Annotated in this window: 53 protein-coding genes and 2 pseudogenes; 32 read left to right on the top strand and 23 right to left on the bottom strand. The window is 69.2% G+C overall.

Features of this window, described 5'->3' with window-relative positions:
* Positions 1 to 29: 29 nt before the first annotated feature.
* Both ABZU75_RS23515 and ABZU75_RS23510 read right to left on the bottom strand, forming a co-directional pair.
* The gene (locus ABZU75_RS23515) at positions 30 to 701 is read right to left on the bottom strand and encodes a TrkA family potassium uptake protein (protein ID WP_355557895.1); all 672 of its coding nucleotides are present in this window, start codon (positions 699 to 701) and stop codon (positions 30 to 32) included.
* Positions 701 to 1,366 (bottom strand): TrkA family potassium uptake protein, encoded by a 666-nt coding sequence (locus tag ABZU75_RS23510; protein WP_355557893.1) that lies wholly within the window; start codon positions 1,364 to 1,366, stop codon positions 701 to 703. The genes ABZU75_RS23515 and ABZU75_RS23510 overlap by 1 nt, the downstream gene beginning before the upstream one ends.
* Before the next feature lie 116 nt (positions 1,367 to 1,482).
* Here ABZU75_RS23510 and ABZU75_RS23505 point away from each other — a divergent pair, with 116 nt between their 5' ends.
* Together ABZU75_RS23505 and ABZU75_RS23500 are read left to right on the top strand one after the other, a co-directional pair.
* Entirely contained in the window at positions 1,483 to 3,522 is a 2,040-nt protein-coding gene (locus ABZU75_RS23505; protein WP_355557890.1) for an APC family permease, read from the top strand.
* 66 nt (positions 3,523 to 3,588) lie between these two features.
* Positions 3,589 to 4,836, top strand: a complete 1,248-nt coding sequence (locus ABZU75_RS23500; RefSeq protein WP_355557888.1) for a class I SAM-dependent RNA methyltransferase — start codon at positions 3,589 to 3,591, stop codon at positions 4,834 to 4,836.
* Positions 4,837 to 4,948: 112 nt separating this feature from the next.
* Here ABZU75_RS23500 and ABZU75_RS23495 read toward each other — a convergent pair whose 3' ends face one another.
* Complete coding sequence (locus ABZU75_RS23495; RefSeq protein WP_355557901.1) at positions 4,949 to 5,437, bottom strand: GntR family transcriptional regulator; 489 nt, start codon at positions 5,435 to 5,437, stop codon at positions 4,949 to 4,951.
* On the opposite strand from ABZU75_RS23495, the gene ABZU75_RS23490 reads away from it, so the two are divergent.
* The gene (locus tag ABZU75_RS23490; protein WP_355557904.1) at positions 5,333 to 5,635 is read left to right on the top strand and encodes a hypothetical protein; all 303 of its coding nucleotides are present in this window, start codon (positions 5,333 to 5,335) and stop codon (positions 5,633 to 5,635) included. The genes ABZU75_RS23495 and ABZU75_RS23490 overlap by 105 nt on opposite strands.
* 423 nt (positions 5,636 to 6,058) lie before the next feature.
* Positions 6,059 to 6,397, top strand: a complete 339-nt coding sequence (locus ABZU75_RS23485; RefSeq protein WP_355557885.1) for a hypothetical protein — start codon at positions 6,059 to 6,061, stop codon at positions 6,395 to 6,397.
* A 60-nt stretch (positions 6,398 to 6,457) separates the two neighbouring features.
* On the opposite strand, the gene ABZU75_RS23480 is transcribed toward ABZU75_RS23485, so the two are convergent.
* Positions 6,458 to 6,697, bottom strand: a complete 240-nt coding sequence (locus tag ABZU75_RS23480) for a winged helix-turn-helix domain-containing protein (protein ID WP_355557898.1) — start codon at positions 6,695 to 6,697, stop codon at positions 6,458 to 6,460.
* Between the two features lie 98 nt (positions 6,698 to 6,795).
* Here ABZU75_RS23480 and ABZU75_RS23475 point away from each other — a divergent pair, with 98 nt between their 5' ends.
* Positions 6,796 to 6,990, top strand: coding sequence for a hypothetical protein (locus tag ABZU75_RS23475; protein WP_355557882.1), 195 nt, complete (start codon positions 6,796 to 6,798; stop codon positions 6,988 to 6,990).
* A 149-nt stretch (positions 6,991 to 7,139) separates the two neighbouring features.
* Here ABZU75_RS23475 and ABZU75_RS23470 read toward each other — a convergent pair whose 3' ends face one another.
* The gene (locus ABZU75_RS23470; RefSeq protein WP_355557879.1) at positions 7,140 to 7,592 is read right to left on the bottom strand and encodes a hypothetical protein; all 453 of its coding nucleotides are present in this window, start codon (positions 7,590 to 7,592) and stop codon (positions 7,140 to 7,142) included.
* 333 nt (positions 7,593 to 7,925) lie between these two features.
* The gene (locus tag ABZU75_RS23465; RefSeq protein WP_355557876.1) at positions 7,926 to 8,681 is read right to left on the bottom strand and encodes a protein phosphatase 2C domain-containing protein; all 756 of its coding nucleotides are present in this window, start codon (positions 8,679 to 8,681) and stop codon (positions 7,926 to 7,928) included.
* Positions 8,682 to 8,718: 37 nt separating this feature from the next.
* Between ABZU75_RS23465 and ABZU75_RS23460 the strand changes: the two genes are divergently transcribed.
* The 14 genes and pseudogenes from ABZU75_RS23460 (at position 8,719) to ABZU75_RS23395 (ending at position 16,236) form a co-directional block, all read left to right on the top strand.
* Positions 8,719 to 8,940: a hypothetical protein gene (locus tag ABZU75_RS23460; RefSeq protein WP_355557873.1), complete on the top strand. Its 222-nt coding sequence runs from the start codon at positions 8,719 to 8,721 to the stop codon at positions 8,938 to 8,940.
* Positions 8,937 to 9,065 (top strand): hypothetical protein, encoded by a 129-nt coding sequence (locus tag ABZU75_RS23455; RefSeq protein WP_355557870.1) that lies wholly within the window; start codon positions 8,937 to 8,939, stop codon positions 9,063 to 9,065. The genes ABZU75_RS23460 and ABZU75_RS23455 overlap by 4 nt, the downstream gene beginning before the upstream one ends.
* On the top strand, positions 9,062 to 9,193 hold the full coding sequence (locus ABZU75_RS23450; RefSeq protein WP_355557868.1) for a hypothetical protein: 132 nt from the start codon (positions 9,062 to 9,064) through the stop codon (positions 9,191 to 9,193). Before ABZU75_RS23455 ends, ABZU75_RS23450 begins: the two co-directional genes overlap by 4 nt.
* The gene (locus ABZU75_RS23445) at positions 9,190 to 9,513 is read left to right on the top strand and encodes a hypothetical protein (protein ID WP_355557866.1); all 324 of its coding nucleotides are present in this window, start codon (positions 9,190 to 9,192) and stop codon (positions 9,511 to 9,513) included. Before ABZU75_RS23450 ends, ABZU75_RS23445 begins: the two co-directional genes overlap by 4 nt.
* A 10-nt stretch (positions 9,514 to 9,523) precedes the next feature.
* Positions 9,524 to 9,679, top strand: a complete 156-nt coding sequence (locus tag ABZU75_RS23440; RefSeq protein ID WP_355557863.1) for a hypothetical protein — start codon at positions 9,524 to 9,526, stop codon at positions 9,677 to 9,679.
* Positions 9,680 to 9,755: 76 nt separating this feature from the next.
* On the top strand, positions 9,756 to 10,055 hold the full coding sequence (locus ABZU75_RS23435; RefSeq protein WP_355557860.1) for an HU family DNA-binding protein: 300 nt from the start codon (positions 9,756 to 9,758) through the stop codon (positions 10,053 to 10,055).
* A gap of 152 nt (positions 10,056 to 10,207) precedes the next feature.
* On the top strand, positions 10,208 to 11,275 hold the full coding sequence (locus tag ABZU75_RS23430; RefSeq protein ID WP_355557857.1) for a DUF2637 domain-containing protein: 1,068 nt from the start codon (positions 10,208 to 10,210) through the stop codon (positions 11,273 to 11,275).
* Positions 11,272 to 11,706, top strand: a complete 435-nt coding sequence (locus tag ABZU75_RS23425; protein ID WP_355557854.1) for a transcriptional regulator — start codon at positions 11,272 to 11,274, stop codon at positions 11,704 to 11,706. Before ABZU75_RS23430 ends, ABZU75_RS23425 begins: the two co-directional genes overlap by 4 nt.
* Positions 11,703 to 12,002 carry a hypothetical protein gene (locus ABZU75_RS23420; RefSeq protein WP_355557851.1) on the top strand — a complete coding sequence of 100 codons (300 nt, stop codon included), beginning with the start codon at positions 11,703 to 11,705 and terminating at the stop codon, positions 12,000 to 12,002. Before ABZU75_RS23425 ends, ABZU75_RS23420 begins: the two co-directional genes overlap by 4 nt.
* Positions 11,999 to 14,146: a zonular occludens toxin domain-containing protein gene (locus ABZU75_RS23415; protein WP_355557848.1), complete on the top strand. Its 2,148-nt coding sequence runs from the start codon at positions 11,999 to 12,001 to the stop codon at positions 14,144 to 14,146. The genes ABZU75_RS23420 and ABZU75_RS23415 overlap by 4 nt, the downstream gene beginning before the upstream one ends.
* A 276-nt stretch (positions 14,147 to 14,422) precedes the next feature.
* Positions 14,423 to 14,719: a hypothetical protein gene (locus ABZU75_RS23410; protein ID WP_355557845.1), complete on the top strand. Its 297-nt coding sequence runs from the start codon at positions 14,423 to 14,425 to the stop codon at positions 14,717 to 14,719.
* A gap of 87 nt (positions 14,720 to 14,806) precedes the next feature.
* A complete protein-coding gene (locus tag ABZU75_RS23405) occupies positions 14,807 to 14,980 on the top strand; it encodes a hypothetical protein (RefSeq protein ID WP_355557842.1) in 174 nt (57 codons plus the stop codon).
* A 260-nt stretch (positions 14,981 to 15,240) separates the two neighbouring features.
* Positions 15,241 to 15,453 (top strand): annotated as a pseudogene (locus ABZU75_RS23400) (recombinase family protein); the annotation flags it as partial.
* Positions 15,454 to 16,053: 600 nt separating this feature from the next.
* Positions 16,054 to 16,236 (top strand): hypothetical protein, encoded by a 183-nt coding sequence (locus ABZU75_RS23395; protein ID WP_355557839.1) that lies wholly within the window; start codon positions 16,054 to 16,056, stop codon positions 16,234 to 16,236.
* A 317-nt stretch (positions 16,237 to 16,553) separates the two neighbouring features.
* Here the strand turns inward: ABZU75_RS23395 and ABZU75_RS23390 are convergent, their stop codons facing one another.
* The 8 genes from ABZU75_RS23390 to ABZU75_RS23355 form a co-directional block, all read right to left on the bottom strand.
* Positions 16,554 to 16,901 (bottom strand): hypothetical protein, encoded by a 348-nt coding sequence (locus tag ABZU75_RS23390; protein ID WP_355557836.1) that lies wholly within the window; start codon positions 16,899 to 16,901, stop codon positions 16,554 to 16,556.
* An 812-nt stretch (positions 16,902 to 17,713) separates the two neighbouring features.
* Entirely contained in the window at positions 17,714 to 17,932 is a 219-nt protein-coding gene (locus ABZU75_RS23385; protein WP_355557829.1) for a hypothetical protein, read from the bottom strand.
* Between the two features lie 146 nt (positions 17,933 to 18,078).
* Positions 18,079 to 18,600, bottom strand: a complete 522-nt coding sequence (locus tag ABZU75_RS23380) for a hypothetical protein (protein WP_355557826.1) — start codon at positions 18,598 to 18,600, stop codon at positions 18,079 to 18,081.
* Positions 18,519 to 18,929, bottom strand: a complete 411-nt coding sequence (locus ABZU75_RS23375; RefSeq protein ID WP_355557824.1) for an N-acetylmuramoyl-L-alanine amidase — start codon at positions 18,927 to 18,929, stop codon at positions 18,519 to 18,521. The genes ABZU75_RS23380 and ABZU75_RS23375 overlap by 82 nt, the downstream gene beginning before the upstream one ends.
* A gap of 31 nt (positions 18,930 to 18,960) precedes the next feature.
* Positions 18,961 to 19,281, bottom strand: a complete 321-nt coding sequence (locus tag ABZU75_RS23370) for a hypothetical protein (protein ID WP_355557821.1) — start codon at positions 19,279 to 19,281, stop codon at positions 18,961 to 18,963.
* Positions 19,281 to 19,694, bottom strand: coding sequence for a hypothetical protein (locus tag ABZU75_RS23365; RefSeq protein WP_355557818.1), 414 nt, complete (start codon positions 19,692 to 19,694; stop codon positions 19,281 to 19,283). The genes ABZU75_RS23370 and ABZU75_RS23365 overlap by 1 nt, the downstream gene beginning before the upstream one ends.
* Positions 19,691 to 20,149, bottom strand: coding sequence for a hypothetical protein (locus tag ABZU75_RS23360; RefSeq protein ID WP_355557815.1), 459 nt, complete (start codon positions 20,147 to 20,149; stop codon positions 19,691 to 19,693). The genes ABZU75_RS23365 and ABZU75_RS23360 overlap by 4 nt, the downstream gene beginning before the upstream one ends.
* Entirely contained in the window at positions 20,146 to 20,631 is a 486-nt protein-coding gene (locus ABZU75_RS23355) for a hypothetical protein (RefSeq protein ID WP_355557812.1), read from the bottom strand. Before ABZU75_RS23355 ends, ABZU75_RS23360 begins: the two co-directional genes overlap by 4 nt.
* Here ABZU75_RS23355 and ABZU75_RS23350 point away from each other — a divergent pair.
* Both ABZU75_RS23350 and ABZU75_RS23345 read left to right on the top strand, forming a co-directional pair.
* Entirely contained in the window at positions 20,618 to 20,956 is a 339-nt protein-coding gene (locus ABZU75_RS23350) for a hypothetical protein (protein ID WP_355557809.1), read from the top strand. The genes ABZU75_RS23355 and ABZU75_RS23350 overlap by 14 nt on opposite strands.
* Complete coding sequence (locus ABZU75_RS23345) at positions 20,922 to 21,263, top strand: tyrosine-type recombinase/integrase (RefSeq protein ID WP_355557806.1); 342 nt, start codon at positions 20,922 to 20,924, stop codon at positions 21,261 to 21,263. The genes ABZU75_RS23350 and ABZU75_RS23345 overlap by 35 nt, the downstream gene beginning before the upstream one ends.
* Positions 21,264 to 21,583: 320 nt before the next feature.
* Here ABZU75_RS23345 and ABZU75_RS23340 read toward each other — a convergent pair.
* Positions 21,584 to 21,877, bottom strand: a pseudogene (locus ABZU75_RS23340) (GntR family transcriptional regulator); the annotation flags it as partial.
* Between the two features lie 41 nt (positions 21,878 to 21,918).
* Between ABZU75_RS23340 and ABZU75_RS23335 the strand changes: the two are divergent.
* Entirely contained in the window at positions 21,919 to 22,233 is a 315-nt protein-coding gene (locus tag ABZU75_RS23335; RefSeq protein ID WP_355557803.1) for a hypothetical protein, read from the top strand.
* A 135-nt stretch (positions 22,234 to 22,368) separates the two neighbouring features.
* Here the strand turns inward: ABZU75_RS23335 and ABZU75_RS23330 are convergent, their stop codons facing one another.
* From ABZU75_RS23330 to ABZU75_RS23320, 3 genes are all read right to left on the bottom strand, one after another.
* Complete coding sequence (locus tag ABZU75_RS23330; RefSeq protein WP_355557800.1) at positions 22,369 to 22,590, bottom strand: hypothetical protein; 222 nt, start codon at positions 22,588 to 22,590, stop codon at positions 22,369 to 22,371.
* Positions 22,591 to 22,593: 3 nt separating this feature from the next.
* Entirely contained in the window at positions 22,594 to 23,361 is a 768-nt protein-coding gene (locus ABZU75_RS23325) for a Clp protease N-terminal domain-containing protein (protein ID WP_355557797.1), read from the bottom strand.
* A 66-nt stretch (positions 23,362 to 23,427) separates the two neighbouring features.
* Positions 23,428 to 24,492 carry a hypothetical protein gene (locus tag ABZU75_RS23320; RefSeq protein WP_355557794.1) on the bottom strand — a complete coding sequence of 355 codons (1,065 nt, stop codon included), beginning with the start codon at positions 24,490 to 24,492 and terminating at the stop codon, positions 23,428 to 23,430.
* A gap of 148 nt (positions 24,493 to 24,640) precedes the next feature.
* Between ABZU75_RS23320 and ABZU75_RS23315 the strand changes: the two genes are divergently transcribed.
* Entirely contained in the window at positions 24,641 to 25,564 is a 924-nt protein-coding gene (locus ABZU75_RS23315; protein ID WP_355557791.1) for an LLM class F420-dependent oxidoreductase, read from the top strand.
* 150 nt (positions 25,565 to 25,714) lie between these two features.
* Here ABZU75_RS23315 and ABZU75_RS23310 read toward each other — a convergent pair whose 3' ends face one another.
* Positions 25,715 to 26,245 (bottom strand): DUF1707 domain-containing protein, encoded by a 531-nt coding sequence (locus ABZU75_RS23310; RefSeq protein WP_355557789.1) that lies wholly within the window; start codon positions 26,243 to 26,245, stop codon positions 25,715 to 25,717.
* A gap of 7 nt (positions 26,246 to 26,252) precedes the next feature.
* Positions 26,253 to 27,026 (bottom strand): PadR family transcriptional regulator, encoded by a 774-nt coding sequence (locus tag ABZU75_RS23305; RefSeq protein ID WP_355557787.1) that lies wholly within the window; start codon positions 27,024 to 27,026, stop codon positions 26,253 to 26,255.
* A 698-nt stretch (positions 27,027 to 27,724) separates the two neighbouring features.
* Between ABZU75_RS23305 and ABZU75_RS23300 the strand changes: the two genes are divergently transcribed.
* The 6 genes from ABZU75_RS23300 (at position 27,725) to ABZU75_RS23275 (ending at position 36,358) form a co-directional block, all read left to right on the top strand.
* Complete coding sequence (locus ABZU75_RS23300; protein WP_355557784.1) at positions 27,725 to 28,453, top strand: metal-dependent hydrolase; 729 nt, start codon at positions 27,725 to 27,727, stop codon at positions 28,451 to 28,453.
* 190 nt (positions 28,454 to 28,643) lie between these two features.
* Positions 28,644 to 31,415 (top strand): aconitate hydratase AcnA, encoded by a 2,772-nt coding sequence (gene acnA / locus ABZU75_RS23295; RefSeq protein ID WP_355557781.1) that lies wholly within the window; start codon positions 28,644 to 28,646, stop codon positions 31,413 to 31,415.
* A gap of 378 nt (positions 31,416 to 31,793) precedes the next feature.
* Positions 31,794 to 32,912, top strand: coding sequence for a substrate-binding domain-containing protein (locus ABZU75_RS23290; protein ID WP_355557779.1), 1,119 nt, complete (start codon positions 31,794 to 31,796; stop codon positions 32,910 to 32,912).
* A gap of 193 nt (positions 32,913 to 33,105) precedes the next feature.
* Entirely contained in the window at positions 33,106 to 33,870 is a 765-nt protein-coding gene (locus tag ABZU75_RS23285) for an ATP-binding cassette domain-containing protein (protein ID WP_350917127.1), read from the top strand.
* Positions 33,867 to 35,114, top strand: a complete 1,248-nt coding sequence (locus tag ABZU75_RS23280) for an ABC transporter permease (RefSeq protein WP_355557774.1) — start codon at positions 33,867 to 33,869, stop codon at positions 35,112 to 35,114. The genes ABZU75_RS23285 and ABZU75_RS23280 overlap by 4 nt, the downstream gene beginning before the upstream one ends.
* A 35-nt stretch (positions 35,115 to 35,149) precedes the next feature.
* Entirely contained in the window at positions 35,150 to 36,358 is a 1,209-nt protein-coding gene (locus ABZU75_RS23275; RefSeq protein ID WP_355557771.1) for an ROK family transcriptional regulator, read from the top strand.
* Between the two features lie 224 nt (positions 36,359 to 36,582).
* Here ABZU75_RS23275 and ABZU75_RS23270 read toward each other — a convergent pair whose 3' ends face one another.
* Positions 36,583 to 37,500, bottom strand: a complete 918-nt coding sequence (locus ABZU75_RS23270) for a neutral zinc metallopeptidase (protein WP_355557769.1) — start codon at positions 37,498 to 37,500, stop codon at positions 36,583 to 36,585.
* A gap of 119 nt (positions 37,501 to 37,619) precedes the next feature.
* On the opposite strand from ABZU75_RS23270, the gene dxs reads away from it, so the two are divergent.
* Complete coding sequence (gene dxs, locus ABZU75_RS23265) at positions 37,620 to 39,539, top strand: 1-deoxy-D-xylulose-5-phosphate synthase (RefSeq protein ID WP_355557766.1); 1,920 nt, start codon at positions 37,620 to 37,622, stop codon at positions 39,537 to 39,539.
* A 106-nt stretch (positions 39,540 to 39,645) separates the two neighbouring features.
* Complete coding sequence (locus ABZU75_RS23260; RefSeq protein ID WP_355557764.1) at positions 39,646 to 41,118, top strand: amino acid permease; 1,473 nt, start codon at positions 39,646 to 39,648, stop codon at positions 41,116 to 41,118.
* A gap of 60 nt (positions 41,119 to 41,178) precedes the next feature.
* On the opposite strand, the gene ABZU75_RS23255 is transcribed toward ABZU75_RS23260, so the two are convergent.
* Positions 41,179 to 43,251, bottom strand: coding sequence for a 3-hydroxyacyl-CoA dehydrogenase NAD-binding domain-containing protein (locus tag ABZU75_RS23255; RefSeq protein ID WP_355557761.1), 2,073 nt, complete (start codon positions 43,249 to 43,251; stop codon positions 41,179 to 41,181).
* A complete protein-coding gene (locus tag ABZU75_RS23250) occupies positions 43,248 to 44,447 on the bottom strand; it encodes a thiolase family protein (protein WP_350917104.1) in 1,200 nt (399 codons plus the stop codon). The genes ABZU75_RS23255 and ABZU75_RS23250 overlap by 4 nt, the downstream gene beginning before the upstream one ends.
* 189 nt (positions 44,448 to 44,636) lie before the next feature.
* Between ABZU75_RS23250 and ABZU75_RS23245 the strand changes: the two genes are divergently transcribed.
* Positions 44,637 to 45,629, top strand: a complete 993-nt coding sequence (locus ABZU75_RS23245; protein WP_355557757.1) for a LacI family DNA-binding transcriptional regulator — start codon at positions 44,637 to 44,639, stop codon at positions 45,627 to 45,629.
* Positions 45,630 to 45,740: the final 111 nt, after the last annotated feature.

The raw sequence follows: 45,740 nt of genomic DNA, 5'->3' as shown, positions 1-45,740 counted from the left end.
CCGGCATACCGGTCCGAAGCCTTTTCCGCTCAGCGCGGCGCGCGGTGCGGGGACAGGAGTTCGGCCAGCTCCTCCTCGACCTCCTGGCTGGCCACGAACATCAGCTCGTCGCCGGCCTCCAGCGGGTCGTCTGCGGTGGGCACCAGCACCCGGCCCTCGCGCAGGATCGCGACCAGGGCGGTGTCGTTCGGCCACGGCACCGAGCCGGCACGGTGGCCGACGACCGGCGCGTCCTCGGGCAGGGTGAGCTCGACCAGGTTGGCCTGGCCCTGGCGGAAGGTCATCAGGCGCACCAGGTCGCCGACGCTGACCGCCTCCTCCACCAGCGCGCTCAGCAGGCGCGGGGTCGAGACGGCCACGTCGACGCCCCACGACTCGTTGAACAGCCACTCGTTCTTGGGGTGGTTGATCCTGGCTACCACGCGCGGCACGCCGTACTCCGTCTTGGCGAGCAGCGACACCACGAGGTTGACCTTGTCGTCGCCGCTGGCCGCGACGACCACGTGGCAGTCGGCCAGGCCCGCCTCGTCCAGCGAGGAGATCTCACAGGCGTCGGCGAGCAGCCACTCCGCCCGCGGCACGGTGTCGATCTTGATGGCCTTGGGGTCGATGTCGACGAGCAGGACCGCGTGGCCGTTCTCCAGGAGTTCGGCGGCGATCGACCGGCCGACCGCCCCCGCACCGGCGATGGTGACGCGCATCAGTGCCCCTCCTCCGGCGCTCCGGACAGCACCTTGTTGATACGGTCCATGTCCGCCTCGACCGCCATGACGTGCAGTACGTCCCCCTCCTGCACCACCGAGTCGTTCTTGGGCAGCAGGGTCTCACCGATCCGGTTGATGAACGCCAGGCGGGTTCCCGCGGCCTCCTCCAGCCTCCGTACCGGGGCGCCGATCCAGCCGGGATGGTAGGCCACCTCGATCAGCACCACGCGCCCGCTGGGGTCGCGCCAGAGCGGCTCGGCACCCTCGGGCAGGACGCGGCGCAGGATCTGGTCGGCGGTCCAGCGGACCGTGGCCACCGTGGGGATGCCCAGCCGCTGGTAGACCTCGGCGCGCCGGGAGTCGTAGATCCTGGCCACGACGTTGTCCACGCCGAACGTCTCGCGGGCGACCCTGGCGGAGATGATGTTCGAGTTGTCGCCACTGCTCACCGCCACGTAGGCGCCCGCGGCCTCGATGCCGGCCTCTTCCAGGACGTCCCGGTCGAAGCCGATCCCGGTGACCCTGCGACCCCGGAACCCGGCCCGCAGGCGGCGAAACGCCTGCGGGTCACGGTCAATGATCGCGACCGAGTGGCCGCTGTCCTCAAGAATGTGCGCCAGAGTCGAACCCACCCGGCCACACCCCATGATCACGATATGCATGCTCCCCCGCCGGTCGCTGTGAGGCGGATCTTGATTCCCAATGTATTCAGCCAGTATGGCGCCCCCAGGAGCGCCGCGTGAGTGCAGCCGGGTAATAGCGACTAGCATCAGCAGACGTGTCGAAGGTGACGGACCTTGTCAAACGCCTTTTCATCGGGCGTGCGCTACGCAGCACACAGTTACACGAGCAGCTGCTTCCCAAGCGCATCGCACTACCTGTTTTCGCGAGTGACGCGCTCTCCTCGGTGGCCTACGCCCCGCAGGAGATCCTCGTCATCCTCTCGCTGGCCGGAGTCTCCTTCTACAACTTCAGCCCCTGGGTCGCCGTCGCCGTCGTGGTGGTGATGCTCACCGTCGTCGCCTCGTACCGGCAGAACGTGCACGCCTACCCCAGCGGGGGCGGCGACTACGAGGTCGCCACGGTCAACCTCGGCCCGAACGCCGGTCTGACCGTCGCCAGCGCCCTGATGGTCGACTACGTGCTGACCGTCGCGGTGTCGGTCGCCAACGGCGTCGACTACGTGGGGGCCACCATCCCCTACGTCGCCGAGCACAAGCCGCTGGTCGCGATCGCCATCGTCGTCCTGCTGACCCTGGTGAACCTGCGTGGTATCCGGGAGTCCGGCGCGGCCTTCGCGATCCCCACCTACGCCTTCATGTTCGCCGTCCTCGGCCTGATCGTGTGGGGAAGCTTCCGAGTGCTCGTCCTCGGTGACGAGCTGCACGCGCCCACCGCCGAGTACGAGATCGTCGCCGAGCAGTCCAACCTGACCTCCTTCGCGGCGGCCTTCCTGATCCTGCGCGCGTTCTCCACCGGCTGCGCCGCACTCACCGGTGTCGAGGCGATCAGTAACGGCGTGCCCGCCTTCCGCAAGCCCAAGAGCAAGAACGCCGCGACCACGCTGCTGATGATGGGCCTGGTCGCGGTGACGATGTTCGTCGGCATCATCTCTCTCGGCCTGGCCTCGGGGGTCAAGGTCGCCGACCCCGCGGTCGCCTTCCGCGACGTGCTCATCGACGGGCGGCCCGCCGGGCCCGGCTACTACCAGCAGCCGATCATCTCCCAGGTCGCCGACGCGGTCTTCGGGAACGGCTCGCTGCCCTTCTTCGTCATCTCGGCCGTCACCGCGCTGATCCTGTTCCTCGCCGCCAACACCGCCTTCAACGGCTTTCCCGTGCTCGGCTCGATCCTGGCCCAGGACCGCTACCTGCCCCGCCAGCTGCACACCCGGGGCGACCGGCTCGCCTTCTCCAACGGCATCGTGATCCTCGCGGCCGGGGCCTGCCTGCTGCTGTGGGGCTTCGAGGCCGACGTCAGCCGCCTGCTCAACCTCTACATCGTGGGCGTCTTCGTGTCGTTCACGCTGAGTCAGATCGGCATGGTCCGGCACTGGAGCCGGCACCTGAGAACCGAGACCGACCCGAAGGTCCGCCACCAGATGTACCGCTCGCGGACCATCAACTTCTTCGGCGGCGTCATGACCGGTGTGGTGCTGGTGGTCGTGCTGCTCACCAAGTTCACCCACGGGGCGTGGATCGTCTGCGTGGCCATGCCGGTGCTGTTCCTGATGATGAAGGGCATCCACCGCCATTACGAGAACGTGGCCCGCGAACTCGCCGCCGACGACTCGGTGGTGGACGAGTCGATACTGCCCGCGCGCAACCACGCCATCGTCCTGGTCTCCAAGATCCACAAGCCGACCCTGCGTGCTCTCGCCTACGCCCGCGCCACCCGTCCCTCCAAGCTGGAGGCGATCACCGTGGGCGTGGAGGGCGCGGAGGCCAGAGAGCTGCAGGAGGAGTGGGAGCGGCGCGGCATCCCGGTGCCGCTGAAGACGCTCGACTCGCCCTACCGCGAGATCACCCGGCCGATCCTGGAGTACGTCAAGTCGCTGCGCCGCCGTTCTCCCCGCGACGTGGTGAGCGTCTACATCCCCGAGTACGTCGTCGGCCACTGGTGGGAGCACATTCTGCACAACCAGAGCGCGCTGCGGCTGAAGGGCCGCCTGCTGTTCCAGCCCGGCGTGATGGTCATCAGCGTGCCCTGGCAGCTTCATTCCTCCGACCGGCTCAAGGGCCGCCCCGAGCCTCTCGCGCCGGGCGCCGTCCGCCGTCCCCGCCGGGAGGCGGCCCGGGACGAGGACGTCAAGGCATAACCTTTCGTATGCGCTCCTGACCGCAAGGAGGCTCGACCGACGACGAATTCTCTGGGGGCGACGGCCATGATGATCGAACTGACGGTGGGACCGGTTGCGCACGGTGGCTGGTGTGTCGCGCGCCATGACGGCCGGGTCGTCTTCGTGCGGCACGCGCTGCCCGGCGAGCGCGTCACGGCTGAGATCACCGAGGAGACCTCCCGGTTCCTGCGGGCCGACGCCGTCGAGATCCTGGAGCCCTCCGCCGACCGGGTGAGCCCGCCCTGCCCGTTCGCGGGCCCCGGCCGCTGCGGCGGCTGCGACTGGCAGCACGCCTCCCTGGAGGCCCAGCGCCGCCTGAAGGCCGACGTGGTGGCCGAGCAGCTCAAGCGTCTGGGCGGAATCGACTGGAAGGGCGTCGTCGAGGAGGTCCCAGGCGCCCCCGACGGTCTCGGCTGGCGTACCCGCGTCCAGTTCGCCGTCGACCGTGAGGGCGGGCTGGGCCTGCGCCGCCACCGCTCCCACGACATCGAGCCGGTGGACGCCTGCCTGATCGCCCACCCCGAGGTCGAGAACGTCGGCGCCGAGGTGATGAACTGGCGCAACGCCTCCTCGGTCGAGGTCATCGCCTCCTCCACCGGCGACCAGGCGGTCGTGATCGCCCCCAAGCCCCGGCGCACGGTGGCCGTACCCGACCTCGACACGAGCGTGGCCGTCTTCGTCGACGAGGGCAAGGGCCGCAGCCGGGTCGTCCACGGCCGCAACCATCTCGTCGAGCGCGTCGGCGAGCGCGACTTCCAGGTCACCGGCAGCGGTTTCTGGCAGGTCCACCCCGGCGCCGCCGCCACCCTGCTCGACGCGGTCCTGAAGTTCGCCGCGCCGCGGCCGGGCGAGTGGGCCCTCGACCTCTACTGCGGCGTCGGCCTGTTCGCCGCCGGGCTCGCCGAGGCGGTCGGCCCCGAGGGGGCCGTGTTCGGCGTCGAGTCCGAGTCCGTCGCCGTCCGCGACGCGGAGCGTAACCTCCGTGACCTCCCCCAGGCACGCTTCGCCAGGGGGCGGGTGGAGAGCGCCCTCGACCGCTTCGGCATCGAGCGCGCGGACCTGGTCGTCGTCGACCCGCCCCGGGCGGGTCTGGGCCGCGACGTCGTCGACCGCGTGACCACTCTTGAGGCCACTCGGATCGTGTACGTCTCCTGCGACCCGGCCACCCTGGCCCGTGACCTCGCCTGGTTCGCCGAGGGCGGCTACCGCCTCGCCGACCTGCGCGCCTTCGACGCCTTCCCGATGACCCACCACGTGGAGTGCGTGGCGCTGCTGGTCAAAGGGTCGATCTAGGCTCTGACCTGCAGTTATGCAACACGTCATGTTTCAGCGTGCGTCAGTGTGAGTCAGCGTTTTCCAAGATCTTTGCGCATGAGATGCGCACGATCATGGAACTCGCGGCCCGTCACATTACGTAGACAAGAGACCCGACCGATACAGACCAAGGAGTAGACCGCAATAGCGACACCCCGTAGGGTCCCGGTACGGCCGCGCAGGGGAGTCGCCCTCGCCTCGCGGCCGGGCAGAGGCCCCCGCTCCACCGCGGGGACCTCTCGCCATTCCAGCCGTATCTCGGCCGCGTCCCCAGGGAGCACCTCAACGCCTCCGTCGGCCCGTTCGGCCACCAGGACCCAGACGCCCTCTTGAGGCCCAGTTCCGCCCTCTCGGCGTCCGTGGGGGGCCGTGTGATGATGCGCATGCCCGGCTCCGGAGCGATCACGGTGACCTCTGGCGCCCGAACGTAGGTTCCGCGGCCGGGAACCGTGCGCACCAGGCCGAGCGAGGCGAGGTGGCTGATCGCTTTTCGGACCGTGTCGCGGGCCACTCCGAAGCGCTGCTGCAGGTGAATTTCGGAGGGCAGGGGGCGGCGCGGCTGGAACTGGCCGGTCTGGATGTCCTGCCGGATGGCGTCAGCGACCTGGCGGTAGACGGGCGTCTCGGCATCATGATCAATCTCGCGCACGGTCTGACGGTAGGGGTGCGGCCCTCTGCCTCCATATTGGCCTACAGGGGCACGGACTATCACGGACAGGTGTATGGACAGGTACTTGGCTTGCCCCGGTTCGCCGCTCTTCGGACAACCCTTCCTTGACCATTGGCGTCTACTCTCCGCCCCCAACATCTCACCAGGAGTCACTATGTGGAGAATGTCCCCAATCGCCCTGGCTCTTGTTCTCGCTGGCGCGGCGGTTGCAGGCTGCGCCCCATCGTCGAAGCTCTCGACCAACCAACCTGCGCCAGCCACCAGCGCAACCAGCATCGAGCCCGTCACCGAGCCGGCCGACGAAAGCACCCCCACGCCGGAAGCTGAGCCTGAGCGAAAGCCGCTGTCCTTCCGCGGCGCTGGCGCCAAGGTCATCCGGCTGAAGGCCGCAGACAAGGACGCTGTATGGCTGGCCAGCTTCACCCACTCCGGCGGCTCTAACTTCATCGTCAGCCCGATCGACCCCCAGGGCGCCAGCAGGGATCGATCATCAACGAGATCGGCAACTACAAGGGCACCACCATCTTCAACGTGGAGAACGGCACCGAGGCAGGCGGACTGAAGATCCAAGCTGATGGGTCCTGGACGCTTCGCCTCAAGCCCGTGTCCATGGCTCGCCCATGGGCTGGGTCCAAGGTGTCGGGCCGCGGCGATGAGGTGCTCAAGCTGGACCCGCCAAGCTCTGGACTGACGACCGTCCAGGCCCGCCATTCGGGGAGCTCGAACTTCATCGTCGACTCCTATGCCGAGAACGGCACCGAGGGGCTCGTTAACGAGATCGGGAGCTGGAAGGGAGAGGTCCTTCTTCCTGACGGCGCGATGCTGTTGACGGTCCGGGCCGACGGCACGTGGAACTTCGTCCGATCCTGACCCCACCTCCGACAGGCGAGAGCCCCGGCCCGCACGGCGCCGGGACTCTCGTGCGTCTGGCTACTGATCGGCGGGTGCGGCGACGAACGTCCCGACGCCGGGCACAGAGTAGGCCACACCTTCCCCGCGGAGCTTGGTCAGGACCTTCTGGGCGGTGTTCGGCGCGATGTCGAACTCTCGGACCATCTCATGCTGTGACGGGAGCCGCGTGTCTGGCCGGTAGGTGCCGTCCGCGATGCGGGCCTTGAGGACCTCGGCCACCTGGACCCACTTCGGCGCGTTCTCCCGCCACTCGATCATCACGAGTGAACCGTACGAACCATGGGTGAGCGTAGATACTCACGGATAACCAAGGTTACGCATGGTCAAGCATGGGTTAGTCGGCTTAGGCTGACCGCATGGAGCCGATCCCTCACTCCGAGTACGACCGCATGGTCGTCGCCGCCCGGAAGGTGCTGGGCCGCGGCAACATCGCCGCCTTCGAGTTGTCGCCGGCCGCGCTCCAGCTCGCTGAGGAGATGGGCATCGACCCGGCCGTGATCCGCACTCACTTCCTGCTGGTGGTCTACAACGAGACGCTCCGCAGGTGCTGACTTCGCCGGACATGCGCGCGCCCGGCGTTACCCGGGGTCCGGTCGGAGCGGTGGCCTTCTCCTTCGGAGGGGGGAGCGAGACCACCGAACACGAAGGGCCCCCGTCGTCGACGGGGGCCCTTCTCGCTCTTGGCGGCTTCCGGCGCTAGTTACTCCGAAATCGGCTTGTCTTCACGAAGCGCATCTGCCATAAGCCACGACCCTGCATACGCCTGCAGAACTGAGGAAAGTGTTTCCTGTCGAGTTGCCGCAAGTTGCTTAGCCATATATCGCGCGGTTGCAGCTAAGGCAAGCGCAGTCAGCTCGATGTCTTGTGACTGCTTGAACCAGCAAAGGCAGTCATTGCTGTCCGATATGGGGATCATGCGCAGTGCTGTGTATTTAGCATCGAGAACTTCCATCTCGGAGCGATGGCCCTCTATGCAGGAGTCGCATACCTCGACCTCCTGCTCGTCGGTGACGACTGCCACCTCCTCCGAAGGGGAGGAGTCGGACTGCTCCTCCCCGCTGCGAGGGTGGGGAATCTCAAGAGAATCGCCGTCCTGTTCCGGAAGTAAAGCCTCGTCTTTGTGAGGAACTCGTGTTTTTGAAGGCACGATCATGCAGCGTACCTAGCACGTGCCTGCAGGCGATCCGGCATGAAGTTTCTTTGCGAGAGGAAGGGCTTCAGTTGAGAAATTAGACTGCAAATTCCCTGGGGAAGTCGACTCGCTGTCTTGAGCTACTGATCGCGTGCCAGCTCGGCGGCGAGGACGACCACCTCGTCTCGGGCGGCCGTCTCGCCGAGCTTCTCGCGGGCGATGGCCATCCACTCACCGCAATGAGACCGATCCGGAGATCGGGATAGAGCGCGGGCCCAGACGCGGACGGTCTCGAGGTCGACGTCCCCGTAATGAGACCGGCCCGGAGGCCGGGGTGATCGAGTCGTATGCAGTTCACCAGGTGAGCCAGGCTGCTGTCGCGTCGTCGTGCTTTTTCGCTATAGACGGCGCCCCCCGGTCTCGCTCCTCTTGTCGCACCCAGCGGATCAGCTTCCCCGGGCCGCTCGTGGCCGCCGTGTCCACCAGCTGCTCCCAGGTGTGGCCGTACCACTCCACCAGCCGGGTCACGCCGTCGGTGAGGAGCAGCGCACCGCTCACTGTGGACGCCTCGACCGACCCGGTCAACGCCTCGTACGCGGCCTCGGGCACGGCGGCGGCGACCCAGAACCCGCCCGGCCGGTTACGTGATGCGCGCACCAGCTCCAGGCTGTACGGCCGGCCGCCGGGCAGGCGGTCGGTCCGGTCGTCGTCGATCACGGTGAGCGTGCCGTCCGTGTGCTGGAGTGCGATGGGCGAGTCGCATAACACCAGGTAATCCACCAGCTCGCCCTGCTGGCGCAACACGGCGACCGTGGACGACGGGCTGTCGAGGTTGGTCAGGTCGCAGGTGTCGGCGTGGGCCGCCATCGTGGCCCGGATGGCTGCCGACACGAGGTCAGGCAGACTCCCCTGTGACCGGGTCGCGAGCTGGCGGGCCAGCGCGCTACCGAGCTGGGCGACCAGCCAGGGCACGTCGTGCTTGCAGCCGGACTCGACCCCGGCCGGGGCGGTGGCGCCGTCGAGCACGGCGACCCACCTGGGGCCCGTGACGACGTAGTCCTCGTTGTGCGGTCGGCCGGGTGCCGCCGCCGTCTCGTAGCTGATGCGCACTGGATGTCCAGTCAGGGATGGGGAAGCAGGCTGGGACTTGCATCTCAAGTTATCCAGTACGGGCCAGCTCGGCGGCGAGGAGAACCACCTCGTCTCGTCTGGCTGTTTGGCCGAGTTTCTCGCGGGCGGCGATTACCCACTCGAACACCCCGACCCCAACGGCACCAGCGGCCAGCCCTACACCTCCACCCAGCTCGCCAAGATCCAGCGCGAGCGGGACGCCCGCGCCGCCCTGCTCACCCTGCGGGAGGAGCGATGAAGCGCACGACCCCCTGGTACGAGGACAACCCCGCTACCTGCCAGGAGTGCGGCGGCGCCGGGAGCTGCGAGTTCTGCGGCGGCGAGGGCATCGTCCCCCGCTGGGTTTACGAGGGGGAGCGGTGACCCCGGCCGAGCGGCTCGCCGCCACCCTCACCGCGCTCAACCAGTTCGACTCCGCGATGGCGCAGCCCGAGCCCCGCCCCCGACAGGACGACCCCGCCCGCACCAACCCGCCCAGGAGAACGAAATGAGCAGTGAGACCGCGACCGAGTGGCCGGCCGGGGTCCTCGCCCGGTACCTCACCGTCGGCGGCGCCACCGTCGACATCCGCGAGGTGTGCGGCTACCACCCCAGCTCCGGCCACACCGCCCCCACCACGACCGTCGCCACCTGCACGGGATGCGGCAAGAGGGAGGCCCGCGACTGGACGCAGCAGATCTGGTGCTACTCCACCGACCGGCTGGTCGAGGAGACCGACGAGGGCGGCAAGTACACCACCCCCAAGGTCCGCGACTGGGCGCAGTCCCATGCCGAGAAGTGCCGGGCCATGCCGAAGCCGAACCAGACCTGAGGGGGGCGACATGGCCACGATCACGACGGAGACCGCCGCGAAACTCCTCACCGCCCGCTCCTACGCCGCCGACGGCGACACCGCCGCCCAACTCCGCCACCAAGCCGCCACCATCACCCCAGGCCAAACCATCCACCTCGGCAAGGACCAGCTCGTTGTCCGCTGACGTTGCGGGTGCCCGCCCAGCACGACCGCTGGGCGGGTGCCCGGAGCAGCCAGCTCCACCGAACCGAAGGAGAACCATGAACAAGACCGAGCTCGTCGCCGCCGTCACCGAGCACATCGACGGCGTCGACAAGAAGACCGTCGCCAAGGTCCTCGACGGAATCCTCGACGTCATCCCGATGGCCGTCGCCGCCGGCGACCCGGTCACCATCCCGGGCTTCGGCACCTTCGACACCGTCGACAAGGCCGAGCGCGCCGGCCGCCACCCGCAGACCGGCGCCCAGATCACGATCGCCGCGTCCCGGGCGCCGAAGTTCAAGCCCGGCGCCGGTTTCAAGGGCCTCGTCAACGCGAGCAAAGCGCTCGTCTCCGCCTGACCGTAGCTGCCGTTGCGGATCGCGCCCGGCCCGACCGGGCGCGTGTCCGGAGCACCAGCTCCACCACCGCCACACCAGCCGGTCCCGGGCCAGCGACCTCACCGCGGCCCGGGACCTCGACCCCGCACCACCGACAGCAGAGAAGGATCGTGATGGAGAACGCTACGGGCGTGACCGAGGTCACGCCAGATGACCACGCCGAGGGCCGCGCGGCCCTCGCGCCGGATCACCCCGTCGCGGACGGTCCACACCCGTCCCGCTGGGCCTGCCTCACCGGCCGCTTCCGTCGGACCAACCACCCCGCCAGGACGCCGACCCCGACCGACGCCCCGCCGATCAAGTCCAGCCCCGAGGCGTCGAAGCAGACCGTCCGGACCACCTCCGGACCGGTGGTCCAGAGCACCGCTGTACGCCGGATCGCTGTCGCGCTCGCCGTTCTTCTGGCAGCCGTCATCGTGGTGGCCTTCAGAGGCTCGTGGACTTCGCAGTCGGATGCCGCGAAGGCCGCGCATTTCGACCCCACCGGAGCATTCCTCTACCCCTTTGCCCCGGACGGACTGATCGTCCTCGCCCTGATCGCCGCAGTCGTGCTGCGGCACAAGTTCTGGCCGAGGGTCTACTGCCTGGGCGTGGTCACCTTGTTCACCGTGACCAGCTACGTGGTCAACCACCTGCACGGACTCGGTACTTTTCAGATGCAGGGCGACGGCAAGACCTTGGTCGAGGAGCTGGATGGCGTTGTCGTCGGACTGATCGCGGTGCAGCTCGTCGGGGCGATCGCGTTCGGGTCGCACATCCTGATGCACGTCTTTCGGCATCTGTTCCCCGACGCCCTCGACGTCTATGCCGAGACGTCCGTCGAGCAGGCCGCCGGGCTGGTTGCTCCCTCCACCGTCCCGGTCGAAATGTCCGATCCGCAGTCGGGGTCGAACACCCCCGCCGCACCCGAGATCGACAGCTACGAGTTCGCCAAGCTGATCTACGCCACGTGTCTCGACGGCGGCGTGAAGCTCTCCCAGGCCAAGCTCAGCACCCTCGCCCGGATCAGCAAGCGCAAGGCGGGCTACGCCCAAGTCGATGTCGACAACGAGCGGGCCGCGGCCGAGGAGCCGGAGCCCGAGTCCGAGGAGACCGCGACCGTCCCGGCCGCGCGCCCCGAGAGGGTTCTGACCGTCAATGGATCGGTCAACGGGCGCGGTCCGACGGGCGGTGCGTCATGACCGCCGCTGCCGCGTTCGCCGCGACCTTCGCCACCCTCTACGCCGCGCACTCCGTGGGTGACCACTGGGTGCAGACCCACCACCAGGCATGCGCCAAGGGAGCCCCGACCCAGGTGGGCCGGGCGGCCTGCCTCGGCCACGTCGCGACCCTGACCCTCACCAAGGCCGCCGCACTGCTGGCGATGGAGCTCGTCACCGGTCTGCGCCTGGCCGCGGTCGCCGTCGTCATCGGCCTGGCCGTGGATGCGGCCTCGCACTACTGGGCTGACCGGCGGGTCACGCTCGCCCGGCTGGCCGAGCGCGTCGGCAAGGCGGACTTCTACCGGATGGGCGCCGGCCACCTCGGGTCCGGCGCTTATGCCCTCGACCAGTCCTGGCACATCGGCTGGCTGTTCATCACGGCCCTGATCATCGCTGGAGGTTCGTCATGACCACCTTCCTGACCCTGCTGCTCGCCGCCCTGGCCTTCGCCCTGGCGTCGACCCGGCCGACCACCGCCCAGGCCCGAACCTGCGGTGAGATGCGCGCCGCCGTCCGGTCCGCCGGGTGGGTGCGGGTGGCCGCCTGTACCCTCCAGGTCGCCGTCGTGCTGACGCTGCTGCTGCTGGCCACCGTGTGCCGCCTGCTCTGGCACACCGCCCACGGCGTCGGCACCGTCCTGGTCGTCGTCGCCATCGGCCTGGCCGCTCTCGGTGGCGGCCCCGAGCTCGCCGGAGGCCGAGCATGAGCGAGATCCAGCGCTCTCACCTGCGCGTCGTCCGCGATAGCGCCGACGCCCCGAACCTGCCGCTACCGGTCGACGCCGAGCGGGCCGAGGAGGTCGAGCCGACGCAGGACTTCGGTGTTGAGCTGGAGCTGATGGTCTACGAAGGCGAGATCGTCGATGACGGCCCTGCCCTACGGCTGCCCGTCCGAATCGCCGGCCGCGCCGTCGCCGTCCAGCCGTCCCCGGTCGTACGGCAGGCCGCCCAGGTCACCGCCGTGGCCGCGTTCACCGTCGCCCAGGGCTGGCACTCCTGGGCAGTCCGCGCCGCCGACGCCGCCACCCTCGGCGTCTACCGCCGCCAGATCCGCGCGGCTGAGGCCGCCGGCGACCGGGAAGCGCTCGCTGAGTGGGTCGACCGCAAAGAGAAGGCCGTCCATCAGCGGCACGGCCGCCTCATGGACCTGCCGTTCCTCGCGCTGAACGTCGCCAAGACCCTCGGGATCTCGCTGATCGGGGCGCTGGTGCTGCTGCTGGCACTGTCCACCGCCGTCTGGGCCACCGGAGTCGGCTCGTTCGGCGCGGTCTGGCTGTTCGTCGGCGGCGTGATCCGCTTGCTCCTGACCGTGCTCAAGTACACGTGGTTCCTGCTACCGGTCCTCGCACTGGTCGCGGCGTGGAAGGAAGGCCGCCGCGTCGGTACCCCGACCTGGCTCGTCGGCCCCGCCGACGGCCCCGAGGGCCGCGACGTGATCCCCGACGAGGGCGCCATCCTCAACGCCCTGCGCAAGCTGGGGATCTCCGAGCTGAACAAGGCGTTCAAGGAAGGGTGGCGGCCCCGCTTCCCGATGCCCACCCACCGCGACGGCAAGGGCTACCGCACCCAGCTGGAGCTGCCTGCGGGTGTCACCGTCGAGATGATCACCAAGAAGAAGGCGATCCTCTCCCACAACCTGGTGCGGTTCCCGATCGAGGTGTGGCCGACCGAGCCCAAGGCGGGCGTGCTGGACCTGTGGGTCGCCGACCAGGGAGCACTCTCCGGGCCGGTCGATCCGTGGCCCCTGCTGCACGAGGGCACCGTGGACTACTTCAAGGGCACGCCGGACGGGGTGAACATCCGCGGCAAGGTCATCATCGGCCGCCTGTCGGAGGCGAACTACGCCCTCGCGGGCATGATGGGCTCCGGCAAGTCCACGCTGATCATCACCAAGCTGCTCGGTGCGATGCTTGACCCGCTGGTCGAGATCGACGTGTTCGTGATGGCCGTCAACGCCGACTACGACCCGATGAAGCCCCGCCTGCGGACCCTGCTGACCGGCACCGGCGACGAGATCGTGGAGAGGTGCCTGAACACGCTGCGGGAGGCGTACGCCGACCTCGACGTGCGCGGCAAGGCACTGAAGGAGCACGGCGAGCGCGCCGTCACCCGGGCCCTCGCCGAGAAGGACGCGCGCTTGCGCCCGCGGATCATCGTGGTGGACGAGTGCCAGGCCCTGTTCATGCACGAGGAGTACGGCGAGGAGGCCGTCAGTCTCGCGGTGCGGCTGCTGAATGCGGCGCGCAAGTACGGTTACACGCTGATCTTCGCGACACCGGAGCCATCGTCGGCGTCACTGCCGCGCAAGTTGATGGCCGTCATCTCCAGCAAGGCGTGTTTCGCCATCGGTGACCAGCAGTCCAACGACGCCGTGCTCGGCACCGGCTCCTACACCGCGGGCATCTCCGCGGTCGGCCTGGAGCCGAAGACCGACGAGAGCCTCGGGGACGTCGGCACCTGCATGGCCAAGGGCTTCGAGCCCAAGCCCGCCCTGCTGCGCTGCTTCTACGTGTCGCAGAGCGAGGCCAAGCAGGTCGTCGAGCGCGCCATGAAGATCCGCGAGCTGGCCGGCATCAACTCCAGTGCGGCCGTCGCGGTCGAGGAGTCACGGGACCTGCTGGCCGACCTTGACGAAGTCCTGGACGAAGAGCGGGTCCGGTTGGCCGACATCCCCGGCCTGCTGCGGAAGCTCGCCCCGGCCTGGCACCCCTACCAGGGTCTTACCGGCATCCAGCTGCGCGACATCCTGACGCGCGAGTACGGGGTCAAGGTCACCAACACGGGCAACGTGCTGCGCTTGGATCCGGCCGATCTGCGGCAGGTCCTGGCGGGGCGAGAGGCGAGTGAGTGAGATGGCCGGCCTCCCCGCGAAACCCGCTCTACGGGGCTCTGAGTGGCCCGCTCCTAACGCCTGCTCACTGGCTAACCGGCTCACTTTCCACAGGTCACGGGCAGGATCGCGGCCCTCAACCTGAAAAGGGGATCACTAACCGGGTTAGGCGATCTGACCTCATGATCCACCCCCGCAGCGGGGGCTGCGGATGCTCTCCCGCATGCGACGGGAGGGCCGCCCGGAGCGTCCGCCCCACCCCCATCACCCAGCGCCTGATCACAAGGAGAGATCACCATGGGCATTTTCTTCGGCAAGAACACCGGCACCCGCTCCTACGGCTGCTCCGAGGAGCTCGCCAAGAAGGTGGAGCGCAAAGGCGGGAAGTCCTCGACCGGTGCGGCCCAGCTGCTCGGGTTCATGCGCAACGGCAGCGACACGCGGACTCTGCGTGGCGAGGAGGCCGAGCAGGCGGCCCGGTCCCTGCGCGAGGTCGCTCCCCGACTGCGGGGCAACGACCGGCGGATCGCCGAGCAGATCGCTCGGGACGCGCAGGCCGCGGCCGACTCTGGCCGGCCTTGGACCATCGGCTGACGGAGGTTGCGGGTGCGCGGCCGTCCGCCTGGCCGGCCGCGTGTCCGGAGCGTTCGCTCCAAACCTCAACCAGAAGGGAGACCCGAGATGGGTCTGTTCAAGAACAAGGAAACCGTGGAGCTCGAAAAGGCGGCCAAGCGGGTGGAGCGCGAGCTGGCCGACGCGCGACGCACCGGGTCCGCTGCCTGGGTCCGCGACCGCGAGTCGAACCTGGCGTATGTCCAGGGCGAGCTGAAGACCGCTAAGGCCAAGGACCGGTAGGCGGACCGCAGGTGCCAGGAGGCGCTTCGGGAGGCCAAGAAGACCTCTTGGTGGTAACGCGGGCTGACCCTCACGGCCCCGGCGCTTCGGTGCCGGGGCCGTCTCGTCTCGGGTCGTGTTGAGAATCGACCGTCTCTCAACAAGATCGCTTCCGGGGGATCGGGAGAGCCGATCCACCCCCTCGGAGTGTCGAGAAACGCGTTGAAAAATCTTGCTGTTCAACAATCCCCCCACCGCCCTTTTGTCGACACGGGGACACCATGACCACCACTGATGATCTTCTGCCCGCCGCCCGCACCGGCACCCTCGTCGGGTACGGCCGCGTCTCCACCAAAGACCAGAACCTAGACCGGCAGATCCGCGCCCTCACCGATGCCGGATGCATCCGCACCTTCACCGACAAGCTCTCCGGCAAGAACACGTTGAGGCCCGAGCTCGCCGCGTGCCTCGACTACCTGCGCCCCGGCGACACCCTCGTCGTCACGGCGGGGGCTTCGTCATGCCCAGATCTTTCCGGTATGCCCGTAAACCGCCGATGCGGGCGACACGTCCACAGACCGAGGAGGGGTTATGGCAACACTCGACGCCCTCGTGGACGAACACCTCTTACTGGAGCTCGTCCTCGTCGAGGCATTACACGCGGAGGCGGAGCGGTTGGCCGCCGAGTAACCACTTGGTCCCGGCTCCGGCGAGGGGAGCCGGGATCTTAACCATCCGCCCCGATAGACGACGCGGTTCTCGCCGCACGGCCGACACCCTCGCTCCCGGCCCGTCTTCTTTGCCTGAGACGGAAAGGATCAGCATGTTTTTGCAGGTCAAGCTCTTGCAATGAATCTAAAGGCCAGGCAATATCTTGCTTTGCGGGCCGCCCTATCCCCTAATCCCCACCCCGAGGGTAGAGCGGCCCGTCCACTCTCCAGACAGGTCAGCGGCGATAGCCGATAGCGGTGACTGAACGCTCCGGTCCCGGCTTCGGCGACGGGGAGCCGGGGCCTGCCGCTCAGCCGCTCACCAGCCGATTGCAAGTCACACCGCCCATTATGGGCAGCCGATACCTATTCTTCGGAGGTCACATGACTGCGACAGCCCGACTTGGGAAGCGCCTCGCTCTGGCAGCCCTGGCAGGACTCATTCTGCTCGGGGCCGGGTTCGCCGGCGCGAACGCAGCCGACGTCGACGTACTCGCCGGATCCGGGTTGCCCATCAGGATCACGCTCACCAACACTGCGGAGACGCCCGACGCGGCAAGGTCGTAGAGCGACCTGGAAATGCGAAAAAGCCCCGCCGCTCAGAAGAGCGGCGGGGCTTCCGTGTTCCCGCGGGGGCGGGTCAGCTGCAGCATCATCCCCAGGGGAGGGGGCCGTACCAGGCCAGCGTACGGAGAGGGCTCCCCGGGACGAGGGCGAATCGGCTCAGCCGCTGGTGCTCGTTATGCCGGTCCGTTATGGGAGGCAATCGGTGCGACGTGTGATACGTCCGATACGCGCAGTGGCTCCGAGATCCGGCCCCCGCGGTTGAAGTTGTTTTTTCTTCCGCCGTAAACGGCCCCATACCCCCGGATTTACCTGCCTTCTCAGTAGTACATGAACGTTGCCAGAAGGCCGTTGCTCATGATCTGGGTGAGAAGCTCCCCTGGCCCGGCCCCCCATGAATTGGCGGCGTTGGCCAAGGAATAGACGTCCCCGTAATTGCCCATCCAGTGCCACCCCGGGACCGCGGCCGCATTCGCCGTGGAGCACGCCTTGAAGAGATCGATGCCCTGTTGGGTGGTCAGGACCTGATCGCGAGCTGGCTCATAACAGGCGGAGCTCGCGCTTGTCGGTGCCTTCGGGGTAGGGGTGTCCGCCGACGCCGAAGCCGACACACCGATCAACAACGCGGTGGAAACGGATACCAGGGTGAGTACGCGTAACCGGTTCAAAATTTGATCCTTCCGCGAAATTCCGAGTGTTCGAGACCGAACACTCGGAATGATCTAACGACGGGCCGCTCAATGTCGATACCGCAACTCGAAAAAGAAGCCAGAGAGACAAAATAATTTGGTGGTTGGGAGGACTTGCTTGTAGCGGCAGGATATGAGATAGGGCGTAATTTCGAGTGACTCGCCCTTCCATTCCCCGATATGTGGAGGCCGATATGGCATGTTGTCTACGCCTCGGACCGGCGGGGCGCGGCCATTAAGGTCTGTGAAAAGCACTCACGAGAAGACGCCCATAGAGCCGCAATATGGAAAGCTGGTAGCTCCTCGCTTTCGGCGATCCATGCTTACCTTGAGGCGCCCTCCCCAGCCGACGGATTCGTGAGGAGCCGGCCACAGTGGAAATCCGCAGACTCCACACCACGCTCGTACTCGCGGCAGCGGTGAGCATCGGCGCCCTGACCGGTGCCGCACCCGCTTCCGCCGCCACTCAAACCAACGCGCCTGAGCCTTGGGTGGTTGTTTACGGCCCCTACCCCACCTTGGAGGAGTGCGTGGCGGAGCGGGAAATCGTTCTCCCGTACGGTGACCCGACCGGTCCCTGCTTGGGCTCCCCCTCGTTCGGCTACCGCTTCAGGGTGTACATCACCTGAGAGACCCCGACGAGGGCGGGCGCGGGGGATCGGCGTGGGGCCCCGTCGGTACGGCCGCACGTCAGAGGCCCCACCACCCCAGTATGCCGGGGCGGAAACGCGAAGAAACCCCTGCCGCCCTTCGAGGCGGCGGGGGCACACGACTCTGCTCCTGGTGGGTGCTCAGCTCATCGGATACGGACCACGCACGGTCTGCGCGGGAGGGTCGGACTTCGCAGCGTTCGGCACGACGTACACGACGCCCAGCGCGCCGAGCACCGCCAGGGCAATGGTCACCCACTCGCTGTACACGATGACGCCGTCGTCGACAGCGGTCACGAGTGAGGCCGCGCCCGCCGCGACACCGCCGACGATGGACTTGGCCATACTTCCGATCTTCATGTTTTGCTCCCTCATCTGAGGTCGGATTTCTGAAACCCGCCCGCATTCGAGCTGGTCAGGCGGTGGTGGTATATCTGCCGGTATGAAATCGGGCCCCTCGTCGCGCCGGGCGGCAGCCAGCAGGTAGGCGAGGAGCGCGCCCTCGATCACGACGGGGCGGGGTCGCCGACGTCGAGCCGAACCGTGATCCCGGAGATGGCGGCCTCGATCCGCGCCACCAGGGCGTCCACGTCGATCTCGTCGTCCCGGGCCGCCAGCGCGACGGCCAGCTCACGGATGGTCGCCGACTGCGCGTCGAGCCGGGCGAGGATCTCCCGGTTCCGGGCGTAGCCGTCCTTGCCGTACGCCCAGATCTGCCGGAACGCGCTCCGGGGGTCGATCTTCTGCCCCGGCTCCAGGATCTTCTCCTTGGCCGCCCAGAGGTCCTCGGTGACGGTATGGGTGAACCGCTCGAACACGGCGTCGGCGATCTCTTTCGCGGTCGGCATGTCTTCTCCGCTCATGAGCCGGGCGACCTCGGCCCGGAAGGTGGTCATGTTGATCGAGTGCGGGTCGGGCTTGGAGGCATTGACCTCCTTGTGGCCCTTCACCACCGAGGCCGACAGGCCGAACTCCTTGCAGAGCTCGGCGCACAGCTTCCGGTAGGAGTCGAGCTGGGGGCCGGCCACGGAGCGCGGCCGTCGTTCTCCGCCTCGATGCCGATCGAGTGGCCGTTCGTATGGCCCAGCGACAGGCTCGGCGCGTTGTGCCAGCACCGGCCCGCCGCCACCACGAAGATCCGGCCGTCGCGGCGAAGCCAGATCTGCGACAGCGGACCCTCCAGCCCGGGGCGGCCGTCGCGGACCACGTGCATGTCGTTCCACCCCGCGGTGTGGTGGCAGACGATTCCGTCGACCTCAGGCTGAGGACCGTGGCCGCGGGTCTTCCAGCCAGGGACCTCGGTGACGGGGTAGCCGGTCCGTCGGGCGATGTCGGCGAGCTGAGTGAGGTACGGCATCAGTCCTCCAGGTTCTCCAGGTTCACGGTCTTCATGGGCTGTCGTCCTCACTGCTCGTCACGGGCACCAGCCCGGCGTCCCTGGCCTGCCGGGTCAGCCGCGCGACCTGCCGTTGCAATGCGTTGATTTGCGCGGCCTGCCGATCGATCTCGGCTTGCATCCGCGTCAAGGTGGCTTCGTAGAAGGCCTTCGCCCGCTCGTAGACGCCGGCCTCGATCTGCCTGAGTGCGGTGCGTTCGTCGGCCTCGGTCTTCGTCTGGCTCGTCCCTGCCGTGGTGCGGGCGGTGACCACCGAGGCGACGATGCTGGCCACGGCGCCGATCGCGGATACGAGGACGGCGGCGGGGTCCATCACCGGTTCCACTGCTTGTCGGGGAGCGCGATCACCTGTACAAACCCAGCGAACCCCAGCCAGATGGCGGCCGCGAGGTAGCCGCGGGGGATCTCGCCGACCAGCCACCCGGCCAGGTGCAAGGCGGCCCAGCCGACCTTCAGGCCCGATGCGGCGATGAACGCGGGCCGATCCTCGCGCGCGAATGCGTAGACAAGGCAGACGAGCCCTACAGCGGCCCACGGGATTGCCCACGCCCAGAGCGGCAGGATCGTCGACAGGAAGGCGTACGTACTGCTTGAGCGAGTCTCCGCCGGCGCCCAGACCAGACCTTGGGCGAAGACGAGGTCGAGGAGGGCGAAGAACAACAGCGCCGCCCCTCGGCGCCCGACCCGGCTCCGCAGACCCTGCCACCACCTGATCGCCTGGTTCATGGCATCGGGATGACGATGATGTCGCGCGAGGCGATGTCAGCCGTGTCGGGGTCGGTGCCAGCGCTGGTGAGGTGCTGGGTACGGATGTAGTACAGGGCGCCCGGGGACAGCCCATCGAGCAGGCTCACCCGGCTGCCGTACTGGAACTCCGTGTTCTCGGCCGCGGACCCGTAGCCGCGGACGGTCACGGACGGGGCCAGGACCTCCGTTCCCGCGCTGCTGTCTCGGAACAGCTGAGGGGCCAGGAAGACTCTGTCTCGGGCACTGGCGCCGTTGTCTCGGAACCCGCCGCCGATCGTCAGCCGGACCCGGCCGGACGGCGGGGCGACGAAGTACACGCCGACCTCTGGAGACCCGGTCTCGTACGCGGTGGACACGAGGTTCGCGATCAGCGTGTCCTCATGGAAGAACGCTGTCTGGCCGCTCGGCCGCAGGGTGTTGTCTGCCGCGGTCATGGGATCGGCACCACCGTGATGTCCCGGCACGCGATGTCAGCCGTAGTCGTCCCAGCGTCGGGCACCTGCACCACGTACTTGACGACCGCGTAGTAGACCACCCCCGGCGTCAGGCCCTCCAGTACGGACTCGCGGGAGCCGTAGGTGTGCGCGGATGAGCAGTTGTCGGACCCCCATCCCCGGCTGGTGACTCCGGGCACCAGGACCACCGTGCCGCCCGAGGTTCCGACCCGGACCTCCGGGGACAGGGAGATCCTGTCGGCGCCTGCGGAGTTGCCCATCCCTCCACCGACGATGATCAGCACCCGGCCCGACGTCGGCGCGACGAACGTCAACTCGACCGCAGGCGACCCGGCGATATAGCTGGTGTTGCTCGGGTTCGCGATGGCGGTGACTAAGCTGCCGAGCTGGTTTACTCCGGCGTAGGTGGCCGCGATCGTGGCTGAGCTGCCCGAGGGGCACGGGGTGATGAAGGACCTCATGTGCTACGCCGGGCCGCGGTGGGGCGAGGCCGCCGGCGTCTGTGGTGCCGAGCGCGATGATGGGCAGGGCAACCCGATCGACTGGCTACGGGGGAAGGTGTCGATCCGCGGCGTCGTGAGCCAGCAGGGGAAGTGGAAGGAGTACCCGAAGAACTCCTCTTCGCGACGGGAGGTGCCGGTGCCTCGCTGGGTGCTGGACCGGATGGCCCCGCTCATCGCCGAGCGGGGCCGGGACGCATTCCTCTTCGTCACCCGGCGCCGGTCGCCGGGGGGCCGAGGCGCGGACGCTGTTGTCGGGGGCGAACTGCCGGGTCGTCTGGTATGAGGCGATCGATACGGCGAACGAGAAGATCCGTGAGGCGAATCGGAAACTGCCCAAGGAGCAAAGGGGCGAGCCGGTGCCACGTTACGACCCACACGATTGTCGGCACACGGCGGCGAGCTGGCTCGTGCAGCAGGGTGTCGACCTGTACCGGGTGAAGGACCTGCTTGGCCACGCTTCGTATCAGACGACGTTGCGGTATGCCCACCTCGCTCCTGGGGCGCACGGGGAAGTCGAAGCGGCGTGGTCGAAGATCAAGACGCACCAGGAACGCATGGAGCCCAATCGCGGCTCACTTTCCTCCCCTTGAACTGGGGAAATATGAGCTTGATGTGTTCCCGATGACCCACCACGTGGAGTGTGTGGCGCTGCTGGTCAGCGGGTCGATCTAGGCTCTGAACTGCAGTTATGCAACACGTCATGTTTCGCTGTGGGTCAGTGTGAGTCAGTGTTTTCCAAGAGCTTTGCGCATGAGATGCGCACAATCTTGGAACTCGCGGCCCGTCACATTGCGTAGACAAGAGACCCGACCGATACAGACCAAGGGGTAGGCCGCAATAGCGGCACCCGGTAGGGTCCCGGTGCGGCCGCGCAGGGGAGTCGCCCCCGCTCCACCGCGGGGACCTCTCGCTATTCCAGCCGGATCTCCGCCGCGTCCCCAGGAAGCACCTCAACGCCTCCATCTGGCCGCTCGGCCACCAGGACCCAGACGCCCTCACTGAAATCCAGTTCGGCCCGCTCGGCGCGCGTAGGGGGCCGAGTGAAGATGCGCATCCCCGGCTCTCCTGCCACCACCGCCGCCTCCCGTGCGCGCACGAACGTCCCTCGGCCGGCGACGGTGCGCACCAGGCCGAGCTCGGCAAGGTAGCCGATCGCCCGCCGCACGGTGTCGCGGGCCACGCCGTACTCCTGTGTGAGGCGGGTGACGTCTACTCGCCGCCCTCAAACTCTCATCAGGAGTCACTATGTGGAGAGTCGTCCCTCTCGCCCTGCTCACTGCCCTCGTGACCGGATGCGGCTCGGGCGCGACCGCCCCGACCGCCTCTGCCATGCCGAGCCCGAACCCCTTCAACGCTGCCGCCTGCAGCCACTACGTGACCGCCCTGGCGCGCCTGGACGAGAACGTCGCGGACGGCCAGGCGAACGGCTACGTACCGATCGGCCTCCAGGTCGACACCCGCGACGGCGAGAAAGAAGTGCGCCGGGCGGCCGAGGGAGAGACGAAGCGGGCCATGGAGCGCACGGCCCCGCCGCGATCAGCGTCCTCGGGATGGCGATGACGGACCCACGAGGGCGGCGGCCGGGAGCCGGAGGCCTCGAACGGCCGAAGCAGGTGGGCAGGGAGAAGCAGGCCCGAGAGGGTGACCAGGGTCGGCCGAGGAGTGACCCGGAGGAGAACGCGCCGGGGCGGTGTCTCATCGCGTTCCGGCGCGGTCCTTCGCCGAGGCGGGGGAACCGCCGCGTGTGCCGCCTTCCGCGGATGCGGCGCGCACGATCGTTCCAGCCACTCCGCCGGCGACCAGGCCGGAGACCACACCCGTGATCACACCCGAGCCGATGCCCACGAGTACGCCGACGAGTACGCCCACGGCCAGGCGCGCGATCACGGCTGCGACCGCGTGCACGGTCGTGCTCACCGGCTACGCCTCGTCCGCGAGGCCGAGGTGCTCCTCCAGCCGGTCGAGCCTGCGCAGGACGGGACGGAGCTCCTCGCGTACGGCCGCCGACAGTGCGCTCGCCGCGTCGGCGAGCTGGGCCGGGACGACTGAGGCGGTCTGGGTCTGCGCGCGCAGGTGGACATAACCGGCGAGGGCCGCCGCGACCGCGCGGCGGGTCAGCCGGTGCTCGGCCCCCAGCTCCCGCAGGACATGCCCGGCCACTCCCTCCGGTTCGGCGATCAGCCCGAGAAGCAGGTGTTCGCAGCCGATGTAGTTGTGGCCGAGCGAGGTGGCCTCGGTGACGGTCATCTCCAGGGCCGCCGCCGCGGGCGCCCCGAAGGCGAGCTCGGCATCGCCGGTGGTCGCGGCCGGGGCGGCGGGGCTCGGCCGGTCCAGCCGGCGCCGCACCTCCTCGGGGTCGATCTCCAGGGCGCCCAGGACCTGGAGCGCTAGATTGCTCCCCTCGGCGAGCATGCCGCCCAGCAGATGCTCGGTGCCGACCTCGGCCGCGCCCAGGGCACGAGCCTGCTCCACCGACAGCTTGATCACGGACCGGGCCCGCGGGGTGAAGTGGGGGAAGCGCGCCGCCAGGTCGTCGAGGTCGGGGGCGCTGAGCGCCGTCTCGCGGATGGAGGTCACCCGCCGTACGGCCTGCTCCAGTGCCCGCTGGCACACGGCGGAGACCGGCACGCCGGCTCTCTTGACCGCCTCGGCCAGCTCGTCCGGCAGGTAGACGTTGATCTTCGGCATCACATCTCCCCTTTAGGGTTATAGAAGGGTTATAACCCATAGATAACCCTAAAGGGGAGTGATTGTCTAGCGTGCCGCGCCGGTGAGGAACCGGGTGATGCCGGGGGCGAGGGCCGCGCCCCTGGCGGAGAGCCATGCCAGGTTGTTGCGGCTGGTGAAGGCGGCGAGTCTGCGGGCGTCGAGCCGGGTGAGATCGCCGGACCTGGCCAGCACGGGTGTCAGGGCGATCCGGTTCCAGGCGGCGCTCTCCCCCAGGGAGCGGGCTATCTGCGGATGCGCGGCGCGGACGGCGGAGGCGATCGGGTGCAGGCGGCCTCCGGAACCGGGGGAGGTGCCAACGGGGGCGAGCAGGTTGACGGTGGCGATCTCGACGCCTTCCGCCCGGGTGACCCGGAGCAGCTCCTGGTCGCCGAGGGCCAGGCCGGTCCCGGTGACCGGGAGGGTGAAGCTGACCGTGAGGGGGCGGCCCTCGCGGGCGGCCTGCCGCTGCAGGGCCGCGATCGCCCTGGCGCGCCGCCGCACGGCGGCGTCACCGGCCGGGGCGTGGACCTCGAAGTCGATGTACCTGGCGTCGAAGGCGCCGATCGCCCGGCGGTAGGCGGCGGTGAGCCGGCCGAGGTCCGCGCAGGCGGTGGCGAGTTCGCGTCCGGCGGGGCCACCGAAGGCGAGACCCGCGTCCCCGCCGGCGGCGCGCAGGGGGCCGAGCCGGTTGGCGACCGGATTGCGTCCCTGTCCCTGGAGTCCGCCCCAGCGGGGGACGCAGCCGCTGCGCCCGGCGGTGAGGTGGCCGAGCGTGAACCAGCGCACGCGGCTCTTCCTGGCCGCCTTGGAGAGGTTGAAGCGCGGGTCGTGGACCGCGTCCACGAACGCCACGAAGCCCGACGGGCGGACGACGGCCGGTGTGGACGCCTGCTCGGGCGCGGGCCGGGTGGCGGTCCCCGAGGGGGGCGCGCCCGCCCCGGCACGCCTGCCGGCGGCGGCCCACTCGCCCTGCGCCCTGGGGGGCAGCAGCCAGATCGCGCCACCGGTTCCCGCGGCGAGCGCGATGGAGGCGAGCACCACGAGGGGCCGGGGCGGGGTGCCGGGCTCGCGGGCCCGGCGAGTGTCGGGACGGTCGGTCGCCACGGGCATGTGATCCCCCTTCCTCAACGACAGGGGCGATCGCTGTGAGTGTCGGATCCGCTACCCGTTGCGTCGAAGGGCAGAACGTTAGCAAGCGTTCCGGCCGCGGCGTGGGCTTTCTGCGGATGCCGTCCGGAGTGCCCGGATAATGGTCGTCATGAAGTTGAGGATCTTCACGGAACCGCAGCAGGGTGCCACCTACGACGAGTTGCTGGCGGTCGCGCTGGCCGCGGAGCGGCTGGGGTTCGACGCCTTCTTCCGTTCCGACCACTACATGCGGATCGGAACGGGCGACCCCGGTGCCGGCTCCACCGATGCCTGGACGACCCTGGCGGGCCTGGCCAGGGACACCTCCACGATTCGCCTGGGCACCCTGGTCACCCCGGCCACCTTCCGGCTGCCAGGGCCGCTGGCGATCAGTGTGGCCCAGGTCGACCAGATGAGCGGCGGCCGGGTCGAGCTGGGCCTGGGCACCGGCTGGTTCGACGCCGAGCACGTCGCGTACGGCATCCCGTTCCCGCCGGTCGGCGAGCGGTTCGGCCGGTTCGAGGAGCAGTTGGAGATCCTGATCGGGCTCTGGACCACACCGGCGGGCAAGACGTTCTCCTTCGAAGGCGCCCACTACCGGCTGGCGGACTCGCCCGCGCTGCCCAAGCCCACGCAGAGCCCCAGGCCGCCGATCATCATCGGCGGCGTCGGCGCCACGCGCACCCCGCGCCTGGTCGCCAGGTTCGCCGACGAGTACAACGTGCCGTTTCGCACCCTGGACGACACCGCGAAGGCCTTTGACCGGGTCGGCAGGGCATGTGAGGCGGAGGGCAGGGAGCCGGTCGTGCTCTCGGTCGCGCAGACCGTCTGTGTCGGCTCCGGCGACGCGGAGATCGCGCGGCGGGCCGGGGGCATCGAGCAGGACCTCGGCGTGCTGCGCGCGACGGGCTTGGCGGGTACCCCCGCCGAGGTGACCGAGAAGATCGGCCGCTTCGCCGAACTGGGTGTCGAGCGGGTCTACCTGCAGGTGCTTGACCTGGCCGACCTCGACCACCTGAACCTCATCGCCGAGGAGGTCCTGCCGCACGTGTAGGCCGGGCACCGCGCCCCTCCTCGGGGCGCGGGCGCGCCGGGTCGAGGGCGAGCCGCAGCGCGGGGAGCGCGAGACGGTTCTTGCCGCTCCGGCACCGGTCTGTGATTTTTCGACAAAGCCGGATGAAGAAGGAGGACATTCTCCAGGGGCTCAGAAAGCGCCTGGAGGGCTGAACCGGCGGGCCCGCGCCCGGGAGTGCCACCGCCTGTGGCGGAGCAGGCCCAGCACGGCCATCGCCAGCCAGGCGAGGAGAAGGAACTTCAGCACCCCGGCCCCGGCCATCGCCACTCCCGCCACCAGCAGCAGGATCATCACGGGAGCGAACGGGGGGCCGCCCCGGTGTCCCGCGTGGTGGTGACTCCAGGCCGCGCGGTGACGGAATCGGGACCCGGGCCGGAACCCGGGATGATGGACGCCCCAGGCGTGCGCGTGCCACCCGCGGTCCCACGGGCTCCCGGTGTCCTCGAACCCCTCCGGCCCGGGGTCGCGCGGACCGGGCAGGCCGGGCAGGTCCGCGCACACCACGGCGAGGTCGCCACCCGTCCGTGCGGACAGGGCCGACTCGAGGCGCTCGTCGAGTTCCTCGCGGGTCAGGCGGCCCTGGGCGTAGTGCTCGCGCAGGGCCTCCATCGCCACGTCACGTTCGGCGTCTCCGATGCGGAGGCCGTCTCGGGGCGTCATGGTCGGGTCACTCCTCGCCGGTGTCGCCGTCGGCCAGAATCTGGTAGAGCTTGCGGCGCGTCTCGGCCAGCGTCTCCTTCGCCTGCCGGATCTGCGACTCGCTGCCGGTCTGCAGGATCTGGAGCATGGCGAACCCCGACTGGCGGGCGGTGTCCATCAACTCCCAGGTGCTGTCGTCGATGTCGGGCGTCATCTCCTCCCACGGCGCGCGTACCTCGTCGGAGTGCTCGGTCACGTAGGCGCGGCCTGCCTCGGTGAGGCTGAAGGTCTTGCGCCCCTCGTTCTCCTCGGCCAGGACCAGGCCCTCATCGGTGAGCTGCTGCAACGCCGGGTAGACCGCTCCCGGGCTGGGCTTCCAGCCCCCCTCGCTGCGCCGCTCGATCTCCTGGATGATCTGGTAGCCGTTTCGCGGGGACTCGGTGAGCAGGGCGAGGATCGCCGCGCGGACATCGCCGCGCTTGGCCTTGCGCCCGCGCCCGAACGGCGGCCCCCCGCCGAAGGGGCCCCCGCCGAACGGGCCTCTGCCCCCCCGGCCGCCTCGACCGCCCCTGCCGAAGTCCCAGGGGAACCCGCCGCCGGGGAAGGGGCCGCGGTGCCCGCGGTGCCGGTGCTCGTGCGGTCCGCCCTCGTGGTGCTGGTGCGGCCCGTGCTGCGGCCCGCTCTCGTGCCATCCGGCGGCCATCTGCCGCCACGCCTCCTTGGCCGCGCGCTTCATCTCGCGCCTGACCTCCTGGGAGCCGAACCCGGCCCAGGGGCCACTCGTGGCGTTCGCTGCCGTCATGTCGTACCTCCATATCGCGATCGTCTTTTGATCGCTCTCGATGCCTCAAAGATATATCGAGAACATTCTGACAGCAACCCTTGTCCTGAAATATGGTTCTTCCCTTGAGGGGGAGCCGACGGTCACCGTGCGGGTGCTCAGCGTGTAAGTGAGGCAGATCACGTAATTCTTGCCGGATTCTGGAACAAGTACTGAGACCTGCACGTTACAAAGGACGTAGACGGGATTCGTTCCGCGCCGGAAGGGCTGGGGGGTGCTTTCGGCGCGGAACGGTCCCGTCTGTCGTTTCCGCAGGCCGCCGCCTGCTCGCCGATCTTTCCCGCCCGTCTCCGGCCTCCCGTGGAGGCGATCCGGAGGGGGTGCGGCGAGGACTCCGGGGTGAGACCCCAGGGTGAAGGCGATCTTCCCGGGTGGGTGCTCTCGTACGGCCGTCCCCGGCACCGATCGGCGGTTCCATCCGTTCCTCATTCGTAGGAAGATGCCGATGGCAGGCACTTCTCGTGAAGGGACGGGGAGATCGAAGCGGACGAGCGTCGCCCTCGAGTGATCCTGGAAGCGGGTGGAGGCGACCGGTGCTCACGCGCCGGGATCGCCTCGCCCACGCGACACGCCGATGGTGCAAAATGGCACGGTCCTCCACCTGGAGGGGTCTTTGCCGTACAGTCTCCCGGCGTGATCTTGATGGTGGTGTCTGAGCGATGATGGGGCATACGCATGCGCTGACGGGCGCGATCGCCTGGCTGGGGGTGGCGCCCGGGCTGGCCGCGCTGCCCCTGCTGACCGAGACGTCGAAGTTCATAGAGACCGGCGTCATGGTCAACGCGCTCAACCCGGCCGAGTTCGTCGCCGGGGCCATCATCTGCGCCGGTGCCGCGATGCTGCCCGACCTCGACCATCCGAGCGCGACGATCGCGCAGACGTTCGGGCCGGTCACCTGGGGTCTGAGCAAGGCGGTGTCATGGCTCGCCGGCGGACACCGCAACGCCACCCACTCGCTGGTGTTCGCGGCCGCCGCGGGCTTCGGCGCGCACTACCTGGCCGGCACCTATCCGATCGGCCGCGACATCCTGGTGGTCCTGCTCATCGGCCTGGCGCTGCGGGCGATCGGGATCGGCATTCCGGGCAAGAAGTTCGCCTCGGCGATGCTCAACGTCGGTATGACGGCCGGGCTGTTCGTGGTGTTCCGCAGCGACGGTGTGGGCTACGCCTGGCTGGGGCTGGCGGTCGCGATCGGATGCCTGACCCACGTCGTGGGTGACTGCTGCACCGAGAAGGGCTGTCCCGTGCTCTGGCCGATACGGCAGAAATGGCTGCTGCCGTGGAAGATCGGCATCAAGACGGGCCGTGCTTTCGAGCAGAAGTTTCTCGCCCCGGTACTTTCCGTCGTCGTTCTCGGGCTGCTGTACCTCCGCCTCGCCCCGCAGTGATCATACTGAGGGGTAATTTGATGTCGAGATACCCGGAGCGATATCTTGATATCGAGACATCCGCTGCAACCTGCGGGCGGCTCGGAGGTTAGGTGTACCTAACAGTCCGGGGTGCTCCGGCGGTGCGGCAGGATTCAATCGCGCCTATGTGCCGGCGCGACAGACATCAGGGTGATGAGGGAGGCGAACCGTGTCCTCGAACAGCTTTGGCAGCCGTGACACGCTCCGCGTCGGTGACGCGGGATATGAGATCTACCGGCTGGACGCCGTGGAAGGGTCGGGGCGTCTCCCGTACAGCCTGAAGATCCTTCTTGAGAACCTGCTCCGCACGGAGGACGGCGCGAACATCACCGCCGACCACATCCGCGCGGTCGGCCAGTGGGACCCGTCCGCCGCGCCGAACGTGGAGATCCAGTTCACGCCGGCCCGTGTGATCATGCAGGACTTCACCGGCGTCCCGTGCGTCGTCGACCTGGCGACCATGCGCGAGGCCGTCCGCGACCTCGGCGGCGACCCCGCCAGGATCAACCCGCTCGCCCCGGCCGAGATGGTCATCGACCACTCGGTCATCGTCGACTTCTTCGGCGGGCCCGAATCCTTCCAGCGCAACGTCGAGCGGGAGTACGAGCGCAACCGCGAGCGCTACCAGTTCCTGCGCTGGGGACAGACCGCCTTCGACGAGTTCAAGGTCGTCCCGCCGGGCACCGGCATCGTGCACCAGGTCAACATCGAGCACCTGGCCCGCGTGGTGATGACGCGTGACGGGAAGGCCTACCCGGACACCTGCGTCGGCACCGACTCCCACACCACGATGGAGAACGGCATCGGCGTCCTGGGCTGGGGCGTCGGCGGCATCGAGGCCGAGGCCGCGATGCTCGGCCAGCCGATCTCGATGCTGATCCCGCGGGTGGTCGGTTTCAAGCTGACCGGCAAGCTCCCGGCCGGGGCCACCGCCACCGACCTGGTGCTCACGATCACCGAGATACTCCGCGAGCACGGCGTCGTCGGCAAGTTCGTGGAGTTCTACGGCGAGGGCGTCTCCAGCGTGCCGCTGGCCAACCGGGCCACGATCGGCAACATGAGCCCCGAGTTCGGCTCGACCTGCGCGATCTTCCCGATCGACGGCCAGACGATCGACTACCTCACGCTGACCGGCCGCCCCGCCGAGCAGGTCGCCCTGGTCGAGGCCTACGCCAAGGCCCAGGGGCTGTGGCTCGACCCGGAGGCCGAGGAGCCGGTCTTCTCCGAGTACATCGAGCTGGACCTGGCCACGGTCGTCCCGTCGATCGCGGGCCCCAAGCGCCCCCAGGACCGCATCGCGCTGTCCGAGGCCAAGAGCGCCTGGCGCGCGGCCGTCAAGGACTACGTGCCGAGCATCCAGGGCCCGCTCGACGAGGCGTCCGACGAGTCCTTCCCCGCCTCGGACTCCCCGGCGATCTCCCACGCCGGCAACGGTGACAGGCCGCACGCCGCCGGTCACAACGGCAAGCGCCCGCACAGGGTCGTTCCGGTCACCCTGGCGGACGGCACCACCTTCGAGATCGACCACGGCGTGGTGACCATCGCCGCGATCACCAGCTGCACCAACACCTCCAACCCGTACGTCATGATGGGCGCCGCGCTGCTCGCCAGGAACGCGGTCGAGAAGGGCCTGACCCGCAAGCCGTGGGTCAAGACCTCCCTGGCCCCCGGCTCGCAGGTCGTCACCGGCTACTTCGAGCGCTCGGGCCTGCAGCCCTACCTCGACAAGATCGGCTTCAACCTGGTCGGCTACGGCTGCACCACCTGCATCGGCAACTCGGGCCCGCTGCAGGAGGAGATCTCCGCCGCCATCCAGGAGAACGACCTCGCGGTCACCGCGGTGCTGTCCGGCAACCGTAACTTCGAGGGCCGGATCAACCCCGACGTCAAGATGAACTACCTGGCCTCGCCGCCGCTGGTGGTCGCCTACGCCCTCGCGGGCACCATGGACATCGACCTGAACACCGAGCCGCTGGGCACCGGCTCGGACGGTGAGCCGGTCTTCCTCGCCGACATCTGGCCGGCGCCCGAGGAGATCGCGGCGGTCGTCGCCTCCTCGATCGACCAGGAGATGTTCCTGCACGACTACGCCGACGTGTTCAAGGGCGACGAGACCTGGCGCTCGCTGCCGATCCCGACCGGTAACACCTTCGAGTGGGACCCGGACTCGACCTACGTCCGCAAGGCCCCCTACTTCGAGGGCATGCCGTCCGAGCCGGAGCCGGTGACCGACATCTCCGGGGCCAGGGTGCTGGCGAAGCTGGGCGACTCGGTCACCACCGACCACATCTCCCCGGCCGGCGCGATCAAGGTCGGCACCCCAGCGGCCGACTACCTCAAGGAGCACGGTGTCGCGGTCAAGGACTTCAACTCCTACGGCTCGCGCCGGGGCAACCACGAGGTCATGATCCGCGGCACCTTCGCCAACATCCGGCTGAAGAACCTGCTGCTCGACGGCGTGGAGGGCGGTTACACCCGCGACTTCACCGCCCCGGGCGGGCCGCAGGCCTTCATCTACGACGCCTCCGCGAACTACCAGGCCGCGGGTATCCCGCTCGTCGTCCTGGCCGGCAAGGAGTACGGCTCGGGTTCCTCGCGTGACTGGGCGGCCAAGGGCACCGCGCTGCTCGGCGTCCGCGTCGTCATCGCCGAGTCCTACGAGCGCATCCACCGCTCCAACCTGATCGGCATGGGCGTGCTGCCGCTGCAGTTCCCCGAGGGGGAGACGGCGCAGTCACTGGGCCTGACCGGTGAGGAGACCTTCGACGTCGTCGGCGTCGAGGCCCTCAACGGAGGCGGCATCCCGCGGACCGTGACGGTCAGGGCCGACGACAAGGAATTCCAGGCCGTCGTACGCATCGACACCCCCGGAGAGGCCGACTACTACCGGCACGGGGGCATCATGCAGTACGTCCTGCGCTCCCTGCTCGCCAAGAGCTGAGCAGGAGGGGCGGGGCCGCACGCAGGCTCCGCTCACATCGGGGGACACCCCAGACAGGAACCGCCCGGTGGGACATCATCCCGCCGGGCGGTTTTTATGTTCTCCCGGTCACCGCCCGGAAGCGGCAGGTGGGGGCCGTGATCCCAGGCGAGATGGCCGTGCGGGGCCATGGGGGTTAATGACGCGTTTCTGGATTGTTACCGGCCACAACAAACTTTACCCATAGAAGGTCTGGCGCTCCTGGCCGGTGGCGGAATACGTTGCCGCAAACAACATTCAACGGAACGGTGAGCCGAGATCCGGTGGAGCCGTACCCGCGAATTCGGCATGCCGCACCTCCGTCGTACCCCCCACTTTCGAAGAAAGGACCCGTGCACCATGCGCAAGGGGATCCTCAGCCTTACCGCCGCCGCCGCGGCGATGACCCTTGGCCTCGCCGCTTGCGGGAGCGACGATGCCGACACCAGCGCGTCGAGCGGCGCGTCCCCCGCGGAGAGTTCGGCTGCCGTGGCGGGCAAGGTCGGCGTCATCCTCCCCGACAGCAAGTCCTCCGCCCGCTGGGAGACCGCGGACCGCAAGTACCTGGAAGAGGCGTTCAAGGCCGCGGGCGTCGCCTACGACATCCAGAACGCCCAGGGTGACAAGACCCAGTTCCAGACCATCGCCGACCAGATGATCACCAACGGTGCCACGGTTCTGATGATCGTCAACCTTGACAGCGGCACCGGCAAGGCCGTGCTCGACAAGGCCAAGGCGCAGGGCGTGGCCACCATCGACTACGACCGCCTCACTCTCAACGGCGGCGCGTCCTACTACGTCAGCTTCGACAACACCAAGGTCGGCACTCTGCAGGGCGAGGGCCTGGTGAAGTGCCTGACCGACAAGAAGGCCGACAAGCCGATCATCGCCGAGCTCAACGGCTCGCCGACCGACAACAACGCCACGTTGTTCAAGAACGGCTACGACGGCGTGCTCAAGGCCAAGTACGACTCGGGGGACTATGTCAAGGGCCCCGACCAGTCGGTTCCCGACTGGGACAACGCCCAGGCGGGCACGATCTTCGAGCAGATGCTCACCGAGCAGCCGAAGATCGCCGGTGTCCTGGCCGCCAACGACGGTCTCGGCAACGCGGCCATCTCGGTCCTGAAGAAGAACAGCCTGAACGGCAAGGTCCCGGTCACCGGTCAGGACGCCACGGTGCAGGGTCTGCAGAACATTCTCGCCGGTGACCAGTGCATGACGGTCTACAAGGCGATCAAGAAGGAGGCCGACGCGGCGTCCGCGCTGGCCATCGGCCTGGCCAAGGGCGAGAAGCCCGCGGCGACCGGTACGGTCAAGGACACCGAGAGCGGCGCCGACGTGCCCGCCGTTCTCCTCGACCCGCAGCCGATCTTCTTCGACAGCGTCAAGGACGTCGTCGCCGACGGCTTCGTCACCAAGGACGAGCTGTGCACCGGTGAGTTCGCCGACAAGTGCACCGAGGCCGGAATCCAGTAGGGCGTGCGGGGGACGGACGGCCGCCCCGGAGGCCGTCCGTCCCCCTGCGCTCCATCGCGGCGTATTCGCACTGTGACGCCGGAGGGACGCGGCAGGTGAGTCGTCCATTCCGGCTACGGGGCAGGACACCGCCCGCAGGCGCCCGAGCCGCGCGAGCTTCGCCGCGCGAAATGAACACAGGGAGCACAACCCCATGACCCCCGCACTGGAACTCCGCGGGATCGACAAGAGCTTCGGTCCCGTACAGGTCCTGCACGACGTCGCCTTCTCCGCCTACGCCGGAGAGGTGACCGCGCTGGTCGGCGACAACGGCGCAGGCAAGTCCACACTCGTCAAGTGCGTCGGCGGCATCCACCCGATCGACTCCGGCGAGTACTTCTTCGACGGCAAGCCCGTCCGGATCGGCAGCCCGCGCGACGCGGCCGAGCTGGGCATCGAGATCGTCTACCAGGACCTCGCGCTCTGCGACAACCTCGACATCGTCCAGAACATGTTCCTGGGTCGTGAGCACCGGCGAGGCATCGTCCTCGACGAGGACACGATGGAGGCGATGGCGGCCAAGACCCTGGAGAGCCTGTCGGTCAGGACCGTCAAGTCCATCCGCCAGCTCGTCGCCAGTCTCTCCGGTGGCCAGCGCCAGACGGTGGCCATCGCCAAGGCCGTGCTGTGGAACAGCAAGGTGGTCATCCTCGACGAGCCGACGGCGGCGCTCGGCGTCGCCCAGACCGCGCAGGTGCTCGAACTGGTCCGGCGCCTGGCCGACCAGGGCCTGGCCGTCGTGCTGATCTCGCACAACATGAACGACGTGTTCGCCGTGTCGGACCGGATCGCCACCCTCTACCTGGGCCGGATGGCGGCCCAGGTCAAGACCTCGGACGTGACCCACGCGCAGGTCGTCGAACTGATCACCTCCGGCCGTAGCGGGGACCTCGGCCTCACCAACGGAGCCACCGTATGACCGCCACGATTTCCCCGAAGCGCGTACCCGAGGCCCCCTCGATCAGGAGCAACGTCCGCGGCTACGCCGAGCGGGTACGCGGCGGTGACATGGGCGCGCTGCCGGCGGTGTTCGGTCTCGTGGTGCTCTGCACGATCTTCGCCATCCTCCGGCCGTCCTTCCTGACCGCCGGAAACTTCGCCAACCTGTTCACCCAGGGCGCCGCGGTCACGGTGATCGCCATGGGCCTGGTCTTCGTGCTGCTCCTCGGCGAGATCGACCTGTCGGCGGGCTTCGCCAGCGGTGTCTGCGCCGCGGTGCTCGCGATCCTGCTCAGCAGCCAGGGACTGCCCTGGTACGTGGCGGTTGGCGCGGCCATCCTCACCGGCGTGGTGATCGGCACCGGGATCGGCTCCATCGTCGCGAAACTCGGCATCCCGTCGTTCGTGGTGACGCTCGCCGCCTTCCTGGCCTTCCAGGGGCTCGTGCTGCTGCTGGTCAAGGGCGGCACCATCATCGCCATCCGGGACGAGACCATCCTGGCGATCGCCAACAAGAACCTCCCGCCCGCGCTGGGCTGGATCCTGCTGGCCGTGGGGGTCGCCGGATACGCCGGTCTCCAGCTGCTGCGCGCCCGCAAGCGTGCCGCCCGGGAGCTGACCGCCGATCCGGTCTCACTGATCGCGGTCCGGGTGGGCGCCCTCGCGCTGCTCGGCGGGCTCGCCGTCTACTTCCTCAACATCGAGCGGAGCCGCAACGCCGCGGTCGTCTCGCTGGCGGGCGTGCCGCTCGTGGTGCCCATCATCGTGGTGCTGCTGCTGGTCCTGACGTTCGTGCTGCGCCGCACGGCGTACGGACGTCACCTGTACGCGGTCGGCGGCAACGTCGAGGCCGCGCGCCGGGCGGGCATCAACGTCGACCGGATGAAGATCAGCGCTTTCGTGATCTGTTCCTCCATGGCCGCGATCGGCGGCGTCATCGCCGCCTCCCGGGCCAGTTCCGTCGACCCGAACACCGGCGGCAGCAACGTGCTGCTGTACGCGGTCGGCGCCGCGGTCATCGGCGGCACCAGCCTGTTCGGTGGCAAGGGCCGGGTGCTCGACGCCATCCTCGGCGGTGCGGTGGTCGCGGTCATCGAGAACGGCATGGGCCTGATGGGCTACAGCTCCGGCGTCAAGTTCATGGTCACCGGATCGGTGCTGCTGCTGGCCGCCATGGTGGACGCGCTCTCCCGCAAGCGGGCGGCCGCCACTGGTCTAAGGTGATCAGCGACTCCGATCCACCGAAGGAACCCCTCGTCATGCGGGCAGGCCCCTCCCAAGAGGAGATCAGGCGCCACAATCTTGGCGCCCTGCTCCGCCACGTCCATCTGAGCGGCCCCACCTCGCGCGCGGAGCTCACCAACCGGATGGGCCTCAACCGCAGCACCATCATGGCCCTCACCGCCGACCTGACCGCCGCAGGCCTGGTCAGGGAGGAACTTCCCAGGGAGACCGGCCGGGCCGGGCGCCCCTCCCTGGTGGTCCGCCCCGAGTCGGCGCGGGTCTACGTGTTCGCCTTCGACGTGGGCGTCGACCGGATGGTCGCCGCCCGCGTCGGCCTGGGCGGCACGATCCTCGACCGTCGCGAGACGGTACGGAGGCGCGGTGCCTTCTCCCTGGAGGAGATCGTCGGCCCGCTCGCCGCCTTCGCCCGGCAGATGCACCGCAGGACCCGGCCCGACACGGTGTGCGTGGGGGTGGCGGCGGCCTTCTCCGGTGGCGTGGGCCGCGATGACGGAGGCATCAGGTTCGGGCCCAACATGGCCACCGTGGAGGACGTGCCGTTCGCCGAGGAGATGACCCGCCGGCTGGCCTTCGGCCTGCCGGTCACGGTCGGCAACGATGCCAACCTCGCCGCCCTCGCCGAGCAGACCCGGGGTGTCGGCGTCGGCTGCCGGGACCTCGTCTACCTGCACGGCGACGTCGGCATCGGCGGCGGTGTGATCGCCAACGGACAGTTGCTCGGCGGTCACCTTGGTTTCGGCGGCGAGGTCGGGCACATGATCGTCAACCCTGACAAGGGTCGCGTCTGCGGGTGCGGCTCGCTCGGCTGCCTGGAGGCGGAGGTCGGCGAGCGTGCCCTTCTTGAGGCCGCGGGTCGCTTCGGTCCCCAGGTCGGCAGGGACGCCGTCCGCGCCGTGGTCGACGCCGCCGACCGGGGTGACGTCGTCGCGCAGGCCGCGCTGAGCCGCGTCGGTGACTGGCTCGGCCTGGGCGTCGCCAACCTCGTCAACATCTTCAACCCCGAGATGGTGGTGTTCGGCGGCATGCTCAGGGAGATCTACCTCGGCTCCGCCGCCCAGGTCCGCAGCCGTCTCGCCCTCGACGCCCTGCCTCCGTCCCGTGAGCACCTGCGCCTGCGCACCTCGGCCCTCGGTGATGACGCCACCCTGGTCGGCGCCGCCGAGCTGGCCTTCTCCCAGGTCCTCGCCGACCCTCTGGAAGTCCTCGCCCGCGCCGGCTCCTGACCCGCGCCGGCGGCTGGAACAGGAACAGTCCGGTCACCTCGGCGAGGACGCCCGTGCAAGTGATTGGAGCAGCAGAGCGCCTGGGCGTCGCCGGGGAACCCGCCGCAGCCGGTGGCAGGCAGAACACCGGGTAAAGCTGTTAGGCGGCCAAGCTCTGAGGGTACGGCCGCGGGCGGCGGGACCCAGTGGGGTTTGCACCGGTTCCCTCCGGGACCGACGGGCGATCAGGCGACCCGGCCCGTGGCGGCGGACCAGGTGTTGCAGCCGGAGGGGGAGCCGGAGTCGAAGCCGCGCTCCATCCAGTAGGCCTGGCTGCGGCCCTTGCCGTGGTCGTTCTTGGGCCAGTTCTTGTGACCGTTGGCGTTGACCCAGCCGACCATCGCCTCCCACTGCGCCTGCTCGACCGGCAGGTCGTCGGCGATCTGGCGCAGGAAGACGGAGGCCAGGCAGTCGGCCTGCAGTTCGAGGCGGCGGGAGTAGGAGAGCTTGGTGGCCGCCTTCGCGTACCAGACGCTCCTGGCGTAGTAGTCCATGATGCCCGCGAGGTGCTGCACGTGGTGGGCGTACTCGTGGGCCATGAACTGGGCGTGGTTGGCCGCGTAGGGGTTCCGCAGGACCTGGCGGGTGATCCCTATGTAGATGGTCTTGTTGGTCGAGCAGTACAACCCGCCCGCGCTGCTGGGCCACCGGCCGCAGGGCGTGGTCACCTTGGAGGTGGAGAAGCGCAGTCTGGGCCTGGAGAAGGACAGGCCCGCCTTGGAGAACTGGGTCTTCCAGGAGCGGTTCAGGCACTGGGTGATCCGAGTCATGAAGGTCCGGTAGGAGGCCGCGCTCCCCGCGCGGATCGTCCCCGCCGAACATCTGGTGACCGGCATCGAGCCGGTGCGGTAGAGGCGGTTTGATGTCGCGGCGGCGCGGCCCTGCGGCGCGGCCCGCTCCTTGACGGCCGAGCCCCTGGCGGGGGCCTTGCCGGGGGCCGGGGTGGAGGTAAGGGCGGGGGAGGGAACGGGCGCAGGGGTGACCGCCGGAAGGATCGCCGGGGTGACGTAGGGGACGGCGATGACGATTCCCGTGGCCACCGCCGCGAATACCAGGAAGGCCACGATCAGTGACAGTTGTCGCCTGGAGGGGAGGGGGTTCATGGTGAGGGAAAGGTTAGGGCAACTGTATATAAACCGTGCAGTTTTTTCACCCGGGAGGGCAGCGCCTGCCAACCGAACTAGACTCGTCGTGACGGTCACTGGACAGAGGGGATGATTCCGTGAGCGAGCGGACCGGGCAGCCTGGAAGTCTTCTGGAGTCGGTCAAGGGGCCAGGGGACCTCAAGCTGCTGGCGGTGGACGAGTTGCCACTGCTCGCCACCGAGATCAGGGACCTTCTGATCGCCTCCACGGCCCGCAGCGGCGGCCACCTCGGCCCCAACCTGGGTGTCGTCGAGCTGACGATCGCGATGCACCGGGTCTTCGACTCGCCGCGTGACCGGATCCTGTGGGACACCGGTCACCAGGCCTATGTCCACAAGATGCTCACCGGCAGGGCCGGGCAGTTCGACACGCTCCGCCAGGAGGGCGGCCTGTCGGGCTACCCCAGCCAGGCCGAGTCCGAGCACGACATCATCGAGAACTCGCACGCCTCGACCGCGCTGTCGTACGCCGACGGCCTGGCCAAGGCGTACCGGCTGCGGGGCGAGGCGGAGCGCACGGTCGTCGCGGTGATCGGAGACGGGGCGCTCACCGGCGGCATGGCCTGGGAGGCGCTCAACAACATCGCGGCGCGCAAGGACCTGCCGCTGATCATCGTGGTCAACGACAACGGCCGCTCCTACTCGCCGACCATCGGCGGGCTCGCCTCCCACCTGGCCTCGCTGCGCACCACCCAGCGCTACGAGGACATGCTCGACTTCGTCAAGGGCAGCCTGAACAGGGTCCCGGTGGTCGGCGCTCCCGTCTACGACGCCCTGCACGGCGTCAAGAAGGGCATCAAGGACGTCCTGGCCCCGCAGGTCATGTTCGAGGACCTCGGCCTGAAGTACATCGGGCTGGTCGACGGCCACGACGAGCAGGCGGTGGAGTCCGCGCTGCGCAGGGCCAGGGACTTCCGCCGCCCGGTCATCGTGCACGTGCTCACCAAGAAGGGCTTCGGCTACTCCCCGGCGGAGAACCACGACGAGGACTGCTTCCACTCGCCGGGCGTCTTCGACCCGCTGACCGGCGAGGAGAAGCCGAAACCGCACGGCTGGACCAACGTCTTCGGCCAGGAGATGGTGCGCCTGGGCGCCGAGCGTCAGGACATCGTGGCGATCACCGCCGCGATGCTCGGCCCGACCGGCCTGATCCCGTTCTCCGAGGCCTATCCCGACCGCCTCTACGACGTCGGCATCGCCGAGCAGCACGCCCTGACCAGCGCCGCGGGCCTGGCGCTCGGTGGTCTGCACCCGGTGGTGGCCGTCTATGCCACCTTCCTGAACCGGGCCTTCGACCAGCTCCTGATGGACGTCGCCCTGCACCGCCTCCCCGTCACGGTCGTGCTCGACCGGGCGGGCGTCACCGGCGACGACGGCGCCAGCCACAACGGCATGTGGGACCTGTCGATCCTGCAGGTCGTCCCCGGCCTGTCGATCGCGGTTCCCCGCGACGAGCCCCGGCTGCGCGAGCTGCTGGCCGAGGCGGTGAAGGTCGACGACGGCCCGACGGTGCTGCGCTACCCCAAGGGCCCGGTGGCCGTCGAGATCGAGGCGGTCGGCCGCCTCGGCGAGATGGACGTGCTGCGCGGGGGCGACGCCGACGTGCTGTTCGTCTCCGTGGGGCCGATGGCCGAGCTGTGCCTGGAGGCCGCCGACCTGCTCGACGCCCAGGGGATCTCCGCCACGGTGGTCGACCCGCGCTGGGTCAAGCCGCTGGACGAGGCCCTGGTGGCGGCCGCCCGCGACCACAAGCTGGTCGTGGTCGTCGAGGACAGCGGCAGGGTGGGCGGTGTGGGTGACGCGGTCGCCCGCCTGCTGCGCGACGCCGACGTCGACGTCCCGGTCCGCACCTACGGCATCCCGCGGCGCTTTCTCGACCACGCCAAGCGTGCGAAGATCCTCAGCGAGATCGGCCTGACCTCGCAGGACATCGCCCGGCAGGTCACCGAGGCGATCGCGAAGCGCTCTCCGGCCCTGGAGAACGAGCCGGCCGGCTGACCACACCTCCCTTCCAAACATCCTCGGCTCCGCCGTTCAGGCGGTGATCCGCTGGGCATGACCTGATGCGTCGGCAAGGGTGACCACCGGCGCATCAGGAGGGATCGTGGGTGTTCTTCGCGTCAAGTCGGTGGAGCAGTCGATCTCGGACACCGAGGCACCGGAACACCGGTTGCGCAAGGATCTCACCGCGCTGGACCTCACGGTCTTCGGTATCGGCGTCATCGTGGGCACCGGCATCTTCGTGCTCACCGGCCGGGTCGCCAGGGAGACGGCGGGGCCCGCGGTGGCGCTGTCCTTCGTGGCCGCCGGGATCGTCTGCGCGCTGGCGGCGCTCTGCTACGCCGAGTTCGCCTCCACGGTCCCGGTGGCCGGGTCCGCCTACACCTTCGCCTTCGCCACCCTGGGCGAGCTGCCCGCCTGGATCATCGGCTGGGACCTGACGCTGGAGATGATGCTCGGCTCCGCGGTCGTCGCGGTCGGCTGGTCGGGGTACCTGACCTCGCTGCTGGCGTCCCTGGGGGTCCCGCTGCCCGGCGTGATCGCGGGGGAGGGGGCGGTGTTCAACCTGCCCGCCGCGCTGGTCGTGCTGCTGCTCACCGGGGTCCTGGTCCTCGGGATCAAACTGTCCTCCCGGTTCAACCTGATCATCGTCACGATCAAGCTCGCGGTGATCCTGCTGGTCGTGGTGGCGGGGCTGTTCTTCGTCAGGGGCGCCAACTACTCGCCGTTCATCCCGCCGTCCAAGGCGACCCCCGCGGTGGAGGGGCTGGCCGCGCCGCTGATCCAGGTACTGTTCGGCATCACCCCGGTCGCGTACGGGGTGCTGGGCATCTTCAGCGCCGCGGCGGTCGTGTTCTTCGCCTACATCGGCTTCGACGTGGTCGCCACCGCCGCCGAGGAGACCCGCAACCCGCAGCGGGACCTGCCCATCGGCATCCTGTCCTCACTCGGTGTCTGCACCGTGCTCTACGTCGCGGTCTCGCTGGTCGTGGTCGGCATGCAGCCCTACCGTCAACTCAGCGAGGCGGCGCCACTGGCCGACGCGTTCAAGGCCGTCGGCCAGACCTGGGCCGCGTCGCTGATCAGCGTCGGCGCGCTGGTCGGCCTGACGGCCGTCGTGATGATCCTCATGCTGGGCATGTCACGGGTGATGTTCGCCATGTGCCGCGACGAACTGCTGCCAAGCGGGCTGGCCAAGGTCCATCCGAAGTACCGCACGCCGTACGTCATCACCATCATCATGGGTGCCGTCGTCGCGGTCCTGGCCGGGCTGGTGCCGCTGTCCACGATCGCCGAACTGGTCAACATCGGCACGCTCTTCGCGTTCGCGGTGGTCTCGATCGCAGTGGTCATCCTCCGCCGCACCCGTCCCGACCTGCCCCGCTCCTTCCGTACCCCGCTGGTGCCGCTGGTGCCCGTCCTGTCGGTGCTCGCCTGCCTCTACCTGATGCTCAACCTGCCGGTGGAGACCTGGATCAGGTTCGGGGCGTGGATGCTCCTCGGGTTCCTGATCTACATCGGCTACGGCTACCGGCACAGCAGGCTGTCGGAGCAGCGGCGGGCAGCGACACGGTGACGCGCTCCCCCGTCCCGCGACGGTCGCGAGACAGGGGAGCCACACCGGGAAAGGGGGGCGTCAGGCGGGCACCGAGGCCACGCCAGGCGGCAGGAAGCGCACCTCGGAGATCTCCTCGCGGTCGAGGTAGGGGGTGACGCCGCCCAGGTGGAACGGCCACCCCGCGCCGAGGATCATGCACAGGTCGATGTCCTGGGGAGCGGAGACCACACCCTCGTCGAGCATGAGACGGATCTCCTCGGCCAGGGCCCGCAGCGCCCGCAGCCGGACCTGTTCGGCCGTGGACGGTGAGGTGCCCCCGGCGAAGAGGGCCACCGCCTCGGGGTCCAGGGAGAAGTCCGGCGCGTAGACACCCGGCTTACCCGCCGCGACCAGCCGGGCGAGGTTCTCCGACACCCCGTAGCGGGACGGGAACGCCTCATGCATCGTCTCGGCGACGTGCAGTGCCACGGCCGGGCCGACGAGCTGCAGCAGCGCGAACGGGGTCATCGGCAGGCCGAGCCCGTCCAGCGCGTGGTCGGCGAGCTCCAGCGGGGTGCCCTCGTCGACGGCGCCGATGACCTCGCCCATGAAGCGGGTCAGCAGGCGGTTGACCACGAACGCGGGCGCGTCCTTGACCAGCACCGACGACTTCTTCAGCGACCGGCCGACGGCGAAGGCCGTGGCGAGCGTCGCGTCGTCCGTCCGCTCCCCTCGGACGATCTCCAGCAGCGGCATCACCGCGACCGGGTTGAAGAAGTGGAAGCCCACGACGCGCTCGGGGTGCCGGAGCCCCGAGGCCATCTCGGTCAGCGAGAGCGAGGAGGTGTTCGTGGCCAGCACGCACTCGGCGGAGACGACCGCCTCCACCTCGGCGAACACCTTCTGCTTGACCTTCATGTCCTCGAACACGGCCTCGATGACGAAGTCGGCGTCGGCGAACGCGTCCTTGGTCAGCGAGCCGGTCACCAGGGCCTTGAGCCGGTTGGCCTGGTCGCCGGAGACGCGGCCCTTGGCGAGCAGCTTGTCGATCTCGGTGTGCACGTAGCCCACGCCCTTGTCCAGCCGGGCCTGGTCCAGGTCGGTCAGCACGACCGGGACCTCCAGGCGGCGGGCGAACAGCAGTGCCATCTGCGAGGCCATCAGGCCCGCGCCGACGACGCCGACCTTGGTGACCTTGCGGGCCAGGGCCGCCTCCGGGGCTCCGGCGGGCTTCTTGGCCCGGCGCTGCACCAGGTCGAAGGCGTACAGGCCGGCGCGGAGCTCGTCGCCCATGAGGAGGTCGGCCAGCGCCCGGTCCTCGGCGGCGAAGCCCTCGTCGCGGGTGGCGGTGCGGGCCAGCTCGAGGAGCTCCAGCGCCCGGTACGGGGCGGGGGAGGCGCCGTGCAGCTTCATGTCGAGCAGGAAACGGGTGTCGGAGACGGTCTTGGACCAGTCCTCGGCGGTGTGGTCGGCGCGGGAGACGGTGACGTCGCCGCGCAGCACCGCCGAGGCCCAGCGCAGCGACTCCTCAAGGAAGTCGGCGGGCTCGAACATCGCGTCGGCGACCCCCAGCCCGAACGCCTCCCTGCCCTTGATCATGCGGTTCTGCGAGAGCGGGTTCTCGATGATGAGCTTGACGGCCGCGGCCGGCCCGATCAGGCGGGGCAGCAACTGGGTGCCGCCCCAGCCGGGGACCAGGCCGAGGAAGCACTCCGGCAGTGCCACGGCGGGCACACCGGAGGAGATGGTGCGGTACGTGCAGTGCAGCGCGATCTCCAGACCGCCGCCCATGGCCGCGCCGTTGACGAACGCGAACGACGGCACGTCCAGCTCGCCGAGGCGGCGGAACACCTCGTGGCCCAGCCGGCCGATCTGTAGCGCCTGGTCCCGTTCCGAGACCAGCGCGGCGCCCTTGAGGTCGGCGCCGACGGCGAAGACGAACGGCTTGCCGACGACGCCCACGGCCGCCAGGTCGCCGCGCCCGGCGATCGCGTCGAGGGCCTCGCCCAGTGAGGTCAGCCCCCCGGGGCCGAACGTCGACGGCTTGGTGTGGTCGAAGCCGTTGTCCAGCGTGATCAGGGCCATGGTGCCCGCACCCTGGGGCAGCTCCACGTCGTGGACCGTCGCCCGGGTGACGATCTCGTCGGCGAAGAGTTCCTTGATGTCCGTCACTTGTTACCTTCCCAGCTGAGGTTCTCCCAGATGACCGTTCCACCCATGCCCAGGCCGACGCACATCGTGGTCATGCCGTAGCGGACGTCGGGGCGCTCACCGAACTCGCGGGCGAGCTGCGTCATCAGGCGCACCCCGGAGGAGGCCAGCGGGTGGCCGAAGGCGATGGCGCCGCCGTAGGGGTTCACCCGGGCGTCGTCGTCGGCGATGCCGAAGTGCTCGAGGAACGCCAGCACCTGTACGGCGAAGGCCTCGTTGATCTCGAACAGTCCCATGTCGGAGATGGAGAGCCCGGCCAGGCGCAGCGCCTTTTCCGTGGACGGGATCGGCCCGACCCCCATGACCTCGGGGTCCACGCCGGCGAAGGCGTAGGAGACCAGGCGCATCTTCGGGGCGAGGCCGAGCTCCTCGGCGACGTCGGCGGCGGCCACGACGCAGCCGGTGGCACCGTCGTTGATACCGGAGGCGTTGCCCGCGGTGACCCGGCCGTGCGGGCGGAACGGGGTCTTCAGCGCGGCCAGACCCTCCAGCGTGGTGCCGGGGCGGGGGGCCTCGTCGGCGGTGGCCAGCCCCCAGCCCTTCTCGACGGACCTGGTCGCCATCGGGACCAGGTCAGGCTGGATCCGGCCGTCGGCGTAGGCCTTGGCGACCTTCTCCTGGGAGGCGAGGGCGAAGGCGTCCGCGCGCTCCTTGGTGATGGAGGGGTAGCGGTCGTGCAGGTTCTCGGCGGTCATGCCCATGACGAGGGCGGAGCCGTCCACGAGTTGCTCGGCCAGGAAGCGGGGGTTGGGATCGACGCCCTCGCCCATGGGGTGGCGGCCCATGTGCTCGACGCCGCCGGCGATGGCGACGTCGTAGGCGCCGAAGGCGATGCCTCCGGCGACCGAGGTCACCGCGGTCATCGCGCCGGCGCACATGCGGTCGATCGAGTAGCCGGGCACGCTCTTGGGCAGCCCGGCCAGTATCGCGGCGGAGCGGCCGAGGGTCAGGCCCTGGTCGCCGATCTGCGTGGTGGCCGCGATGGCCACCTCGTCGACGCGCTCGGGAGGCAGATTCGGGTTACGCCGGATCAGCTCGCGGATGACGCGGATCACCAGGTCGTCGGCGCGTGTCTCGGCGTACAGGCCCTTGGGGCCCGACCTGCCGAAGGGTGTGCGCACACCGTCGACGAATACGACGTCACGAGACGAAGGCACGGGGTTCGCTCCTCGTTGCTGGATGGCTTCCCCCCTATGCTACTCGTGGGTAACAACGTTTGGCGCGGCCGGTCCCGCGCGAGGTGGGTAAGTTGTTCCCCAAGGTGCGCGGTCCGGTGCGGCATGTCCCGGATGCGGGACGGCGACAACTCTGACAGACTTTGGAAAACGCTTTCCGGGAGGTTGTCGGTGGTCACGCTTGAGGATGTCGCCCGGCACGCGGGCGTCTCGCTCGCCACGGCGTCACGGGTGCTCAACGGCAGCACCAGACAGGTGGGCGCATCCCTGCGGGCCAAGGTGGAGCTGGCCGCCGCCCAGCTGGGATACCGCACCAACGTGGCCGCGCAGACCCTCGCCAGGGGGGCCAGCAACGTGATCGGCCTGGTCGTTCACGATCTCACCGACCCCTACTTCGCCGCGATCGCCGACGGGGCCATGCGGGTCGCGGAGAACCAGGGGCTGATGGTCATGATCGGCACCACGCACCGCGACCCCCAGCGGGAGATCGCCTATGTCTCGACACTGAACGCGCAGCGGGTCCGCGCCGTGCTGCTGGTCGGCTCCCGGATCGCCGACGAGCAGCTGACCCGGCAGCTCCGCGAGGAGCTCGACCGCTACCGGGAGACCGGTGGCCGGGCGGCCTGCGTGGGCCAGGACCTGCTCGGGGTCGACGCGGTGGTGCCGGACAACCGCCTGGGCGCCGCCGCGCTGGCCCGCGCCCTCGCCGGGCTGGGGCACCGGAGCTTCGCCGTCCTCGCCGGGCCCGAGCGGCTGATCGCGTCCATGGACAGGGTGGCCGGGTTCGCCGCCGCGCTCGAAGAGCTCGGCCTGCCCGCGCCGCGTGTCCTGCACGGCTCCTTCGACAGGGAGGGCGGCTACTCGGCGGCCACCCAGGTGTCCGGGGTCACGTGTGTCTTCGCCGTCACCGACGTGATGGCGGTGGGTGCCCTGGCCGCCTTCAGGGACCGGGGCATCCGCGTCCCCGAGGACGTCTCGGTGGCGGGCTTCGACGACATCTCCACGCTGCGCGACCTGGTTCCCTCGCTGTCCACGGTGCGGCTGCCGCTCGCGGAGATGGGTGCCCGCGCGCTGGAGATGGCCCTCGCCCCGGACGAGGGGGCCAGGGCCCAGGTCGTGACCGGCGAGGTGATCCTCCGCGAGAGCACCCGCGCTCTGGGCTGAGGTCGCCTCGGCCGACCCACCTCTGCCGCGACGTCACGACGGCGGGGGCGGCCGCCCCCGCGGGCGGGCGGCCCGGGGGGGGGGGGGCGTGGATATGAAACGAAGAAAAAA

This window comes from Streptosporangium sp. NPDC005286 (assembly GCF_040607515.1).
In the GTDB taxonomy this organism is placed as follows: domain Bacteria; phylum Actinomycetota; class Actinomycetes; order Streptosporangiales; family Streptosporangiaceae; genus Streptosporangium.
This window is presented reverse-complemented; position numbering and strand designations above follow the sequence as displayed.

Excerpts from the sequence above, each read along its gene's own strand:
- ABZU75_RS23515 (WP_355557895.1), bottom strand. The coding sequence starts at position 701 with ATGCGCGTCACCATCGCCGGTGCGGGGGCGGTCGGCCGGTCGATCGCC.
- ABZU75_RS23510 (WP_355557893.1), bottom strand. The coding sequence starts at position 1,366 with ATGCATATCGTGATCATGGGGTGTGGCCGGGTGGGTTCGACTCTGGCG.
- ABZU75_RS23500 (WP_355557888.1), top strand. The coding sequence starts at position 3,589 with ATGATGATCGAACTGACGGTGGGACCGGTTGCGCACGGTGGCTGGTGT.
- ABZU75_RS23480 (WP_355557898.1), bottom strand. The coding sequence starts at position 6,697 with ATGATCGAGTGGCGGGAGAACGCGCCGAAGTGGGTCCAGGTGGCCGAG.
- ABZU75_RS23475 (WP_355557882.1), top strand. The coding sequence starts at position 6,796 with ATGGAGCCGATCCCTCACTCCGAGTACGACCGCATGGTCGTCGCCGCC.
- ABZU75_RS23470 (WP_355557879.1), bottom strand. The coding sequence starts at position 7,592 with ATGATCGTGCCTTCAAAAACACGAGTTCCTCACAAAGACGAGGCTTTA.
- ABZU75_RS23455 (WP_355557870.1), top strand. The coding sequence starts at position 8,937 with ATGAAGCGCACGACCCCCTGGTACGAGGACAACCCCGCTACCTGCCAG.
- ABZU75_RS23445 (WP_355557866.1), top strand. The coding sequence starts at position 9,190 with ATGAGCAGTGAGACCGCGACCGAGTGGCCGGCCGGGGTCCTCGCCCGG.
- ABZU75_RS23440 (WP_355557863.1), top strand. The coding sequence starts at position 9,524 with ATGGCCACGATCACGACGGAGACCGCCGCGAAACTCCTCACCGCCCGC.
- ABZU75_RS23435 (WP_355557860.1), top strand. The coding sequence starts at position 9,756 with ATGAACAAGACCGAGCTCGTCGCCGCCGTCACCGAGCACATCGACGGC.
- ABZU75_RS23430 (WP_355557857.1), top strand. The coding sequence starts at position 10,208 with ATGGAGAACGCTACGGGCGTGACCGAGGTCACGCCAGATGACCACGCC.
- ABZU75_RS23425 (WP_355557854.1), top strand. The coding sequence starts at position 11,272 with ATGACCGCCGCTGCCGCGTTCGCCGCGACCTTCGCCACCCTCTACGCC.
- ABZU75_RS23420 (WP_355557851.1), top strand. The coding sequence starts at position 11,703 with ATGACCACCTTCCTGACCCTGCTGCTCGCCGCCCTGGCCTTCGCCCTG.
- ABZU75_RS23415 (WP_355557848.1), top strand. The coding sequence starts at position 11,999 with ATGAGCGAGATCCAGCGCTCTCACCTGCGCGTCGTCCGCGATAGCGCC.
- ABZU75_RS23410 (WP_355557845.1), top strand. The coding sequence starts at position 14,423 with ATGGGCATTTTCTTCGGCAAGAACACCGGCACCCGCTCCTACGGCTGC.
- ABZU75_RS23405 (WP_355557842.1), top strand. The coding sequence starts at position 14,807 with ATGGGTCTGTTCAAGAACAAGGAAACCGTGGAGCTCGAAAAGGCGGCC.
- ABZU75_RS23395 (WP_355557839.1), top strand. The coding sequence starts at position 16,054 with ATGACTGCGACAGCCCGACTTGGGAAGCGCCTCGCTCTGGCAGCCCTG.
- ABZU75_RS23385 (WP_355557829.1), bottom strand. The coding sequence starts at position 17,932 with ATGAAGATCGGAAGTATGGCCAAGTCCATCGTCGGCGGTGTCGCGGCG.
- ABZU75_RS23375 (WP_355557824.1), bottom strand. The coding sequence starts at position 18,929 with ATGCCGTACCTCACTCAGCTCGCCGACATCGCCCGACGGACCGGCTAC.
- ABZU75_RS23370 (WP_355557821.1), bottom strand. The coding sequence starts at position 19,281 with ATGGACCCCGCCGCCGTCCTCGTATCCGCGATCGGCGCCGTGGCCAGC.
- ABZU75_RS23365 (WP_355557818.1), bottom strand. The coding sequence starts at position 19,694 with ATGAACCAGGCGATCAGGTGGTGGCAGGGTCTGCGGAGCCGGGTCGGG.
- ABZU75_RS23360 (WP_355557815.1), bottom strand. The coding sequence starts at position 20,149 with ATGACCGCGGCAGACAACACCCTGCGGCCGAGCGGCCAGACAGCGTTC.
- ABZU75_RS23350 (WP_355557809.1), top strand. The coding sequence starts at position 20,618 with ATGAAGGACCTCATGTGCTACGCCGGGCCGCGGTGGGGCGAGGCCGCC.
- ABZU75_RS23355 (WP_355557812.1), bottom strand. The coding sequence starts at position 20,631 with ATGAGGTCCTTCATCACCCCGTGCCCCTCGGGCAGCTCAGCCACGATC.
- ABZU75_RS23335 (WP_355557803.1), top strand. The coding sequence starts at position 21,919 with ATGTGGAGAGTCGTCCCTCTCGCCCTGCTCACTGCCCTCGTGACCGGA.
- ABZU75_RS23325 (WP_355557797.1), bottom strand. The coding sequence starts at position 23,361 with ATGCCGAAGATCAACGTCTACCTGCCGGACGAGCTGGCCGAGGCGGTC.
- ABZU75_RS23320 (WP_355557794.1), bottom strand. The coding sequence starts at position 24,492 with ATGCCCGTGGCGACCGACCGTCCCGACACTCGCCGGGCCCGCGAGCCC.
- ABZU75_RS23315 (WP_355557791.1), top strand. The coding sequence starts at position 24,641 with ATGAAGTTGAGGATCTTCACGGAACCGCAGCAGGGTGCCACCTACGAC.
- ABZU75_RS23310 (WP_355557789.1), bottom strand. The coding sequence starts at position 26,245 with ATGACGCCCCGAGACGGCCTCCGCATCGGAGACGCCGAACGTGACGTG.
- ABZU75_RS23305 (WP_355557787.1), bottom strand. The coding sequence starts at position 27,026 with ATGACGGCAGCGAACGCCACGAGTGGCCCCTGGGCCGGGTTCGGCTCC.
- ABZU75_RS23300 (WP_355557784.1), top strand. The coding sequence starts at position 27,725 with ATGATGGGGCATACGCATGCGCTGACGGGCGCGATCGCCTGGCTGGGG.
- ABZU75_RS23290 (WP_355557779.1), top strand. The coding sequence starts at position 31,794 with ATGCGCAAGGGGATCCTCAGCCTTACCGCCGCCGCCGCGGCGATGACC.
- ABZU75_RS23285 (WP_350917127.1), top strand. The coding sequence starts at position 33,106 with ATGACCCCCGCACTGGAACTCCGCGGGATCGACAAGAGCTTCGGTCCC.
- ABZU75_RS23280 (WP_355557774.1), top strand. The coding sequence starts at position 33,867 with ATGACCGCCACGATTTCCCCGAAGCGCGTACCCGAGGCCCCCTCGATC.
- ABZU75_RS23275 (WP_355557771.1), top strand. The coding sequence starts at position 35,150 with ATGCGGGCAGGCCCCTCCCAAGAGGAGATCAGGCGCCACAATCTTGGC.
- ABZU75_RS23270 (WP_355557769.1), bottom strand. The coding sequence starts at position 37,500 with ATGAACCCCCTCCCCTCCAGGCGACAACTGTCACTGATCGTGGCCTTC.